We start from the raw sequence: 55,326 nt of genomic DNA, 5'->3' as shown, positions 1-55,326 counted from the left end.
CAAGCGCGTGGTTGATCCAGCCGCCGAGCCGTAGAGTCAAGGCGTGCGACCAGTTCGCCGGAGGGCAGACCCCATCGCTGCCTGGGAAACCGCGCGACCGTCGCGGGTAACCGCGCTGCCTGGTGTCGGCATGGCCGGATTCCGTATTCACGGCGTCGGCCCCAATTCCCGTCAGGCCGTGAAAGATGTCGTACCCGTGGAAGGCGGGTCGGCGGCCGTCGGCCATGCGGACTTGGCTGGCGTCGACGCGACGGTGGGCGAGCGCGGTGACGTGTTGGTCCACTGCGGCCAGGGCGTCGTGGTAGAGGGCCGAATCGGTGGTGACGGCGCAGTTGAGCATGAGGGCGACAGCGGGGGCGCCCAGGTAGAGGCCGGTGGTGTCGGCGGCACTGACGTCGGTAGCGATGGCGCTCTTGATCCAGGTGTGTGCCTGCTGCCAGGTGCCGTGTCCCGTGTGGGCGCGCTCGATGTGCAGGAGGGCCGTGCCTGCTGCACCGACGGCCAGGGACTGTGCCACTCACGGCTGGCCTTCGGGGAACGGGGCGGGAGCGACTAAGTGGGTGCTTCATTCTGATGTTTCATCCCGGTTTACGAGCTTTGTGATGCTCTAGGTGCCTCGCCAGGTAGGGGTGGACTCGCCGGTGAGGCGGCGGCCATCAAGTCGTTCATCCGGAGTTGAATGAGGGCGGTGGAGCGGGCGGGCAGGGTCTCGTAGTCGCGGGCGAGCCGGCGGAACATCATGAGCCAGCCGAAGGTGCGCTCGATGGTCCAGCGGCGGGGCAGCGGCGCGAAGCCCCGGCTGCCCGGAGTGCGTCGGACCACTTCCACGGCGATGCCGAGCCGGGCGGCGTGCTCGATGCAGGTGGCGCGAAAGGCGCTGTCGGCCCAGAGCGTGCGCAGCCGGGGAAAGCGGTCGTGGGCGGTGTCGAGCAGGCGCAGGCCGATTGCGCTGTCGGAGGCATCGGCGGCCAGCACGAGGAGGGCCAGCGGAAGGCCGGTCGTGTCGGTGATGGCGCCACGCTTGCGGCCGGCGATCCGCTTGCCGACGTCCGTGCCCTGGCCGCTCAGGGGCACGTTGGCGGAGGTCTTCACGCTCTGGGTGTCGATCGCGCCGGCGCTGGGCTGGCCGTCGCGGCCGTCGGCCTCGCGGGCCAGGCGGTGCAGCAGGCCGTGCAGGCGGTCGATGACACCGTCGGTCTGCCAGAGCGCGAAGTAGCCATAGACTGTCTGCCAGGGCGGGAAGTCGTGGGGCAGATAGCGCCGTTGAGCGCCGGTGCGGTCCAGGTAGAGCAGGGCGTTGAGGATTTCACGCAGGTCGTGCAGGGCGGCGGGGCGATGTGCAGCGCGCGGCGGTGGCGTGCGGCCCGCCAGTTCTCCAGCGTCGGGCCGATCAGCGCCCAGCGTTCGTCCGAGAGGTCGGTGGGATAAGGCGGTCGCGGTGTCATGGTGTAGGCGTACCGCGGCCGCCGGGCGGCGACCAGACCGTCCGGGTGGGTCGGCAGCCCCGGGGACATCGCAGGATGAGACAGGCTGAGATGCATGAGACCGGCATTTGGGGCGGCTCAGGGGTCTCTTCAGCCGAGCGGCGCACTACACGACTCGGCATTCACGGAAGTAGTGACGAACAGGCAGCCCATTCGCTCGCACTGTCAGACCAAACACCCTCTTAGTAGGACTCCGTTAGGTCTCGGGGGATCTTGCTGCTTGCCGCTGGTGGGGGAGGGGTAGCGGGCGCTGGCAGGTGGCGCAGATACCGGTCCAGCACCTCAGCGCGTCCTGGGGGAGGTCAAGGACGCGGTAGAGGGTGAGGCCGGTATGGGCACTTTTGGGGCGAGCTGCTGTTCGGTGAGGAAGGCGTGGGCGGCGGTGACGAGGGTGGCGTGGTGGTGCCAGCCCGGCCAGGAACGTCCCTCGAAGTGGTCGAGTCCCAGGCCGTGCTTGAGTTCGCGGTGGTCGTGCTCGATGCGCCAGCGCAGCTTCGCTCCGTGCACCAGGTCCTCCAGCCCGGTTTCGCCGGGAAGGTTCGAGAACCAGTATTCGGTGGGCGCCTCCGCTCGGGCCGGCCACTCGGCCAGTAACCACAGGTCGGGCAGGATGCCGTCCCATCAGCCTTGTTCGGCCGAGGCTCGGGTCCGGGGCGGCCGGATGATGGAGGTGCCGGCCGGGCGGACCCGCAAGGCCGCAAAGTGCGAGCGCATCGGGCCGCGGGAGCCCTGGCGCCAGGTGACCTCGCTGAAGCCGCGGCGCCCCGGGCCGGCGGCGTGCGCGGCCACGGTCGGCGGGGGCTGGCGGTAGCGGGGCTGGGGCCAGCAGCCGTTGGCACCCTTGCGGGCGGGTGCCTCGGGGACCGCTGCGAAGGTGCGGGCCGTGACCCCGGAGCCGATGGACAGCACATAGTCTAGGTCACGATCGGTGAGCGCGGTGCGGGAGGCGGCGTTGGTCCCGTACGCAGCATCGGCGAGCACGACCAGTGGCGGGATGCCCCAGGCGGCGAGTTCATCCAGGATGTCCAGTGCCAGCAGCCACTTCTCCCGGTGCTCGACATCGGTCGGCACCCGGCACACGGTGCGGCGTTCGCGATCGTCGGCCCACTCCGCGGGAAGGAACAGGCGCCACTGCAGCGGACAGGAGGCCGTCGCGGTCGTGGCGTGCACGCTCACCGCGACCTGGCAGTTGGCCCGCTTGCCCAGGGCGCCACAGTACTGGCGGATCACTCCGACCGACATCCCTCCGTCCTTGGGGAAGGACACCTCGTCGATCACCCACGCTTCGGGGCTGATCAGCGCCGTCATGCGTTCGGCGATCCGCCGCCTGACCGGCAGAGGGTCCCAGGTGGACTGGTTGACGAACTGCTGCAGGTGCTGCTCGTTGCCGTCCGCGGACCGGCCAGCCATCGCCTGAATCGACTTGCGCCGCCCCCCAGCATCAGGCCGCGCAGATAGCAGTCCCCCTTCGCACGCTGGTCCCGCCGCGGGACCGACGCGAACACATCGGCCGCGAACTCCGCCAACTCGGCACGCCTCTCATCGACATGCCGCCTGTCCACACACCCAACATGCTCCCGAACAGCGAGAAGGAGAAGACCTAACGGAGTCCTACTCAGAAGACCAGCCGGGAGGGTCAAGCGCCGGTCTTGGGCTCGGGCCGGCTGACGGGGTGGCGCAGTTGTTCGTTGATGCGCTGGGCTTCTTCGAGCTGGTCTTCGAGGATGATGATGCGGCAGGCGGCCTCTGTCGGGGTGCCCTGGTCGGCGAGTTCGCGGGCGCGGGTGGCGTGCGTAGTTGGTAGCGGGAGTAGCGGCGGTGGCCGCCTTCGGAGCGCAGCGGGGTGGTCAGGCGGTGTTCGCCGAGGGCGCGCAGGAAGGCGGGGGTGGTGTCGAGCATCGCTGCGGCACGGCCCATGGTGTACGCGGGGTAGTCGTCGTCTTCGAGAGGGCCGGCGGGGCTGCGGGGGTTTTCTTCTGTCACTTTCACCTCTTGTGTTTCACACGTCGAGGGGCCCTGGTGCCGTACGGCACCAGGGCCCCGAGGGGACTTCAACACCATCTACCGGCCGAGTGCTCGACCGGCTCCCTGTATCCGCAGGCCACTGCCCGTCAGGGGAGGTGAGGCGTGCGGGGGTCGTGGATGCGTGACCGGGGACCACCTGTCCGTTAGGTCATGAGGCGGTGGGCGAAGGCCAGGGAGTGGGTGAAGATCTCCTCGACCTGGGCGTCGGGCAGCCGGTGCCAGCCGTGGTCGGCGCCCGCGACCGTCCACAGTTCGACCGGCGCCCCGGCTTTTTCCAGTGCGGCGGCGAGGGACTGGCTGTGTGAGCAGCTCACCAGGGTGTCCTCGTTTCCGTGGACGAGGAGGAACGGCGGTGCGCCCGGGTGGGCTTGGGCGAGGGGGCTGGCTGCGCGGGCATGCTCGGGGACGGTGGCCGGGGCCGCGCCGAGCAGGAGTGCTTCTGGAGTGGTGGGGTCGTCGGGGGTGAAGCAGCCGCGTGCGGTGGTCAGGTCGCTGGGTGCGTACCAGATCACGGCGCCGGCCAGGGACGGGGTGGTGTGGGTCAGGGCGAGGAGCGCGGCGAGGTGTCCGCCGGCGGATTCTCCCCACGCCACCGTCCGCCGGGTGTCGATGCCGAGTTCCGCGGAGCGCAGGGTGAGCCAGCGCAGTGCGGCGTTCAGATCGTCGAGCGGGGCGGGGAAGGTGGCCTCGCCGCTGAGCCGGTAGTCGACGCTGGCGACGGCGCAGCCCGCAGCCGCGATGCGCGCAAACGGTCCTGGATCCCAGGTGCGGGTGCGCAGGCCCATGTCATCGCGCCGCCCCCGGCGCCAGGAGCCGCCGTGGACGAACAGCACCAGCGGAACGGGCTCTGCCGGGTCGTCTTTCGGCAACCACAGGTCCAGTTCCAGTGGGCGGCTGCCTTCCGCCACGTGGTAGGGCACGCCGCGCAGCTGACGGACGCCGGGCTCCCTTTCATCGGCCGGTGGCAGGGCAGCGCGGTCGGGGTGCGGCGCGGCGATCAGTTCCCGCACCAGGGGCCCGGCCGCCGTCACCGGGTCCGCCACTGGTGGTCGGGCAGGAAGCGCACGTCGTACTGCTCAGGAACGCCGGCGAACTTGTGAGGTTCCGGGATGACCGGCTTGGCGGGCAGGCCGAGCTGCTCGGCGGGCGCGCCGAAGTTCTCGAAGAACCGCTCGAAGGTGCCGCCGGGGCCGGCGGCGACGCCGACGACCTGGCTGTGGTGGCGCTCCATGCGGTAGGCGTGCCGGCAGTTCTTGGGCACGAAGCCGAAGTCGCCCGGGGTGAGCAGCTTCTCCTGCTGGTTGCCCTCGGTGTCCTCGACGAACAGCCGGACGGCGCCGGCGGTGATGTAGAAGACCTCGTGGGTGTCGGTGTGCAGGTGGGCCGGGATGATGTCGCCCTTGGGGCCTTCGACGGTGAAGAAGTTGAAGGTGTTCTCGGTCTGCTCGCCGCCGGCGTAGATGGTGATCAGGTCGCCGAACAGGTGGGCGCGGTCCCCCTCGCCCTTCTCGATGAAGTAGGGCTGGCCCGGTTCCGCGGGTATGCGGGAGGCGCGCCGGTAGCGGGTGGCGTACTCGATGGTCAAGGCTCTCTCCTTGCTGAAGCCACTGAAAGTCTTATGTCAGGCTACCTGACACAAGGGGGGGACTCGTCTCTGATGCCGTGAGATGGCTAACGCGCGTCGCGCAGCGGCGGTGCGGCGGGCACCTCCGGGGCATCGCGGATGTCCTCGGCGGTCAGCTTGAAATCGTCGGGGTAGGCGGCGCGGGACGTGCGGCGTGCCGGTTCGCTGGTGCGCCAGCAGTACAGGCACTGCTCGCACTGGAGGACGTCCCACACCCCGGGGACGGGGGAGGTGAACAGTCGCGTGATCGCGGGGTAGGCGCAGCGGGGGCAAACGGTCTTCCCGGGCGTCTTGTCGGACATGAGGCTCCTTGTGCGGTCGGGGCCGGGACGGCCGGAGCGGGCGGCGGTCCCGGGTCAGCGGTGGTCGGCGAGTCGCTGGAGGCGGTCCAGCCAGGCGGCGGCCTCGGGCAGGTCGCGGACCGGGTTGCCGTAGTTGCCGCGGTGGTCGGGGGCGACGGGGGTGGTGGCGTCGATGACGAGCTTGTCGGTGATGCCGGGGTGCTGTGCCTGCGGCGCGAGTTCGAGCACCGAGAGGTTGGGGATGCGGATCAGGTCCCCGGAGGGGTTCATCTTGGTCGACAGCGCCCACATGACCTGGGGCAGGTTGAAGGGGTCGACGTCCTCGTCGACGACGATGACGGTGGTGGCGTACCCGAGGCCGTGGGGCGTGGTCAGGACGCGCAGGCCGACGGCCTTGGCGAAGCCGCCGTAGCGTTTGGCGGTGGAGACGATGACGACGAGGCCGTGGGTGTACATGGCGTTGACCGCCCGCACCTCGGGGAACTCGTCCTTGAGCTGCTGGTACAGCGGTACGCAGGTGTTGGCGGCTATCAGGTAGTCGACCTCGGTCCAGGGCATGCCGAGGTAGAGGTGCTCGAAAACCGGCCGGGTGCGGTAGGAGATCTTGTCGACGCGGATGACGGGCATGCTGCGGCCGCCGGAGTAGTGGCCGGTGAACTCCCCGAAGGGTCCCTCGATCTCGCGCTTGCGGCCCTCGATGACGCCCTCGATCACCACTTCGGCGCCCCACGGGACGGGCAGCCCCGTCAGGGGGGCCGGTGCGACGGGGGCGGGGGCACCGCGCAGGGCGCCGGCGAGTTCGTACTCGTTCTCGTCGTACTTCATCGGGGTGGACGCCACGATGGAGATCACCGGGTCGTTGCCCAGGGTGATGGCGACGGGCAGGTCCTCCCCGGCCTGCTCCGCCTTGTGCAGGTGCTGGGCGATGTCGTGCATGGGCACCGGCTGGAGGGCCAGCTCGCGGCTGCCCTTGACCTCGATGCGGTAGATGCCGACGTTCTGCTTGCCGCTGTGCTCCGGGTCCTCGGGATCCTTGGAGACGACCGCGGCCTTGTCGATGTAGAAGCCGCCGTCACCGTCGTTGAGGCGGAACAGGGGCAGCACCCGGAAGATGTCGACTTCGTCGCCGTCCATGGTGTTCTCGGCCCACGGCGGGTCCTCGCGCCACTCGGGGGCGACAGGGAAGTCGTTCCAGCGGCGGATGAACTCCTCCACCTGCCGCTTGACGGGGGTGTCCTTGGGCAGGCCCAGGGCCAGGGCGTGGTTGGCCCAGGAGCCGTGGACGTTCAGGGCGATGCGGGCGTCGGTGAAGCCGGTGACGTTGTCGAAGTACAGCGCCGGGGCCGCGTCGCCCAGGCGGGGGGCGGCGTTGGCGGCCGCGGCCAGGTCGGGTTCGGGCATCACCTCGTCGGTGACGCGCAGCAACTGGCCTTCCCGCTCCAGGGCGTCGAGGAAACTGCGCAGGTCGTCATAGGCCATGAATAAGGCTCCTTCGGGTTGCTGTCGAACGCGCGGGGGTCCTATGCGGCGGGCCGTTCCCGGCGGGCCTCGCGCATGCCCTGCCAGCGCCGGGCGGCGGGCGCCGGGAGGCCGAACTGGTCCAGGACCCGGGCGGTGATGTGGTCGACGATGTCGTCGACGCTCTCGGGATGGTTGTAGAAGGCGGGCATGGGCGGGACGATCTGGACGCCCATCCGGGCCAGCGCCAGCATGTTCTCCAGGTGGATCTCGCTCAGCGGCGTCTCCCGCGGCACCAGCACCAGCCGGCGCCGTTCCTTGAGCACCACGTCGGCGGCCCGGGCCACCAGGCCGTCGGCGTAACCGGTACGGATCCCGGCCAGCGTCTTCATCGAGCACGGCACGATGACCATGCCGTCGACGCGGAACGACCCCGAGGCGATCGGCGCGCCCTGGTCCTCAGGCGCGTGGACGTGGTCGGCCAGGGCGGCGGCCTCCCGCGCCGAGCGTCCCGTCTCCAGCTCGATGGTCGACCGGGCCCAGCGTGAGCAGATCAGATGCGTCTCGACCTCCGGCAGCCGCTGGAGGTTCTCCAGCAGCCGGACGCCGAACACCGCGCCGGTCGCTCCCGTCATCCCGATGATCAGCCGCACGGCAGCCCTCCTTCACACGGACCGGACCACCGGCCCTCACTGATGCTTTTCGGTCGCCGAGCGGCAACGGATCCGGGAGCGCCGCTTCTCCGGCGGCTCGCTGTTCCGGCGCGTCATCGCCACCTGCTCGCACCCCAACGCTAAGGCGGCGACAGGAAGGCCATCCCCTACACTTAGGACACGCCATGAAGAGAAACGGACACACAGGGGACAGCGGAGCGGCCGACGGCATCACGGCCGTCCCCTACCGCCCCACTGCCGGCTCACCGCCCGGCGTGGAGGTGCTCGACTTCCCCCGCCTCGCCGCACGGGCGCGCGGCCACGGCTTCGACCCCTACCGGCCCCGGCGCCCGGCCTTCCACGAGCTGCTGACCGTCACCACCGGAGTCCTGCGCTGCTCCGTCGACTTCAGCACCGTCGACGTCACCCCCGGCAGCTGGCTGTGGGTACGGCCCGGACAGGTTCTGCAGTTCCTCACGCCCTTGTCCCAGGCCGAGGGCACCGCGATCCTCTTCCCGTCCGGCTTCCTCAGCCCCGCCACGGTCTCCGTCACCGGCGCGGACGACCACACCCGTCGCTGCCTGCTGCGGCCCTCCGCCCGTCGGGCACCCGCCCTCGGCCACGTCCGCAGGGCGCTCGAAGAGGGCTACGGCGATGTGGCCATGCTGCCGCTGGAGGCCCACATCGAAGCCATGCGCAGCCTCCTGTCCGCCCTGCTGCTCCACCTCGCCCACCCGGACGGCTCCCCACCGCCCGACGGTCGCGGCGACGAGCCATTCCGCCGCTTCCGGCAGGCCGTCGAGGAGAACTTCCCCCACACCCACCGCGCCGAGGACTACGCCGCCCGGCTCGGCTACAGCGTGCGCACCCTCACCCGCGCCACCCGGGCGGCCGTCGGCTGCGGAGCCAAGCGCTTCATCGACGACCGCGTCCTGCTGGAGGCCAAACGTCTCCTCGCCCACACCGCCCTGCCCCCCGCCGTCATCGGAGAACGCGTCGGCTTCCACCACGCCACCGCATTCAGCGCCTTCTTCCGCCGCCGTACCGGCACCACGCCCACCGCCTTCCGCGCCCGGGCCGCCGGCACCGTACCCGCCTCCCGCCACTGCGCCGGCGACCGGCCGACAGCCGACGACACCAGCGAGGACGTCTGATGACCCCCGACCGCAACCTTCCCCAGCTCCTCGCCGACGGCAAGCACTGGTTCGACACCGCGCTCGCCGCCGCCATGGCGGACGCCGGCGAACGGCCCATCACCCTGGGCCAGCAGAACGTCTTCGCCCACATGCCACCCGACGGCACCACCGTCTCGGACCTGGCCCGCCGGATGAACGTCGCCCGGCAAAGCGCCCACCAGGCCGTCCACGCCCTCATCGGCATGGGCCTGCTGGAACAGATCCCGGACCCCGCCTCCGCCCGCCGCCGCACCATCGTCATGACCGCCGAAGGCCGGCGCGTGCACCGCCTCGCCCGCACCCTCATCGCCCGCCTGGAGGACGAACTCGGCCGACGCCTGGGCCCGTCCTCCCTCACCACGCTCCGCCGGATCCTCGAACGCCCCTGGGGCCCCGCGGCTCCCGACACCGACGCGGCGACGCCGCTGCCGTGAGGGACGACATCCCGGCCTCGCACGCGGTGAGCCGGCCGCGTGTGCGCGTACGCGCGGGGCTCCGGCCCGCGTCGTCACGCGTACCGGAGCCCGTCGTCACCGAAGGCGCGATGACCAGATGCCGAGGCCGATCGTGCGTTCCGGCGGTGCGCCGACGATCATCAGGTCCAGCTCCTCCTGGATCTTGTGCACCATGGCCACCGGCGGCGGCCCCACCATGGCCGTCTGCGCGGCCTCGTCGTACACGTGGTTCTGCGTCGGGGTGCTGATGTGGGGGAGAACGGCTCGAAGACGTCCGGGGTGAGCACGCCGAGCAGTTCCGTGTGCTGCTCGTGGAAGTGGCGGGCGAAGTACTGGTGTCTGGTACAGGTTGACTTTGCAGATGTCAGCTCTAAGCTGCCTGCGGTCTTGGTTGGGTCAGCGAGACGTTGCATCGAGGGGCGGGGAGCCGCAGGTCGCTGTGGATGCCGACGTGGTGGATCACGTTCTGCCGCTGGACGCAATCGATACATTGCTGGATTGTGTAGGTCGTGCGTCCGTGCCAGTGCACGTGGACGGGGCCAGGTGAGGTGCGTACGCGGGCTTCTGCACGCTAGACGAGAGAGGCCGGTGATTGCAGCCGTCGCGGCGGCCGCCGGGCAGTGCAGCCCGCGACGGACCCGGCCTGCGTGCGCATCGCCGCCGAAAGCGGAGCCCAGAGGTTGGTGGCGGCCCGTGCCGGTGCCAGGCTGATGGTACGACCCCGTACCGGGCCGTCGCTGGACGGTGCCCCCGCCCGGCGCAATCGCCCCTCATCCCCGAATGAAGGGTCGGGAGGGAGTGTTATGCCCGCCAAGCGAGAGCAGGTCTCCCGTGAAGAGGAGATCACTTCCGTGTTCGTCGAACTGGCCGACACTCTGGTCGCCGAGTTCGACGTGATGGACTTCCTGCATACCCTGACCGAACGCACCACCAGTCTGCTGCCGGTGGACGCGGCCGGGGTCATCCTGCTGAACACCCAGGGCCGCATGGTCGACGCCACCGCCTCCGACGAACAAACCCGGCGTCTGGAGCTGGCGCAGATCGAATGGCAGGAGGGCCCCTGCCGCGACTGCATCCACACCGGTACCCCCATCCCTGACACTTCTCTCGACACCCACCAGGCCGAGGAGCACTGGCCCCGCTTCACCGAATGGGCCAGCGAACGCGGCTTCCGGGCGGCGGCCGCAGTGCCCCTGCGCCTGCGCGAGTCCACCATCGGCGCACTCAACCTCTTCCGCACCCGCCCCCAGGCCCTGGCCGGGCCGGACCTGCGCCTGGCTCAGGCTCTGGCCGACGCCGCGACCATCGGCATCCTGCAATACCGCGCCATCCGCGACCAGACCCTCATCAACGAACAGCTCGAAGGCGCCCTGGGCACCCGCGTGGTCATCGAACAGGCCAAAGGCATGCTCGCCGCACACCTCGGCCTGACCCCCGACGAAGCCTTCACCCGGCTGCGCTCCCGCGCCCGCCACCACCAGATCCTGCTGACCGACCTCTCCCACCAGGTCATCATCGGCGAGGCCGATCCCGAACAGTTCACCGCACCACCCGCGTAGGGGCCCGCCCGCTGCCCCGGGAACGGTCAGCACCAGCTCAAGCCCGCTTTCCCGCGATCACACCGGAAGGGCCAGGCAGATGCCCTCGCCCCGTGACCCCCCGACCAGCCCGCTGATGACCGCCCTCCTGGACACCCTGGGCAGCCCCCCGGGCCTGGGCCTGCTGCCCGCCGACCGCTGCGCCCAGGCACTCGGCCTGACCTGCGTCACCATCTCCGCCCAAGCCGGCGGCCACGCCCCCGAACTGCTCTGGCACGCAACCGGCGACCGCCTCGGCACGGTCCTGGAGGACCTGCAGTACACCCTCGGCGAAGGCCCCACCCTGGACTGCGTACGCCACGGCCGGGCCATCTGCGAATCCGACCTGGCCCGCCTGCCCGACACCCGCTGGCCCGCCTTCCTGCCCGAGGCCCTGCAGGCCGGGGCCCGCGCCCTCTTCGCCTTCCCGCTGGCCATCGGAGCCGTTCGGCTCGGCGCCTTCACCGGCTACCGCACCCGCCCCGGTCCCCTCACCCTTCAGCAGCAGCTCGACACCGGCTCCTTTACCGACACCGCCACCTTCCTGCTGCTGGCCATGCTGCCCGGCGCCGACGGCCGCCGCGATCCGGCCACCGACCTTGCCACCCTGCACCGCGCCGAAGTCCACCAAGCCTCCGGGATGCTCGCCGTCCGCCTCCATCTCCCCCTCGACCAGGCCCTGCTCCTGCTGCGCTCCCACGCCTACACCACCGGACGCCCCATCCTCGACCTCGCCCGCGACATCATCGACCACCGCAACCCACCCGGCCTGACGGCCCCCACATGACTCCCCAGATGGCAGGCCGGCGGCACCAGCAAGGGCGGGCCGGTCAGAGCTGGTCGGCGACGGTGATGCCGGTGAGGTGTTCGGCTTCGGTCCACAGGCGTGCCGTGACGGCCTTGTCCTGTGCGCGGCGCGGCGGGCGGATGGCTTTCGGGGGGCCGGTCATGACCCAGCGGGGGCCGAAGTAGCCACCGGGCGCGGCGTCGGGGCTGGTGGCCGCATACAGCAACGGTTCCGCACCTTGCTCCGGCCCCTGGGAGGGCACGATTTTGGCGGCCAGCGAGGTGAACCGGCCCGGTCGGCCGCCGCCCAGGGTCGGCCCCGAGGCCATCAGGTTGGTGCGGGTGGTGCCGGGGTGCGCACCGGCCGACAGCAGCGGCCACTGGTGCCGGGCTGCGAGGTCTGCCAGGTGCAGGGTCATCATCAGATCGGCCAGTTTGGACTGGGCGTATGCCTTCGTCGGGCTGTAGTTGCGGGTGGATTGGAGGTCGTCGAAGTCGATGTGGCCGGTGGCGGCGCCGAGGCTGCTCATCGTGGCCACGCGTGGCGCGGGGGCCGACAGCAGCAGCGGCAGCAGCTTGACCGTGAGCGCGACCGGGCCCAGGAAGTTGCTGCCCAGTTGCAGCTCGAATCCGTCCGCTGTCTCGTGCCGGGTGGGTACGTTCGCCACTCCGGCGTTGTTGAGCAGCAGGTCCAGCGGCCTGCCCTCGGCGATCAGATCGTTGGCGAACTCGCGGACCGAAGCCAGGTCGGCCAGGTCGAGCCGGCGGACCTTGACCCGGGCGGCGGGGTGTGCGGTGCGGATCTCCGCTTGCGCCTGCTCGCCCTTGGCCGGGGTTCGCACGGCGAGCACCACGTGGGCTCCGGCTGCGGCCAGGCGTTTGGCGGCCTCTTTGCCGGTGCCGCTGTTCGCGCCCGTCACGACGGCGAGCTTTCCCTGCTGATCGGGAACCCGGTACATCCCTGCCTCCTAAAAGACTACTGGTCTCTAACATCTTCCACCGTAACAGACCGGTGGTCTTTTATTAAGAGACCGGCGGTAGCTACGATGGACGGGTGGAGTTCCAGCGCGCACGCAGCGATGAGCAGCGACTCGAACGGCGCCGGCAGGTCCTGGCGGCCGCGGCCGCGATGCTGACCGAGATGCCGGTCGCCAAGCTCAGCCTCAACGAGCTGAGCCGCCGAATAGGGCTGGCCAAATCCAATGTGCTGCGCTATTTCGAGTCCCGCGAAGCAGTCCTGCTGGAGCTGCTACAGGCCGAGATGCACGACTGGGCCGCCGAACTGGGGCGCAGTGCCCCTCCGGGCGGCGGCACACCGCGCGAGCGCGGGGACAGGCTGGCACAGACTCTGGCAGTCTCCCTGGCCGGGCGGCCGGTGCTCTGTGATCTGCTCGCCGCGCAGGCCGCTGTGCTGGAACACAACATCTCCACCGAGGTCGCCGTCCGGCACAAGCACGCGGCCTGGCAGAACACGCTGGCCCTGATCGAAGTGGTCCGGCGGCACCTTCCTGAACTCGGCGCCGAGGGCGCGTCCAGGCTGGTGGAGACGACCGTGCTCGCGGCCATGGCAGCCTGGCCGTGCAGCCGCCCCTCGGAGGCGCTACAGGCCGCCTACGACTCCGACCCGGCGCTGGCCCCCCTGCGGATGGACTTCACCGGCCTGGTGCGCCGCACGGCAGAGGTGACCGCCAGCGGACTCCTCGCCCGCCAGGAGCCGACCTCCGCACGCCCAGCTTCCTGAGCGATCACCTGCGCCGTCGCAGGCATCCCCACGCGGACCGTACGCGGCTCAGCGCCCCCTGCGAACCGGGCAGCCCCGGCCCTCCGTAATGCCCGAACCACCGCCCCTACCCTGCGTCTCCTGCGCTGCAACGCGAGTCCGCCGGGAACAGCCTGCCGTTAGGGGGTGGGCTGCGTGGCGTGCTCCGGAGCCACACCGGGCACGAGGGCCTTGGGGCCCTTCGGGGGGCGAAGGAGGCGCGTGCGTATCGCGGCTATCGAGGGGCGTTGGGGTAGGTGAGGCGTTTGACTTCGCGCAGGATGGGCGCGGTCTCGATCGACTGCACGCCGGGGAGGGTGCCGATGCGGTGGTCGAGGTACTCGTAGAGCTCGTGGGTGTCGTGGAACATGCCGGTGGCGACCATGTTGGAGGCGCCGGTGGTGACGGCCACGAAGGGGATTTCCGGGTGGTCGGCGAGGGCGGAGCCGACGGTGCCGAGCTGCCCGGGGGCGACGCGGAGCCAGAAGCGCACCAGAACGTTGAAGCCGAGGTATTCGGGGGCGTAATCGACGGCGAGGTGCAGTGCCCCTGTGGTGAGGAGTCGGTCCAGGCGCCGGGTGATACCGGCCGGTGAACGACCTGTGGTGCGGGCGAGTTCGGTCAGCGGGGCGCGGCCGTCCTTGGCGAGGTGAGCCATGAGCTGTTCGTCCACTGCGTCCAGTTCGGCGGGCTCGGCTGCCGCCTTTGGGTGTGCTGCCTGCTGGTCGTCGGTCCGCGGCAGGGGGGCGTACCAGATGTCGGAGGTGCCGGCGAAGGTCTGCAAGATCATGTGGGCGCTGACCGAGGCGACGCGGGGGGTGTGGGGCAGTTTGTTCAGGAGCAGGGCGTCGCGTTCGCGGGTGCTGTGGGTGTCGACGGCGCAGTGCAGTTCGGTGCCGCCGGAGGCGATGACGACCCAGCTGGTGTTGTTTCTGCCGGCGAGCGCGTCGGCGATCTTGGTTGCGGCGTCGGGGGCGCAGTGCACGCGCAGCATCCACCTGGTCGGCCCGCCGTGCTGGGGTCCAGGGGTGCCGACGACACGCATGCCCATGGTGTGCAGGCGCCGGTAGCGGCGGGCGACGGTGTGCTCGGAGACACCGATGGCCTCGGCGATGCGGGAGAACGGTGCGCGTGCGTCCCGCAGCAGTTCCTGCACCAGGCGCTGATCGATCTCGTCGGGGATGCCGCCGGAAATCATCGCTTTGCCCTGTCTACGTGAGGGATCTTTTCGGATTCCAGCGTACGGCTTCGGAAACCGCACCTCCTGCTGTGACCGTGAAGCAAGCCGCCCACCCGCCGCGCCGAGTGCGCGGAGGTGAGTGCCCAGGGCGGGCGGCACCGGTCAGCGCACCCTTCTTGGAGGATCTTCCATGTCTTCTCTCCCCTTCCTCGCCCAGCACCGACCAGCCGCTGCGGGTGGCAGTGATCGTGGCGAGTACCCGCGAGGGCCGCTTCGCTTCCACGGTCGCTGCCTGGTTCGCCGACCAGGCCGGCGCGCATCAGCACCTCACGCTGGACGTCATCGATCTGGCCGAGGTCCGCCTGCCGATGGAACTGACCACCGAGCGCCCCGCCGAGGTCGCTGCGACGGCGGAGCGGATCGCGGCCGCGGACGCCTTAGTGGTGATCACGGCCGAGTACAACCGTTCTTTCCTTGCCCCGCTGAAGGCAGCCATCGACTGGTTCTACGCCGAGTGGCAGGCCAAGCCGGTCGGGTTCGTCTCCTACGGCGGCGCCTCCGGTGGCTTGCGGGCCGTCGAGCAGCTGCGGCTGGTCTTCGGCGAGCTACACACCGTGCCCCTCCGCGATGTCGTCACCTTCGCCAACTACTTCGACCGTTTCGACGCGGACGGCCGCCCCACCGACGAGGGCTGCAACACCGCCGCCAAGACGCTGCTGGACCAGCTGACCTGGTGGGCCCGTGCTCTGCGAACCGCCCGCGCCACTCACCCCTACGCCTGCCCCCCCGCGAAGCTGCGCTCCCCCTCTGCTCGACAAGGAAGGCCGTCATGTCCTCACCCACGCCCGCGCAGGCTGATCCCAGACGCTGGATCGCTCTGTTCTTCATCTGTCTGGCTCAGCTGATGGTCGTCCTCGACGTCACCGTCATGAACATCGCGCTGCCCTCGGTCCAGCACGACCTCGGTTTCTCCGACGGTTCCCGCCAGTGGGTGATCACCGCCTACTCCCTTACCTTCGGCGGTCTGCTGCTGCTCGGCGGGCGCCTCGCGGACCTGTGGGGGCACAAGCGGACCCTTTTGGCCGGCGTCGTCGGCTTCGCCGCCGCCTCCGCCCTCGGCGGCGCGGCCCTGAACACCGGAATGCTGATCGGGGCGCGTGCTCTGCAGGGCGCCTTCGGCGCCATGCTCGTGCCTGCCGTGCTCTCGCTGATGTCGGTGATGTTCACCGACACCAAGGAACGTGCCAAGGCGTTCGGTGTCTTCGGCGCGCTGTCCGGCGGAGGCGCGGCCATCGGCCTGATGCTGGGCGGGGTGCTCACCCAGGCGCTGAACTGGCGCTGGACCCTGCTGATCAACATCTTCTTCGGCGTCATCGCCGCCGCCGGGGCCCTGCGCACCCTGCCTGACCCGCCCGCGGGCCGGGCCCGGCCCCGCCTGGACGTTCCCGGAGTCCTGCTCGCCTCGGCCGGTGTGGTCGGCCTCGTCTACGGGCTCTCCCACGCCTCCGAGGGCGGCTGGACCTCCACCGCCACCCTGGGCCCCGTGGGCGCCGGGCTGGTCCTGCTGGCCGCGTTCGCGAAGTTGCAGAGCCGGGTCACGTCCCCGCTGCTGCCCCTGCGCGTCCTGGCGGACCGCAACCGCGGCGGCGCCTACCTCGCGGTGGGCCTGGCCGTGATCGGCAACTTCGGCATGTACCTGTTCCTGACGTACTACCTGCAGAGCGTCCTGGGACTCAGCCCGGTGCAGGCCGGCGCCGGGTTCCTGCCGATCGCGGCCGCCTCGGTGATCGCCTCCACCCAGATCGGCTCCCGCCTCGCCCCCCGCCTGCCCGCCCGGGTCCTGATGGGCCCCGGCTTCCTGGTGGCCGCCGCCGGGTTGGCCCTCCTTACCCGGATCACCCCCGACAGCTCCTACTGGACCGCCGTCCTGCCCGGCATGCTCGTCACCGGCCTGGGCTTGGGCACCGCCCTGATGCCCGCCTTCAGCCTGGGCACCCTGGGCGCCCGGCCGCAGGACGCCGGCATCGCCTCGGCCATGGTCAACACCTCCCAGCAGGTCGGCGGCGCGATCGGCACCGCCCTGCTCAACACCATCGCCGCCACCACGACCGCCGCCTACACCCGCCACCACCCCGGCCAGGCCACCGAAGCCCTCGTCCACGGCTACAGCACCGCCCTGTGGTGGGCGGCCGGCATCATCACCCTCGCCGCGATCACCGCCACCCTCCTCATCAGCCACGACCCCCGCCCCCGGCCGCATCCGCACACTCCACAGCCCAACGAGCCCGGCCACGTTCACGGTGTACGCGGCTGACCCGGCCCCTGACCGGCAAGACCAGCACCTCACCCAAGGAGTGACATGTCCGTCCTCAACACCGAGATCGACGCCCTCACCGGCGGCCCCGCCGACCTGGCCCAGTACCGCGGCAAGGCCGTACTGATCGTCAACGTCGCCTCCCAGTGCGGCCTGACCCCGCAGTACGCCGCCCTGGAAAAGCTCCAGCAGCACTACGCGCCGCGCGGCTTCACCGTCCTGGGCGTGCCCTGCAACCAGTTCGTGGGCCAGGAACCCGGCACCGCCGAGGAGATCGCCGCCTTCTGCTCGACCACTTACGGCACCACCTTCCCCCTGACGCAGAAGACCGACGTGTACGGTGCCACGCGCCACCCGCTCTACACCGAACTCATCGACACCGCCGACGCCGAGGGCTACACCGGCGAGGTCCGCTGGAACTTCGAGAAGTTCCTCGCCGCCCCCGACGGCACCGTCGCCGCGCGCTTCGCACCCCAGACCGATCCCGGTGCCGAGGAGGTCACGACCGCCATCGAAGCCGTCCTGCCCCGCTGACAGCCGCACACCCGCCGACGGCCCGTGCCCGCTCACCCCGGGCATGGGCCGGTTCGGCCTCCTCCGGTCTCCTGTCCTGCACGAACACGGTGATCACATACCGTCCGAAGAAACGGGCGAACTCCGGCTCGCCCTCCAAGAGCGGGTTGAAGTGCCGCCCCCTCCGCCCCGTACGCGGTACGGGTGCGCAAAAGACGGCAGACTCCGCGGGTCGCGGCGAGTCCAGGACATAGCGGTCGCACACCGCGCCTGCCTGGTAGCCGCCGTCCCGCCGCCCGCCGAGCACGAGGAACCGCAACGTGCCTCGGACGCCGGGGCGACGCTTGAGGCTACCCGGGCCGGGCGGCACGCGAAGCGCCTGTTCGAGGCCGTCCACGAGTACACCGGCACGGGCCTCAGCAGCAGCGCGATCGCCCGTGAGCTCGGCCTGAACCGGCGCACCGTCCACAAGTACGCCCGCGCCACCAGCCGGCAGGAAGTAGTGCGTCACCCCCGGCTCCGCCCGCCCACAGCTCACTCGCCCACCTCGACTACCTGCAGCAACGCTGGGACGAGGCTGAGCACAACGCCAGGGTCCTGCACCAGGAGTTGATCGCCAAGGGCTACCGCGGCCACTACCAACGCGTCAAAGTCGCCGTCGCACCCTGGCGCGAGACGAACGGGACGCAGACCCCGCCGACCCGTGCGTCTTCGCCCCTCCAGGTCGCCCGGTGGATCATCACTCCGCCCGAACGCCGGTCCGTGGAGGCCCAGGAACGGCTGGGTCTGCTGTTCGCGCACTGCCCGGAACTTGTGCACGTCCACGAGCTTGTCCGCGAGTTCGCCACCGTGGTCGACCAGCGCGACGCCACCGCGCTGCCCGGCTGGCTCACTCGGCTCGCCACCTGCGGACATGCGCCCCTGGCGGTGCTGGCGAAGGGCATCCGGGAGGACCAGGACGCGGTGGCTCGCGGCATCACCACTCCCTGCAGCTCCGGGATGAATGAAGGTCGTGTCACGGACGTGAAGCTCCAGAAGCGGATTGTGGCCGGTCGCGCCGGCGTCCCCCTGCTACGGCAACGCGTCGTCCTGATCGCGCACTTGAGGCGACGCTGCACCAGCAGGGCGGCGCCGCCGGGGTGATCTCTGCCTGCGAAAATCTTGCCGGAGCCACGTTCACGTGTACGCCGACATTGCTGCGCCTGGTGTATCGCTTGATCGCCTTCAGACGAGTCGTCTCATCGCTCCGAGGCGGAGGCCCGTCGTACTCAGGGCCCTCGGGGGGTGTCAGGTGTTGGTGGGGTCGGTGTCGGGTGGGTCGGGCAGGTGCAGGTTGTCGTGGACGATGGCGTGGGCGAGGGTGGTCAGGTCGGTGTCAGTGGTGTGGGCGTGGGCGCGCAGGAGCGCGAGGGACTGGCCGGTGGTGAGGGTGTGGCGGTAGCTGATGATGCCGGTGGCCTGGTGGACGACGGCGTCGGCGGGCAGGAGCCAGACGTCGGTGAGGTCGTCCTCGGCGGGCCGGGGGACGGCCAGGAGCAGCAGTTCCGCGGCGTCGGTGTGCAGCTGGGCGGTGTGCAGGTCGGCTGCGGAGAGCGGGCCGGGCTGGTCGCGGTAGAGGGTGAGGGCCAGTCCGGACTGCTGTGCGGGGTCGGGGCCGTTGAGGGCGGGCAGGGCGAAGGCGGCACGGATGTGGTGGGCCAGGGCCTGCTGGGCGTAGACGGGCCACTGGCGTGTGGTGTGGGAGTCGTCGAGGTCGTCAGCGTGGACCGGGGTGCCCTGGTTCAGGGCCTGGACGCAGGGGCCTTCGCCGAGGTTGATCTGAAGTCTCTCGCCGTGGGTGGCCAGGGGACCGGCGGCGCACAGGGACGTGCGTTGGGCCAGGGCGGCGTCGACCGCCAGCGTCAGGCCCACGGAATAGACGTCATCCAGGGCGGTGCGGCAGGCTTCGCCGAGGTGCCGGGCGGGGTGGGGCTGGCCCACGTGGCGGGAGGCCAGGGCGACGGCTTCCGCCCGGGGCCCGCTCACCGCGGGCTCGGCGCACAAGTGGGCGGGCGTGCAAGGGGGGCGGGCACTCATGAGGGTGTTCCGATCTCCGGCATTCACCGCCGATGCTGCCCTGACCGGAAGCCAATGTCAGAAGTGGTGGACGAGCACGTCACCTTCAGGCAGCTACGCCTCCACCCTACGCCCCGGGCAGGCGTCCCACGGTGTTTACGGGCGGCCGGTGGCCGCCATTCTCCGGTGGTTTCCGGTCTCTGACCTGTTCGCGGCATCGGGCACGTCCTTTCGGGTATGCGCAGCCCCGGACAGCAGGGTGGGGGTGCCCCTAGGCTGATGGCCGGCGGAGTGCGTTCCTGCGCCGCAGAGGCCGTTTCCGGCTGTGGCTTGCTGGAGGTGGGACGGGTGGATGCCGACCGTGACCTGGCTGCCGTGCTGGAACATCTGGCCCCCACCGGAGCCGATACGGGTCTGATCGGCGTTGATCCGCACGTGTGCGCCCGGGCGCTGGATGTGGACGGCGTCGCCGTCTCCGTGCTGGCGGACAGCGGCCTGAGCGAGGTGCTGTGGTGCTCCGACGGTGCCAGTGCGCAGTTGGAGGAGCTGCAGTTCACGCTGGGGCAGGGGCCGGGCCCGGAGGTGGGGGTGTGCTGTGCGCCGGTGCTGGTGCCGGACCTGGCGCGGGTTCCGTCCGGGCGGTGGCCCGCGCTGCTGCCCGAGGCCGCGGCGCTGGGCATCGGCGCGCTCTTCTGCTTCCCGCTGCACGTCGGTGCCGCGTGCCTGGGCACCCTGACGCTGCAGCGCGCGGCGCCGAGCCCGCTGGCGGACGCCACGATGACCGACACGTGGCTGGTGGCCAACGCCCTGACCGCCGTTCTGGTGGAAGGCGGTCCGCAGCTGGCTGCTTTCGCGGACGGGGGCGGGGACTTCTACCGGGCCGCTGTCCACCAGGCCAGCGGCATGGTCAGCGTGCAGGCCGGCGTGCCCGTGGCGCAGGCGTTGCTGCGGCTGCGCGCCCATGCCTTCCGTCACGGGCGCCCGGTGACAGAGGTCGCCGGGGACGTGGTGGCCCGCCGGCTGAGCTTTCGAGATGATGAAAACGGGCCGGCCACTGCCGCCGGCGGAGGGACTGAAGGGCCATGACACGTGAGGAACAACTACTGGCGGCCATGGTCGAGGCCGTCGACACCCTGGTGGACGACTTCGACCTGATCGACTTCCTGCACCAGCTGTGCGACCGCTGCAACCAGCTGCTGGACGTGACGGCCGTGGGCGTCATGCTCGCCGACCCCGACGGCAACCTCCAGGTGATCGCTGCCTCCGACGAGCACACCCGGCTGCTGGAACTGTTCGTCCTGCAGACCCACCAGGGCCCCTGCGTGGAATGCCACCGCAGCGGCACCGCCCGCCTGAACGTCGACCTCGCCTCTGACGTGCAGACCGCCGCCTTCCCGCGCTTCGCCGCCCGCGCCCGCCAGGCCGGCTACGCCACCACCCACGCCCTGCCCATGCGCCTGCGCCAGCAGACCGTGGGCGCCATGAACCTCTTCGACACCCGCGAACAGGACCTCAGCGCAGCCGACGCCCGGGTGGCCCAGGCCCTGGCGGACGTGGCGACCATCGCCATCCTCCAGCAGCGCAGCATCATGTACGGCAACGTCGAGCGGGCCCAGCTCCGCGCCGCTCTGTCCAGCCGCATCGTCATCGAACAGGCCAAGGGCATCCTCGCCGAACGCTGGAACACCGACTTCGACACCGCCTTCGACGCCCTGCGCCGCCACGCCCGCGCCCACCAACTGCGCCTGACCCAGCTGTGCCAGCAGGTCACCGACGGCACCCTCGACACCACCACCGTCCAGCGCCCCTAACCCGCCACCCGGCCCGGTAACCGCCCCAGACCCCGGCGGGAAGGACGTGCCCCTCCCGCTCTGCCGGCGCATACCCCGCAGCAGGGACACACCCATGGACCACGACCATCACACCGCGGCGTGGCAGCGCGTGAGCGCCGCCGTCCTCACCGACGGCCTCACCCTCACCACCGCCTGCCGGGCCTGCGCCGACGACCTGGACGCCGACTTCGCCGGCACCACCCTGATCACCGCCGGAGAACTGCGTCTGCTGGCCGGCGCCACCGACGAGCGCGCCCGCCTGGTCGAGGACGCCCAACTGGTCACCGGCGAAGGCCCGTGCATCGACGCCTACAGCCACCGTGAACCGGTCGACGTCACGGACCTGCAGCACGCCCACGGCCGCTGGCCCGCCTACGCCCCCACCGCCTGTGAACAAGGAGCCCGTAGCGTCCTGGCCCTGCCCCTGACCTTCGGCAGCCGCACCATCGGCGCCCTGGACCTCTGCCGCTGCACCCCTACCCCCTTCACCCCCGAACAACAAGCGCGGGCCGGCGCCTACGCCCGCATCATCACCCTCCTCGCCCTGGACGAGCACCCGGACCTGCTCACCACCCGAAACCGCCCGGCCCAGCCCGGCCCCCAGGGTTACCCGCCCAGCGTCCACATCGCCGCCGGAATCCTCGCCGCCCGATACGGCCTCACCCCCAACGACGCCCTCGCCCGCCTCCGCGCCCACTCCTTCCGCCACAGCCAGCCCCTCCTCCACACGGCCCAACACGTCCTCACCCACCAAAGCCTCGACTAGGGCCTGAGTGATGTTGTGATCAGTCGGCGGTCTCCGGTGCGCCGGTAGACACGCTTGCCGCGGCAGGAGCAGGTCTTGTCCGCGGCAACCGCGCCGGGTGGTCGGGCTGCCGCCCGGCCGGCCTTCCACCCCGCCCAATGACGCACTCGTGCCGCTGGCCGGGCCGGTCCTGCCTGGAACCAGGCTGGCCGCCACTGCCACTGGTTCTACGGTCCGTACAGGCCCTCACACCGGGCCGCTGGAGGTAGCGCCTGTGGCGGGTGGGAGCCGGGCAGCGGCCGGAGGAGGACCCGCTGCCGTCCGCGACGACCGTCGGCTTTTCGTTCGCATGGCTGGCGGCGGCCGTCCGCAGCCGCGGCTCCGGTGGCCGGTCGGCGCCTTGGCTGGGGTGTTGTGCGGTGCGGCCTCATGTATCTGCCGGATCCGGTGCGCAAACGCGGGGATCGTCGGCTGTGGATTCCTCGGTGGTGCCCGGCGTGTAGAACAACTCGATGACGTCGTGCACCTCGATGTGCCGGTGCCAGTGGCCCTTAGCTTCGCTCTTATCACCAGCGATCCTTTACCGCCGGTGATAAAAGCGAAGCTAAGGCACGATCGTGAACTGGCCGGCCGTCAGTGGCACGCGACAGTGGTCGGTACCGGTGAGGATTTCGAGGGTGACACTGCCCTCCAAGACCATTAGCAACTCGTCGGTGTCGGGGTGCAGTTCCCAGTCGGACTGGTCGAGCCGGTCGCCGTAATACACGCAGAACGGGGCGCCGTTGAACGGTGCGAGTTCCCGGAAGTCGAACGGTGCGAGTTTCCTGGCGACAGCGAGGGGATCGTGTTTGTTCATGTCCCCACCCTCACAGCCTTAAGAGGGTGTCCTACGTGGTGAGGTGGGCAGGTCTCTCGTATGGTGAGCAACCGTTGGGGGTGGATCGTCCCGGGCGGGTTATGGGAGATCACCCGGCCTCTGCTGCCGCCGCCGCGTCTGCGCCCCCAGGGCGGCGGAACTGCGAACGTCGACGATGAGGCGGTGTTCGCCGCGATCGTGTACGTGCTGGTGTCCGGGCGCGCCTGGAGGGCCCTGCCACCGTGTTTCGGCGTCTCGAAGTCCACCGCTCACCGCCGCTTTTTGATCTGGTCCAGGGCCGGGGTGTGGGCCGTCTGCATCAGCGGGTTCTCGACCGGCTCGCCGGCCGCGGTCTTCTCGACCTGACCCGCCTGGTGCTCGACACTGCCCACGTGCGGGCGAAAAGGGGGGGCGAACTTACAGGTCCGAGCCCCGTGGACCGGGGCCGGCCCGGTTCCAAGTTGCACGTCTTGTCCGATGCGGCCGGGCTGCCCCTCGTGGTCGGCCTCTCCGGCGGCAACACCGCCGACAGCGACGGTTTCAAGCCGATGATCGGCGGATATCAATCGAAACACGACCCCGCACGTGGGCGGAACTACCCGGTGGGCAAGGTGCATGCCGACCAGGCATACGACCGCCCGCACCTGCGGCGATGGCTACGGGGACGGCGCATCGCGGTCTGCATCGCCCGTATCGGTAGGGAGCCCAGCGACCGGCTGGGCCGTCACCGGTGGGTGATCGAACGGACGCTGGCCTGGCTGTCCGGCTACCGCAGACTCAGCCCCCGCTACGAGCGCGACCACCGCAACTACCTGGCCTTCCTCGGCCTCGCCGCCACCTTGGTCTGCCACAAGCGCCTTGCCCACCTCACCACGTAGGACACCCTCTTAAGGGGGCCGGTCTTGTGCGAATGGTCCCTGATCCGCCCACGCGATGCCGTCCACCGCCAGCCCTGGGTCACCGGCCAGGACCGCCGGAGTCACTCCGGTGAACGTCCTCACCTCCCGATGGAGATGGGACTGGTCGGCGTAACCCCGCGACCCGGGCCGCGCTCGTGCCCGCGGCCAGGTGGTGGGCGGCATGGTCGAAGCGGACCAGCTTCGCAGCGCGCTTGGGAGAGCAGCCGATCTGCGACCGGAACCGGGACCACAGGCGCTTTCGGCTCCATCCGACCTGGAGGGCCAGATCATCGATGCGCACCCGGCCGCGGCTGACGACGATCCGGTCCCAGGCCCGGGCCACCTCCGGTGCCACGCACGGCCCCGTCTCGCATCGCCGGGCGAGCAGGGCGTCGGTCAACACGAAACGACTCTCCCACGACGGGGCATCCCTCAGTCGCTCCCGGAGCAGTGACGCGCCCCGGCCCCACAGATCATCGAGGGCTGTCACGGCGTGGTCCAGGTCCGCCGGGCCGGCGCCCAGCACGGCACGCGCGACCACCGGGGACAGGTGCACCTCCACGCACTCGATGTTCTCGCCGCGCGTACGAAGCTCGCCGAGCGCGAGCCCGGCGACGAGGCTTCCCCGCTGCTGCCGACCCATGACGTCGACGAGCCAGCCCTCACCGAACTCCACAACCAGCGTGACGGCCGGGTGCGGGAGCGCCCGCAGATCGGCCGGGCCCGTGCCCCGGTCGCGGAAGCCGGCCATGCTGACACCCGCCACCCGGCTGGGCCGCGACGGCCGCGCGACATCCCACCCAGCCACAGCATCCTGCTCGTGCGCGGTGGATCGCGTCTGCCCATACTACGTGCCGAAGACCGCCGGAACATTTGTCCAAGAACCAGCGTGCGGGGACGGTGACAGTGGAGTCATGCGTGCTGCCACAAGGCTTGAGAAACGAATCCGGGCGGCGGAAGAGCGCGTCGCCGCCACCTACGGACTGACGATGACCGAACACCCCATCATGCTCGAAGATCCGCCGGTCCGACTACGCGCCCTGACCACCGGCTCGGGTACACCCGTGCTCCACGTCAACGGTCTCTCGGTCCCGGCCATGGGCTTCGCCCCCCTCTCATCGCCCAACTGCCCGGCTACCGCCACGTCCTGCTCGACCTGCCCGGGCACAGTCCCGCACCGCCCTACCGCTGGCAGGGCCGACCCGTTCGCGACCTGGCGGCCCGTGAACTGACAGGAGCGCTGGACGAGCTCGGACTCCAGCAGGCGCCCTTCATCGGCAGCTCCCTGGGCGGCTTGTTCACTCTGTGGACGGCGATCGACGCACCGGCTCGCATATCCCGGGCAGCGATCACCGGCACGCCCGCGACAGCACTGCCCACGCTCCGCGGAACCGCTGCGATGGCGGCACGGGCCTCCCCGGTACGCGGCCCACGGTATGACCAACGACCTGCTCGACCTGCACCGCCTCCCACTCCGCCTGCCAGGGCAGGCAGCCTCCTACCGTGCGCTGCTACGCCGCCTGATGCACGGACGCGCCGCACGTCGGGAGAACGTCCTCACCGACACCGAACTGGCCGGTATCACAGCGCCGCTGCACTTCATCTGGGGCGAACAGGACGTGTTCTGCTCCCCCCAGCGGGGGCGGCCAAGCGTGGCGAAAATCCCCCAAGCACAGTTGGCGGTCGTGCCCGGCGGCCACAACCCCTGGCTCGAAGACGCCGCCGGTTGCGCGACGCCGGTCCGCTTCCTCCTCACCGGCGCGCCGAAAACATGACACACAGATGCTGGGCGGCACCCGAGTGCCGTACGAGGCGTACCGCAACGCAGGTGACCTCTACACCGGGGTTCTGGCACGTGAAGCGTGAAGCGGTGTCTGACCGTGGCCCTTGTAGGGCCCCGCAGCGCTTTGCCGGCCGTCCGCTGAGGCCGATCGGAAGGATCAGCTCGTAGTTGTGGCGGAACCACTCCGCGTTCAAGTCCACGGCGGTGGTCTTGTCCACGGCCTTGTAGGCCAGGTCGGCGGCGGACTGCTGCTCGGCTTCGCACTGGGCTTCGCGGTCCTCGCCGTACCGCTGCTGCACCTGGTGACCGACGCGTTCTGGTCCCTGCCGCTCGTCCAGTGCGCCGGCATGGTGCTGCTGACCGGCTACACCGCGGTGGCAGCCGCCGTGAACGCCGAAATCTTCCCGGCCCGCGTACGAGCCGCGGGCATCGGCTTCCCGTACTCCCTGACGGTGGCCCTCTTCGGCGGCACCGCCCCCTACGTGGGCACCTGGTTCAAACAGGCCGGCCACGCGAACCTGTTCCCCTGGTACGTCTCCGCGCTCTGCCTCATCTCCTTCCTCGTCTACCTGACCCTGCCGGAAACGGCGAAGCAGAGGCTGGATACCTGAATCGGTGGTGCGCACGGGCCGTCCGTCGCCCGTGCGCGCCGCGGACGGCCGGCGCGCCGTCATCGTCACGGGCGTGCTCTCTACGGGCGTCCGGGGCTGCGCGTCATGCGCGGAGTCCGGTGAAGACGAGCCCGGCAACCAGGGCGCCGGCGACCGTTCCGGCGATGGTCTGGGCACGGGTGTGATCACGCAGTTCGACGCGGGACCAGGCGATGACGGCGACGACCGGCACAGCGAGCCATACCAGCGGCCCGCACGCGGTCGCGAGGAAGGCGAGTGCTCCGGCGGCGACTGCGGTGTGCACGCTGATCTTCCCGGCCACAGCACCAGCGGGGGCCTCAGCCGCCAGGAGCGACCCGCTCGGGACCGGCGGCGTCGAGTGCATCGAGTACTGCGCCGCCGTTCGCCCTCGCCCACTCGGTCAGCACGTGGATCGGATCGATCAGCGTCGCCCCGAGCGGGGTGAGCTCGTACTCGACGCGCGGCGGCACCTCGGCATAGGCGTGGCGGCGGATGAGTCCGTGCGCCTCCAGCCGTCGCAGCGTCTGGGTGAGCATCTTGCGGGAGATGCCGCCGATCAGCTCGATCAGCTCGCCATGGCGCACCGGGCCCTTGCTGAGGCCGTAGAGCACGACCACCGTCCACTTGTCGGCGATCAGCTCGACCGCCAGCCGCGCCGGGCAGTCGGCGAGAAAGGGATCACCGGGACCGAAACCGCTCATGGCGCCAAAGGTACCTGCTGGTTCCTATCGGATACCTAGTCTGAGTTCTCTCCCCCTTTTCACAGGTTTTCCAGGCCAGGAGAGTCATGCGAGTCATCACCCAGCAGACATTCGGCGGTCCCGAGGTGCTCACCGTCGTGGACGCACCCGAGCCCCGGCCCCTCCCGACCGAGGTTCTCGTCCGCGTCAAGGCGATCGGGCTGAACCCGCTGGAGGCGCTGCTGCGCGCCGGCGAATTCCCGCTGATCGGCCGGCCGCCGTTCGTCCTCGGCTGGGACATCAGCGGCGTGGTCGAAGAGGCGCCGCAGACATGGCGGTTCAGGCCCGGCGACGAGGTGTTCGGGATGCCGCTGTTCCCGCGGGCGGCGAGCGCGTACGCCGAGGTCGTCTCGGCGCCGGCGTTGCACCTGGCGCGAAAACCGGCGTCGCTCTCGCACGTCGAGGCGGCGGCGCTGCCGGTCGTGGGGCTGACGGCGTGGCAGGGCCTCGTCGACCTCGGCGGCGTGACCGAGGGAGACCGTGTTCTGGTCCACGGTGGTGGTGGCGGGATCGGCCATGTCGCGGTCCAGATCGCGAAGGCGCTCGGCGCGCACGTGATCGCGACCGCCGGCGGGGGCAAGCGCACCTTCGTCGAGGAGCTCGGCGCCGATGAGGTGATCGACTACACGGCGGCCGACTTCACCGGGGCGGTCCGCGACATCGACGTCGTGCTCGACACGATCGGCGGCGACACCGTCGAGCGGTCGCTCGAAGTGCTCCGCCCAGGCGGTCACCTGGTGACGGCGGTCGCCATGGGGGACGCGGCGCTCGCCGCCAAGTACGAGGCGGCCGGCATGCGCTTCAGCGGCATAGCGGTCGACCCCGATCCGGTCGCCCTGCGAGGTCTCGTCGAACTCGCCGAGCAGGGCAGGCTCCGGGTCCACGTGCAGGAGACGTTCCCGTTCGAGCGCGTCGCCGACGCGCATCGGCTGCTCGACGGCGGCCACCTTCAGGGCAAGCTCGTCCTCACCGTTACCTGACCCTGCCGGGAACCGCGAAGCAGCAGCCGGCCACCTGAGCCGCCGGTGCGCACGGGCCGTCCGTCGCCCGTGCGCACGTCGCGAACGGCCCGCACGCCGCGTCACGCTGTCGGGCGCTACTTGCGGGCGACGATGGCCGCGTTGGCGCCGGGGGCCTCGAACGGGACCTTGCGGACTTCGGAGAAGCCGGCGTCGACCAGCCAGGAGCCGTACTCCGCGGCCGTGTAATTGCGGCCGCCTTCGGTCTCGACCAGCATGTTCAGGCTCATCAGGGCGGCCGGGGCGGGGCCGGTCAGATCGTCGTCGACCATCAGTTCGCTGATCACCAGCGTGCCGCCGGGCGGCAGCGCCGCGCAGCACTTGTCCAGCAGCATCCGGTTGGTGTCCTCGTCCCAGTCGTGCAGGATCATCGACAGCACGATGATGTCGTGCCCGCCGGGCAGATCGGGCTCGGCGAGGAAGTCGCCGGGGTGGGTGCCGATCCGGTCGTCGAGCCCGGCTTCGGCGATGTTGTGTTCCGCGACCGGGCACACCTTCGGCAAGTCGTACACCGTCGCCTTCAGTCCCGGATGCCGTCGGCACAGCTCGATGGCGTACGCGCCGGAGCCGCCGCCCACGTCCAGCAGCCGGGCCCCGGCGGTGAGGTCCACGACCTCGCCGAGCCGTTGCGCGGTCCATGACGACAGGGCGTGCATCGCCTCCCAGAAGACGGACAGCAGCCCCGGGTCCTCGGTGTCGAACAGGTGTGGCTGCTTGCCGGGGTCCCAGGTGGTGGGCCGGTTGTTGCGGACGGCCTCGCCGAGCCGGCCCCAGCCGGGATACAGCCGCTGGTCCAGCATCCGCAGCCAGCCGCTGAAGTGGTACGGGCGGCCCGGCACCAGATAGGCGTCGGTCAGCGCCGAGTTGACGAACCGGCCGTCCCCGCGGCGTTCCAGCAGGTCCAGCGCCGCGCAGCCGGTCAGCAGCATCCCCGCGGGCCGTATGCCGATCTCCAGCTCCTCGGCGCACTCCTCGACCGTGCCGCCACCCAGCCGGTCGAGCAGGCCGAACAGGCCCAGTTCGTCGGCGGTGGCCAGCGTCTTGAACGCCCAGAACCCGGTGGCTAACTGCATCAGCGGCAGCGGGGACGCGGTCGGCGCGACGGGGTGCGGGGATGCCATGGGATTGCCTCCAGGATCGTTGCGGGGGGTGATACGGGGATCGCACGGAGTTTACGGACGCGAACATACGTCCGCGCCCGTGATCACTACCACCGGCGGGAGGCTGTCACACACGGAAAACGGGCACCGAAGACGGTGCCCGGGAGTGGGGGGAAGGGGCACCGTCCCGCCCTGGCGCGGGCGGGACGGCGCGATCGGGGGGCGGGGCGTCAGGGGGAGTGGCCGTGTCCGGCGCCCGACTCGATGGTGCCGCCCAGGCTGTTCCGTAGCGGCAGCAGTGCGTTCCGGGACGGGCCGGTCACCGACCAGCGGGTGCCCACGAGGTAGGTGCCCCCGTATGCCTGGGCCTCGGTGAGCCATGCGCGTTTCTTGTCGTCGCCGCTGAAGGTCAGGATGCGGAAGACACCAGCGCCGGTGGTGCAGCCGCCTTCGCGCAGTTCCCGGGCGTCGATGATGAGGTCGGCGCGGCAGCCGAGGGCGGCGGCGATCTGTGTCATGGACGCGGGTGGGCCGGTGGGGGCGGGGATGGTGTGGTTGGTGGGGCGGGGGAGTGGGGTGGGGGCGTTGTTTGCGTAGGCGGTTATGACGATCGCGCAGGACAGGCCGCCCGCCGCGAGGAGGGGGAGTGCGGGGCCGGAGGGGAATTTCACGGGAAAGTCCCTTTCTTTCAGCGGCAGTCGCGGCCGGAATTGATGCAGTCCACGGCCGTACGCATCAGACGCTGCGGCATCAGGTTGATGAAGTCACCGTGATCCGTCACCGGGTTGTGCAGCTGGTCGGGGAAGCTGTCCACCGCGTACAGGGTGTTCGGCGGAATGGTGTAGGTCAGCCGCTGCACCAGCCGGGGAATCGCCCGGAATCCGTTGCGGCACCGCCCGTTCCCGTCCGGGAAGACGACGTGCGTGCGGTGATTGGCGCTGTCGGTGTTGCGCCCGTCCCAGCAGCTGGGAAACGCCAGCGACCGTACGACGTTGCTGCCCTGCGGACAGATCGGGTACTTGTTCTCCAGCTGCCGGTCCTCGAAGCCGGTGCAGCTCCACGAGGCTCTGGCGTTTGCCGGGCCGTTCGTGAGCGCTTTCGCGTCACCGGTGAGGTTGCGCAGGAATGGCGGCATGGCGGTCACCTTTTCCGTCCCGTTCCCGTCGAATGTCAGTGACACCTCGGCGGGCCGTACGATCGTGCCCACATTGCCGTCCTGCCCGCCGCCGGGCGCGTTGGCGTCCTTTTCCCGCCCGTTGTCCCGCAGCCGTAGCACCGGCCAGTAATAGGTGGATCTGTCCCCGTTGCCACACGTCGTGCCCGCCCCGGCCAGTTCCTTGTCCGAGGAGAACGCGGTGGTGGCCAGGTTTCCGACGTAGTCGTGCATGTGGTGGGCGCCGTTGCTCACGCCCGGCGCCACGATCAGATTGTCCGGGTTGTTGTGACCGTTCTCGTTGCGCCCGCATTCCGAACGGAAGGAACCGCCCTGCCCGCCCTGGTTTCCGCCGCCCCTGGTGTTCGGCCGTACGGTCGTGATGTCGACGAAGTCGTTGCGGAAAGGGCCGTTGTCCGCACTGTTTCCGTCCCGCGCGCCCCGGGGAGCGCTCTGTGCGGCGGTGGTCTTCGGTGTCGTCCGGCACGCGCTCAGCCGGTCGAGCGCGCCGGGCCGGCCGCCGGCCTGCCGCAGGGCGTCCGTGATGCGCCCGATGGTGGCGCCGCGGTCCCGCTTCAGCTCGTTCAGTACGCGATCCTGCGCGCCGGGGTCGGCCGACCAGCGCTGGAACGCCTGGGCGACCTGGGCCTCCAGCTGCCCCAGGTTCCGGTTCACCTCGGGTGCCGCTTGTGCCGGAAGACTGCGCAGTTGCCGGCCCACGTCCGGACAGCTGATCGTCCGGCCGGCCGCCGCCACGGCTCCGGCCGCCGGGGAGTCCTCGTCCCCGGCCCCGGGCCCTCCGGTGCCCGCCAGTGCCTGGGCGGCGATCAACGCCGTACCGCCGCACGCGGCCAGCGCCGTGCCGATCAGCGCTCCGCTCCGCTTCGACAGACGCGTCCTCTTGTGCGGACGTGCCGTCCGCGCCGGTATCTGTTGCTGCCGTTTCATGTCATCACTTCGCTTCACTTCGCGGGTGGCGGCGCCACCGTAGCTGTGCCGGACCCGCCGGACGGCTGTCCGTCGGCGAGTGCGTCGAAGTCGACCAGTCCGGTCTCTTCCAGGGCCGTGATGTGATCGAGGACGACGTTGTTGGCACGGGTGGCCAGGTCCCGGATCACGGAATTACGGGTGTTCGCCCGCACTTGGGCGACAAGGGAGAAAACCTTGCCGTGTGCGCGGCGTGCCAGGTTCGCGAACAGCCGCTCATAGGTGTCGCCTTCGGCCGCGTCGAGCTGGGTGAGCCAGCCCTGCTGCTCGGGAGTCGGCTGACCGGGGAGCGTGATGGCCAGGGTGCGGCCCACGTCGGCGGCGCGCTGATTGAGATCGGTGTGCCCCTCCGTCAAATGCCGGCCCGCATGCTGGACGGCCTGTCGCTTACCGCGTTGCAGGGCCTGCCGGCCCGCGGGCAGTTCCCACAGTCCGGCCTGCCGTACTTTCCTGACGAATTCCCGGTCGAGCGGCGTCAGCGGACCCGACGGCGTGTTCCACACCCCGAGCCCGTCGTCCTGCGCGGCGGGAGCGGAACTGTTCGCGGCGCTGCCACTGCTCGCGAACAACTGCACCGGCAGCAGAATGGCCACGGCCGTGAGGGAAAGTCCGGCGATGACCAGCCCGGTCCCCACCGAGAACCGCGACCGGACATCGCCGATCACCGAACGCCGTCGTCCGACGCTTCGCAAAGTGCCCTCCTTCTCCGGGTGACGGGAAAGAGGACGCTAATGCGGCGCCGGGACGCCGCCGCTCTGTTGGCGCCAACCCGACAAAGAACCGCCACGGTGGTTCCCGCTTGCTAGGGTGCCGGGCCGCGCCCGCGGTGCCTCCTGGCGCCGCCCCGCACCCCTTTACGCCCTTGCGGTCCGCGAACCCAGGGGCGACACGCTGGTGGATGTCGGGCAAACGGGTGATTTCACGTCATGAGCGTCACCATCGGTCGCAGCGCGTCAATACCTTCAGCAAACACAGCAACGCTGCCGGTCAGCCGCGGCCGACCGCAGCCGTACATGAAGGAGACGTCCCCATGTCCGCACCGCGCCGCCTGCTGACCACGGCCTGTGTGACCGCGCTCGCCCTCACCGCGCCACTGGGCGGCAGCATCTCCCTGGCCGCCGCCCCGGACAGTCCGCGCCCGGTGCCCGCGCCCCAGGGGGAGCTGACCCGGGTGGGCAAGGGCAGTGGCGACTTCTGCCTGGCGCCGGAAGCCACCCGGGCCCTCGCCAAGGCGCACGTACGGCTCAACGCCGTCCGCCCGGCCCGGGTGTCCGGCACCCGCGAGCGGCGCTGCGTCACCACGCCGATCACCGGCGGCGCGTTCAACCGCAGTCTGACCAAGGGCGAGCTGCATTTCGACGGCGGCTTCGAGTTCACCCGCGGCGGCCGCTACCTGCGGGTCAACCATCTGAGGGCGGACCTCGCCACCGGCCGGATCCTGGGGGACGTCCGGGGAACCCGGCCCGCCAGGGCGGCGTTCCTGGCGTTCACCCTGGACCGGAAGAACGTCCGGGTCTCCTCCGGCAAGGTCACCGCGCGCATGTCCTTCACGCTGACCAGCCAGGGCGCGGCGTCCTTCAAGAGCGCTTTCGGTACCGCGCCGGTCAAGGCGGGCGAGCGGCTCTTCGACGGCACCGGCTCGGCGGACCTCCGCCAGCCGCACCCGTCCCACACCCTGCGCCCGGCCCGGGCGACGCTCGACGTCCAGCAGTGACCGGCCGCGGCCGGGCCACCGGCCGCTGAGCAGTCGGCCGGGACGGGTCTGCGCCCTCGTGTGCTGCGCGGCTCGTCCCGGCGTCTACTTTGTGGAGAACCCCCGCTGACTCGCTTGCCGGAGTCAGTGGATGACGGACACGATCCGGCAGACCGCCTCGGCCAGTCGGCGGTCGCCGTCGACGCGGGCGCGAGCCAGTGCGGTCTCCGGCTGGATGCCGCGGGTGCAGAGGCGCCAGGCGGTCTCCGCGTCCAGACGTACGAGCGCGGCGACGTGCCGGGGGCCGGGCTCGGTATCGGGTGCAGTATCAAGCTCGGAACCGGGCGCGGCGTCGGCTTCGGCCAGGGACCAGCGAGCCCCCGTGGCGGTGGCGGTCCAGGTGCCGCCGGCCGGGCCGTCGATCCGTACCCGGACCTGCGTGCCGACCGGCGCTTCGACCGTGCGCAGCGTGTGCGGCAGGGCCCGCAGAAAGGTGTCCAGGACCACGGACAGCGACCGCGGTTCGGGGTCGGTTCCCTGGCCGACGGCGTGCCGGATCTGCTGGCGGTGGGTCCAGAACTCGGTGAAGTCACGGGCGCTGTCCAGCCACATCGGCGCCGGGTCGGCACCGGCCCAGGACACCCCCAGCGACGGCGAGCCGGGGTCGGCCGCCTCGAAGAACCGGACGACCTGTCCGCCGATCAGATCCAGGGTGTCGGTGAGTGCGGCCGGGCTGATCCGGCGGGAGGCGTCGACCCACTCCTGGTTGATGCGGTGGATGAACGGCTCCAGACGCTCGCCCGGCGCGGACTGCGGGCCTTCCCTGTGATCGTCGCGGTCGCGGGCGAGGCGTCCGTAGAAGTCGCCCAGGAGGTGGGCGGCGAGGTCGCGTACGGTCCAGCCCGGTACCGCCTGCCGGTGCCAGTCGGCGGGTGCGAGGCCGCGCAAAGTGGTGATCAGCGCGGTCTGTTCGGGGGCGAAGAGCGGACGGGCGTCGATCGGCGTGCCGAGCCACGCGTGATCTGACGGGTCACCGAGCCGGTCATGGCCCGACAGGTCACCGTCACCGAGTCGGGAGTTCATGGCCGAAGCCTGCCAACCCGAAGCCCGGGCGGCCACCGGATATCCGGTCCCGGCCGATCAAGGCCCTGGAACGCCGGCGACCGGCGGCGGGTGGGCAAGTGAGCGCGGCGACGGTCGCACCCGTATCACTTCTCGCGCCCCTGGCGGGTCTGCCGGCCGTCCTGGTCGGGCTGCCTCGCCCTCGCCGAACTCCCGTAACCGCACCGGCACTTCTCCTGTGTGTTCAGCTGGGCCATCTCATCCCATGATCCGACATCAACCGAAGAGATCCTTAAACCTATGACAATGGCATTTGTCGGGGTAGTGTGGCCGCGCGTCACACATTTTGCCCCCCGGTTGAACGCTTCGCGGCCAGTGTCCGTACGCCTTGATGCGTAGGTGACATGGTCACCCCCACCCCTCCAGAAGGACAGGCATGACTGCTGATCCCGGCTTACCTGCCCGGTCTCCGATATCGGCGGACAGCGCCCGCTCCCGGCGCTCCGTCGTCCAGCCGCTCGGACCGGAGGCGGTCGCCTGGCGGATCGGCGGTGACCGCCGACTGCTGCTGCTCTCCGGTTTCCTGCTCCTCCTCCAGGGAGCGCACCCCGGCATCGGAGCCGCGACCCAGGAGCATCCCAACCCCGTGGGCGCCGGGCCGTGGCAGCGGCTCGACCAGCGGATGACCTCCGTGTTCACCCTGATCTTCGGTGGCTCCGCGGCCTTCGCCGAGTCCGGCCGGCTGCGTGAGAGCCACAAGGGCATCAAGGGCGTCGACGATCACGGCAAGCGCTACCACGCTCTCAACCCCGAGGCTTACTGGTGGGTGCACGCCACCCTCTACCGGGCCCTCGTCCTGGAACAGCAGTGGTTCGGGCGCCCGCTGAGCCCCGCCGACCAGCGGCGTCTGTACGAGGAATGGCGCCGCCTCGGGCTGATCCTGGGCCTGCGCGAGCACCATATGCCGCCGACGCTGGACGGCTTCGGCGCATACTTCGCCACCATGGTCGACGAGCGGCTCGGCGACAACCGCACCATGCGCGACCTGCTGAGCATCCTGAACGTCTCCGCCCTGCCGCCGCCGCGCTGGTGGCGCCTGCCCCGGCGCGACTGGCAGCGCTTCTGCCGCACGGCCGTCGAACCGCTGGTGTACGCGCTGGTCGTCGGTTTCCTGCCCGAGCCGCTGCGCGACCGCCTCGGCCTGCGGTGGACGCGGGACGACGAACGTCGGCTGCGCCGGGTCGCGGCCGTCGTCCGTACGACGGCACCGCTGGTACCGGAGCGCTGGCGGCTCCACCCGGTCGCGTACCGCTTCAAGCGCTCGATGCGTCCGTAACGCACCGAGCGGCACCCGGAGAACTTCCGAACAGCCCCAGGGGGTTGTCCGACGGCCCCTGCCCGATCGGACACCACCCCAGCGCTGTCGTGCCTTCGGCGGGTTCGGCCGTGCGCCGGAGTCCCCTCGACCGCCGAAAACCCAGCAAGTAGTCGGAAAGGACCACAGTCATGCGCGAATTACTGCCTCACACCGCGGACCAGAACCCGTCGACGCCCGATGTGCCCGGCGCCGGCCCCGGCGGCTGCCTGGTGGATCTGCTGCTGGACGCCGCCGGGAACCGCCCCGAATCCGGTGTGCTCTGCCTCTCCGGCGACGGGGCGGATACGTCACCCCTGCTGACGTATCCCGAACTGCTCCAGGCGGCAGCCCGCATGACGGGCGGGCTGCGAGCAGCGGGGCTGCGGCCCGGAGACCGGGTCGCGCTCCTCCTGGAACAGGCCGAGGACTTCATACCCGCGTTCTGGGGGTGTGTGCTGGGCGGCTACGTACCCTGTCCGCTGGTGCCGTTGAGAACGGACGCCGAACGGTGGGCCGCGCAGCTGGCGCACGTGAACACCCTGCTCGACGGGCCCCTGCTGGTCACGACCGGCAGCCTGAAGGGTGAACTGCCCGACGTTCCGGGGCTGGCCGTCGCCGTCGCGGAGGACCTGGCGTCGGCCGAGCCCGCGACGGACTTCCACCGCGCCGTCGCGGAGGATCTGGCGCTGCTGGTGCTCACCTCGGGTTCCACGGGCGCCGCCAAGGCCGTCATGCTGACGCACGGCAACCTGCTCGCGTCCATGCGGGGCAAGAACGGGCACCACCGGCTGCACTCCGGTGACACCACGCTGAACTGGATCTCCTTCGACCACGTGGCGGCACTGCTGGAGTGCCACCTGCTGCCGCTGTCGGTGGGCGCCACCCAGATCCACATCGGCCCCGACGCGATCCTGGAGGACCCGCTGCGGTTCATCCGGCTGATCGACGCGCACCGCGTCACCGTCACCTTCACCCCCAACTTCCTCCTCGGATACATCAACAGCGCGCTGGAACGGCCACCGGCAGACTTCGCTCCCGATCTCGGCTGCCTGCGCCACATCGTGAGCGGCGGCGAGGCCGTCGTGTGCGCGACGGGACTCACCTTCCTCGACCGGCTCGCGCCGTACGGACTGCACCGCGGCGCGGTGTGGCCCGCCTTCGGCATGACGGAGACCTGCGCCGGCAGCATCTACTCCCGGGAGTTCCCCGCCGCGGACGCCGGGCAGGAATTCGCCTCCCTGGGCACCGCGGTCACCGAACTGCAGATGAGGGCGGTCGACGACGATGACGTACCGCTGCCCGACGGCATGGCCGGGGAACTGCAACTGCGCGGCCCGATGGTGTGCACCGGCTACTACAACAACAAGGAGGCGACCCGGCAGGCATTCACCGCGGACGGCTGGTTTCGGACCGGTGACCTGGGCACGGTGACCGACGGCCGGCTCACCCTGGTGGGGCGCAGCAAGGACAGCATCATCGTCAACGGCGTCAACTACTTCAGTCACGACCTTGAGACGGTGCTGGAGCAGCTCGACGGTGTGCAGCCGTCGTACGTCGCCGCCTTCCCCATCCGCCGGCCCGGCAGCGACACCGAACAGCTCGTCGTCGCCTTCGCGCCGTCGGAACCGCTCGACGCCGCCCTCCCGGCCGCCGAGGACGCCGACGGCCGTACCGAGGGCACCGACGGCCGCGTCGAAGCCGCCGACGACCGTAGCGAGGCCGAACTGCACCGCCTGCTCGTCGCGATCCGCGGCAGCATCGTCCTGCACTGGGGTTTCCGGCCGACGCTGGTGCTGCCGCTGCCCGCCGAGGCGTTCCCCAAGACCAGCCTCGGCAAGATCCAGCGCGCGCTGCTGCGCAAGCGCCTGGAATCCGGCGGCCTGGCCCCGTACGAGCAGCACGTCACCGCCCTGACGGAGCGGCAGCTGGGCGGCCATACGGCACCGGAAGGCGCCACCGAGACCACGCTGGCCACCATCTACGCCGAGCTGTTCGACGCCGACCCCGAAACCCTCAGCGCCACCGCGAGCTTCTTCGAACTCGGCGGTACCTCCCTGGACATCCTGCGCCTGAAGAGCCAGGTCGAGCGCACCTTCGGCATCCCGAACCTGCCGGTCCTGGACCTCCTGCGCGCCCCGTCCGTACGTGAACTGGCCCAGCGGATCGACGCGGGCCAGACGGCCGGCCCCGTCGCGTACGACCCGCTCGTACCGCTGCAGACCACCGGCAGCAAGACACCGCTGTTCTGTGTGCACCCGGGCGTCGGCGAGGTGCTCGTCTTCGTCAACCTCGCCGCGTACTTCACGCAGGAGCGGCCGTTCTACGCGCTGCGGGCCCGCGGATTCAATGCCGGGGAGAGCTACTTCACCGAGTTCGACGAGATGGTCCAGTGCTACGTGCGGGCCATCCGCGAGCGGCAGCCGCACGGCCCGTACGCCGTCGCCGGGTACTCCTACGGCGGAGCGGTGGCCTTCGAGATCGCGAAGGTACTGGAGGCGCAGGGGGAGCGGGTCGACTTCGTCGGAATCTTCAACCTGCCGCCGCACATCAAGCCGCGCATGGAAGAACTCGACTTCATCGAGGGTGCGGTCAACCTGGCGTTCTTCCTCGACCTGATCGACAAGGAGCAGTCCGAGCGGCTCCCCGCGGAGCTGCGAGCCCTCCCCGCCGGCCGCGACCCCCTCACAGAGCTGCTTTCCTACGCGCCGCCCGGTCGGCTGGCCGAACTTGACCTGGACCAGGCCGCGTTCACCGAGTGGGCGGAACTGGCGCAGTCGCTGCTGACCATGGGCCGTACCTACGAGCCGGGCGGCAGCGTGGAGCGGCTCACCGTCTTCTACGCCATCCCCATCCGCGGCACCAAGGAGGAGTGGCTGAACCTCCAGCTCAAGAAGTGGGACGGCTTCAGCCGCAGCCCGGTGACGTACATCGACGTACCGGGTGAGCACTACACATTGATGGGTCACCAGCACGTCGCCGCCTTCCAGGACATCCTGCGCCGGGAGCTGGACCAGGCGCTCGACGGCAACTGACCCCCGGCCCACGGGGCCCGCCGGTCCCGGTCCCGGCCCCACGAGGTGCCGCTCCGGCCCGCCTGCGCGGCGGGAGGCGGGCGGCCCGTACGCGAACGTGACAACAGCGAAGGAGAACCCGTGCTGGCGGGAAAGAAGATCCTGATCACCGGGGCGACCGGCCAAGTGGCCCGGCCGGTGGCCGAGTCACTGGCCCGGGACAACGATGTCTGGTGCCTGGGCCGCTTCGGCGACACCGAGGCCGAACGCGCACTGACCGCCCAGGGCATGCGCACCAGGCGGTGGGACATGGCCACGGACGGCCTCGACGGCCTGCCGGACGACTTCACCCATGTGCTGCACTCGGCCGTGCACCGCGGCGACGGCAGCGACTTCGAGGACGCGGTGGCGATCAACTCGGTGGCCACCGGGCGCCTGATGACCCACTGCCGCCGCGCGGAATCCTTTCTCTTCGTCTCCACCGGCGCGATCTACGCCTCCCAGGGGCTCGACCACCACTACGCCGAGACCGACCCGCTGGGCGGCCGGGCACCCTGGCTGCCCACCTACCCCGTGGGCAAGCTCGCCACCGAGGGCACCGTACGGGCCTTCGCCGCGACCCTCGGCCTGCCCACCACCATCGCCCGCCTCAACGTGGCCTACGGGCCGTACGGCCACGGCGGCGTACCGGTACTGCTGCACCGGCAGACGCTGGCCGGCCGGCCCATCGAGATGCCGCCCGGCGGCCAGCACCTGTGCAGCCCGATCCACACCGACGACATAGCCCGCCAGGTGCCGCTGCTGTGGGACGCCGCCGGTGTGCCGGCCCAGGTCGTGAACTGGGGCGGCGACGACACCGTGGGCATCCGGGACCTGATGGCGTACGTCGCGGAGGTGACCGGGGTACCGGCCCGGTTCGCCGAGTCCGGGGTCTCCCGCGAGACCTACGCCTTCGACAACACCCGGCGCCGGGCCCTGATCGGCGACTGCCGGGTCGACTGGCGCACCGGCATCCGCCGCACCCTCGCGGCGCACTTCCCGGACGCCGAACCCGCCACCCCGCAGCCGTGACCACAGCCCCTGGAGGAAGCGCAGCCATGCCCACGCACACCGAGACCATCCGCTCCGCCTACGCCGCGTTCCACCGCCGCGACCTCGACGGCGTCCTCGCGTTCTTCGCCCCCGACATCCTGTGGACCCACCCCGACGGCATGGACGCCTACGGGCTCGGCGGCACCAAGAAGGGCCACCGCGAGGTCCGGGAGTTCATGTCCCGCGTACCGGGCGTCTTCAGCGAGATGCGCCCGGAACCGGAGGAGTTCTTCGCATCCGGGGACCGGGTCGCGGTCTTCGGCAGGCACCACATGCGGGGTGCGCGCAGCGGGGTGAGCGGCACGGTCAAGTTCGTGCACTCCTGGCGCATCGTCGACGGCCGGGCGACACACTTCGAGGACTTCTTCGACTCGGCGCAGGTGGTCCGGCTGCTGGAACCGCCGACGGCGGCGGGCGAAGAGCAGCCCGCGACCGTCGCCGACCCGGCCGGCTCCGGTGGCGACCCGGCCGGCGACATCCTCCGGACCGGCCTGGGCTTCTGGAACTCCAAGGTGCTGATGTCGGCCTGCGAACTGGGCGTCTTCACCGAACTCGCCCGCGCCGGGCAGCCCCTGGACGCCGAGGAACTCCGTACCCGCATCGGCATCCACCCACGAGGCGCCCTCGACTTCTTCGACGCGCTGGTCTCGATGAACCTGCTCGACCGCGAAGCGGGCCGCTACCGCAACACCCCGGCCGCCGACGCCGTCCTGGACAACGGAAAGCCCGAGCACTACCTCGGCGCCATCCTGGAGTTCATCAGCGAACACGACTACGCCCCCTGGGGGCAGCTGACCGAGGCACTGCGCACCGGCCTGCCGCAGACCAACGTGCCCGAGGACGGCAGCGACCCGTTCGAGGAGCTGTACGCCGACCCGGAACGGCTGCGCCGGTTCCAGCGGGCGATGACCAGCGGCTCACTGCCCACCATCACCGCCCTGGCCGAGACCTTCGACTGGTCGCGGTACCGCACCGTCGCCGACATCGGCTGCTCGGAGGGCGCCCTGCTCTCCCACGTCCTGCGCGCCCACCCCCACCTCACCGGCACCGGCTTCGATCTGCCGCCGGTCGGCCCCACCGTCGACGAGACGGTGGCCGCCGCCGGGCTCGGCGACCGGATGTCCTTCCGGCCCGGCAGCTTCCTCACCGACGAACTGCCCCGCGCCGACGTGCTCGTCCTCAGCCAGATCCTGCACGACTGGGACCTGGAGACCAAGCGGATGCTGCTGCGCAAGGCGTACGACGCGCTGCCCGACGGCGGCGCCGTGGTGATCGCCGACGCGCTGATAGACGACGAACGCCGGCACAACACCTTCGGCCTGCTGATGAGCCTGCACATGCTCGTCCAGAGCCCGGGCGGCTTCGACTACACCGGCGCGGACGGCATCGGCTGGCTGCAGGAAGCCGGCTTCCGCGACTGCCGGGTCCAGCCGCTGCCGGGGCCCCGCTCGCTGGTCGTGGGCGTCAAGTGACCGGCGACCCGACCCGCGCCCCCGGGCGGCACGAAGGAGCGAGACCATGACCACAGCCCTGATCATCGGCGGCGGCATCGCCGGTCCGGCCACCGCGATGGCCCTGCACAAGGCGGGCATCCGGTCCGTCGTCCACGAGGCGTACGACACCGCGGCGGACGAGGCCGGCGCCTTCGTCACCCTCATGGAGAACGGCCTGGACGCACTGCGGGCCATCGACGCCCTGGAACTCGTACGGGAACGTTCCTTCCCGGCGGCCGGCGTGCACTTCATGAGCAGTACGGGCCGCGAGCTCGGCCACGTCACCCTGGGGGACGGGCGACCCGGCGGAACGACCCCGCGCACGCTGCGCCGGGCGGCGCTGTACCAGGTACTGTACGAGGAAGCGGCCCGGCGCGGCATCCGCGTCGAACACGGCAAGCGGTTCACGGGAGCCACGACCACCCCCGACGGCCGGGTGGCGGCCTCCTTCGCGGACGGCAGCACCGCCGAGGGCGACCTGCTCATCGGGGCCGACGGACTGCGTTCCACCACCCGCCAGGTGATCGACCCCAATGCGCCGGGGCCCCGCTACACGGGTCTGAACACCGTCTTCGGATACACCCGGGACAGCACCGCCCCGGCCTCGCCCGACGGCTACCGCATGATCTACGGCAAGCGGTCCTTCGTCGGCTACACCACCGCCCCGGACGGCGAGACCTGGTGGTTCGTCAACATGCCGGGCGCCGAACTGACCCGCGCCGACATCACCGGCACCACGAGCGGCCAGTGGCGCGAACGCCTGCTGGCCCTCCTCGCCCAGGACGACACCCCCGCCGCCGACCTCGTCACCGCCACCGGCGAGACGATGATCAGCAGCAACACCTACGATCTGCCGAAACTCCCCGTGTGGCAGAACGGCTCGATGGTGGTCATCGGCGATGCCGCCCACGCGGCAGCGCATGCCGGGCAGGGCGGCTCCATGGCGCTGGAGGACAGCGTGATCCTCGCCAAGTGCCTGCGCGATGTTCCCGGGGTCCCGCAGGCGCTGCGGACGTACGAAGATCTGCGCCGGGGCCGTGTCGAGCGGGTGGTGGCGATGAGCGCCCGCATGGGCGACGACAAGATGCCCTCCTCCCGCCTCAAGCGGGCGCTGCGCGACGCCATGATGCCCCGGCTGCTGGAGCGCGGCCGCCCGGGGACCCCGGGCTGGCTGGCCGGGCACCGCATCGACTGGCAGGCGCCGGTGGGAGCGGCGTAGCGGGGCCGGGGCGGCGGCAGGCCGTACCGGACATCGGCTCGGCCGGCGCTGCCGCCGCCGAGCCGGTGCCGCGGCCGGGTCAGGCGGCTGCGCGCCGGAGGTGCAGATGGCCGTCGAGCGGGTACGTCGGCGGTGAGGCGGGCAGAATCCTGTCGAATTCGTAGCCGCACTTCTGCGCGACCCGGCAGGACGCCAGGTTGTCCGCCTGATGCAGAAGTTCGAGGCCCTCCAAACCACCTGCCCGGAACGTGTCGAAGGACCAGGCGGTGAGCGCCTGCAGGGCTCGGGGAGCCACACCGCGCCCCCGGGCCCAAGCGGCGGTCCAGTAGCCGACCTCGGCGACGGGCTTGCCGGGTACGGCGTCCTTGAGCATCACATTGCCCACCACTCGTGGCGGCGCGTCGGGGGCCGCTTCGAGTACGGCGAAAGAGAGCCGGTCGCCCGCGGCCCAGCTCTCTTCCGCGGCCCGGATCCAGCGCAGACCGTCGGCCTCGCTCTCCAGCGGGGACGGCGCCCAACGGCGCACCTGCGGATCCCGATACGCCTCGACCAGCGCGGCCACATCGTTCTCAGCCCAGGGCCGGAGCGTGAGAGCGGGGGCGGTCGGCGTCGCGGCGGCCGTGAGTAAGACAGAGGTGGTGTTCACCGGCCGATCATAGGCGGTCAGCGTGTGCCCGTACGTACCGCTCCGGCACTCGCCATGACCACCATCGCGATCGCCACGCACTGCGGCAGCGACAACCCTTGTCCCAGTACCAGGTACCCCGCCCCCGCGGCCACGGCCGGCGCCAGCGCCGCCAGCACCGCGAACGTCGCCGCGGGCAGCCGCCGCAGGGCGAGCAGTTCCAGGGTGTACGGCATGCTGGAGCTGAGTACCGCGATGACCAGGCCCAGGCCGAGTACGCCCGGTTCCAGCAGCGCCCCGCCCGAAGCGCCGACACCCAGCGGCAGACTGACCAGCGCCGCGACGCTCATCGCGATCGTCAGGCCGTCCAGCCGCGGGAAACGGGCGCCCGCACGGGCGTTGAACACGATGTACGCGGCCCACATCGCCCCGGCACCGAGCGCGAACCCCGCGCCCACGGCGTTCAGTTCACCGAAACCGCCGCGGCCCAGCAGGCAGACACCGGCCAGCGCGAGCACGGCCCACAGCACACTGGCGGCGCGACGGGAGGCGACGACCGACAGCAGCAGGGGACCGACCACCTCCAAGGTGACCGCCGGCCCCAGCGGAATACGGTCGATCGCCTGGTAGAAGAGGATGTTCATGCCGCCGAGCGCCAGGCCGTACCCGACGGCCACCGCCCAGTCGGCGCGCGCGTACCCGCGCAGCCGCGGCCGGGTGATGACCACCAGCAGCAGAGCGGCGAAGACCACCCGCAGCGCGACCGTGCCGAGCGCTCCGGCCCGGGGGAACAACAGCGCGGCGAAGGCCGAACCGAACTGGACGGACAGCGTCCCGCCCAGCACCAGGCCGACACCGCCGAGGGAACCGCGCCCAGGGGCATGCCGGACGATAACGGGCGCTGCCGTCCGCGCGGACGCATTGTGCATCGTAGAAGCCATGACCAGCACGCTAGGAACCCGCCGGCGTCCCGTGAAATGCCAAGTTCGAACCGGTTATGCTTCCGAAGCATGACCATGGAGCTGCGGCATCTGCGTGCCTTCCTCGCCATCGCCGACGAAGGCAACGTCACCCGCGCCGCGGCCCGCCTCCACCTGGGCCAGCCCGCGCTCTCCCGCACCCTGCGCCAACTGGAGAACCACCTGGGCGCCCGGCTCGTGGACCGTTCCACACATCACCTGGAACTGACCCCAGAGGGCCATACGTTCCGCGACAAAGCCCGCGCCGCCCTCGCCGCCGTCGAGACCGCCCTGGACCCCGCAGGGCTGCGCCGCTGGCCGCTGCGCCTCGGCCACACCTGGGCGGCGCTCGGCGACCACACCGTCCCGCTGCTGCGCCGCTGGGACGAGACGCGCCCGGACACGCCGCTGGAACTGCTCCGTATCGACGACCGTACGGCGGGCCTCACCCACGGCAAGACCGACGCGGCCCTGCTGCGCGGCGCCGTCACGACGCCGGGACTCCGTACGGAACCACTGGCCTCGGAGCACCGGGTGGCGGTCATGCCGGTGGACAGCCCGCTGGCGGCACTGCCCCGGATCACCCTGGCGGACCTCGCCGCGCACACGATCGCCCTCAACACCGTCTCCGGCACCACGACGATCGACCTCTGGCCGCCGACGGCCCGGCCGGCCGCGACCATCGAGGTGACCAACACCGACGAATGGCTCATCGCCATCGCCGCGGGCCGCGCCGTGGGCATCTCCACCTCGGCCACCCCGAGCAACCACATGCACCCCTCACTGATCTACCGCCCGCTCGCGGACGCGCCCCCCGTACCCGTCGTCCTCGCCTGGCGCCCTGGCCAGGGACACCCGGCCGTCCCGGACCTGCTGGTACTCGCCCACCAGGTCCTCGCCACCGCTCCGGCCGACGCCGACGGTTCACGGCAAACACGGTGAAGCCCGGGGAGCCCGCCACCGCCCCATGGCAGGCTGGCGGGCATGCCCGAACCGTTCGACGCACCGGCCCTCCAGGCGTTCCTGGAGTCCTTGCGCCCAGGTGAACTGCTCGCCGGCACCGTCGCGGCGATCGAGCCGTACGGCGTGTTCGTGGCACTGGACGACGGCCCCGCCCACCCGGCGTTCCCCGGCGTCGGGTTCATCACGCTCCCCGACCTCTCCTGGCACCGCTTCGAAACCGCCTCGGACATCGTCCGGACCGGGCAGCGCGTCACCTGCGAATTCCTCTGCCACGACACGTGGAACGCAGAGGCCAGACTGTCCCTACGGGCGACCCGGCCCGACCCCTTCCAGGCGTTCGCCGACCACACCACGGTGGGCCGGGAACTACGCGGACGGGTCACCCTGCTCGTCCCGTTCGGCGCATTCGTCCAGGTCGCCGATGGCATCGAAGGGTTCGTGCACCTACGGGACTCACCTGCACACCCGCACCGGCGGCAGCTCCGGAGAACGTCGTCCAGGCCGGTGACGAGATCACGGTCGTCGTCATGGGCATCGACCGGAGAGGCCGAAGACTGTCCCTCGTCCGAGGATGCCGACAATGATGAGGACTGCCGGAGCTGTCAGAACTGTCAGAACCACCTGGGCTGGCAGCGCTATCAGGTCCCTGAGGGCGATGCCGATGCCGATGCCGATGGAGTCATGGCACGTGAGACGGTCGCAGTGACCGATGCGCTCCTGACCGGCCTGCTCGCCGGCTACGGCATAGCCATGCCGGTCGGTGCCATGTCGGTTCTCATCGTCACGCTTTCCGCGCAGGTCTCGTTACGGCACGGTATGGCTGCCGCGCTCGGGGTCGCCACTGCCGACGGGCTGTACGCGCTCGTCGCCGTCGTCGGTGGGGCGGCATTCGCGGAGGCGATCGGTTCTGTCGCCCGTCCACTGCGACTCGCCAGCGCGGCCGTCCTCGCACTCATCGCCCTGCGCGGCCTGGTGATCGCTGTACGTACCCACCGGACCCGGGCGAACAGGCCGCCGGACGTCGGCGCGTCGGCGTTGCGTACGTATACCGGCCTGGTCGGGCTGACGCTTCTCAACCCGGTCACGATCGTCTACTTCGGCGCCCTGGTCGTCGGCCGCCAGGCATCCTCGCCCTCGCCCGCCGCCAGAACGGTCTTCGTGGCCGCCGCCTTGGCCGCCTCGGCGAGCTGGCAGGTGCTGCTCGCCTCGGGCGGTGCCCTGCTCGGCGGCTTGCTCACCGGCGAGCGCGGCCGCCTGGCCATGGCCGTCCTCGGCAACAGCGTGACTCTGTTGCTCGCCGCTCGTCTCTTCTGGACGGCCATGGCCTGAAGGCGCTTCCCCCGGCGGCCGACTTGTTGCAGGCCTCGTCGGTCGCCGGCAGTCTGCCGGTGGCCAGGTGCCGGTCGATCTTGGCGCCTACGCAGTTGGCGCCGCCTGACGAGCCCGGCTACAACGGCGTGGCGCTGACCGGGGAAAGCCTGGGGACGAGCTCCCGCCGGTCCGCTAACAAGACGGAGGACACCGTGGCCGCCGATACCGGCCCGACGGCCGTCAACGGAACGGGTGATATCAGCGCGGCGGCAGCATGCACAGTCACGGCAACAACGCCTTCGCGCCGACGTGAGCTTCAACAACGTCGAGTACTTCCTCGACTGAACCTGCTCTAGCCGCCCTGCTTCGCTCCGGCAAGGCAGGGCGGCTCGGAGGGCCGCGGCCCGTTGCCGTTTTGCTCGGCTCAGATCCAGGGATTGCGTTCGTAGCCGGGCTCTTCGTCAGGGAAGTCTTCTGGGAAGACCTCACTCACGATGTCACCTCGGAGGATCCGCAGCAGATAGCTCTCCACCGGACCCTCGTAGAGGTCGTACTCCCTGCCGCGGCCGATGACCGTCAGGACGGCCCAGCGGTCCGGGTCGGCGTGAGGTACCAGGAAGCACATGTCCGCGTTGTCCGTGCCCCCCCAGCAGATCAGCTGCGACGGTTTCACGCCGCGCTCTGCCAGCAGTTCCCGGATCGCGTCCCGCGTCACCTCCAATGTCTTCCTTGCCGCAAGCGTCCTGGCCACCAGATCCACGAGTTCGTTCTCGGCGCCCGCCCGGTAGACACGCAGGAAGTCATCGAACTTAGCGCCGCCGAAAGCCGTGAGAAACGTCTTGAAGGCAGGCGGGAAACTCGTGCCCAGGGTCGCCTCGGCTTCTTCCCAATCGTTCATAACCGGGCCGGGTTCACCTGTCGCCGGGAACGATGCCAAGGTGTCGAGATCAGCCATGTCCTACCTACTTGTTGATAATGGTCTGGTCGATGTGCAAACCGGGGCCCACGGCTCTCACATGCACTCCCGTAGGAATGATGTCATCGGGGCGGGCATAGACGGGAGACGCCGAGTACTCGACATCACCACGTTTGCTGACGGTCTCGTAGATCCGCTCCTCCAGCTTTTCCATCACTTCGTTATTGGCCTTGTCGTACATGATGACGATGTTGGCCTCCGCGCGGCCGTCGCCTCCCAGCGACCGCGCCAGCAGATGCCCGCGCGTGTGCCCGGCAGTGTCGCCGATCCAGCCCGGCGGCTTCACCCGCCTGGAGGCCTTGGTTCCGCCATCCAGCATGTCCGGGGTGATGCGCGTTTCCACGCCCGTGGCCCGTCCCAGGCTGTCAGGCGGCTTGCAGTATGAGGGAATCGGCTTCTGGGGCGTCCTTGCGCCTCCGCCTCCACCCTGCTGAGCGCTTCGCATCAACAGGCGCCCGGTAGGACCACCGACAGGCTCCATGCCGGCCATCGCCAGACGCGGGCCGCCCAGGTTGGGCAGCATCAATTCGAAGTTGCGCAGGTTGTCGAGCTTCATCTTGCCGAAAACGTTCTTGAAGCCACCGGCGTCGCGCACCGCCTTGACCCCGCGTGCGGCACCGCCGAAGGCGCCGCCCATCAGGAGGCCGGAGGCGCCGGCATCCTTGATCTCGGCGACGTTGATGCCCTTCTGGTCGCCGAGCAGGTTGCGCCCGCCCTGGGCCACCACGATGTCCACCGTGATCGCTTCGACGCTGCCGATGGCGGCCGTGGCCAGCACGGTTCCGGCGATCTCCGCAACCGTGGCAGACACGGCCATCCCCGCGGTACTTGCCGCGGCAACGATCGCTTCCGTCGCGCCGACTGCCGCCACCTCGCTGATGCCGCCGGTGAACAGCGCCAGCGCCGTCCCGGCGACCAGCACCGCACCCGCGATTTCCAGGGCATGCTCAATCTGCTTTTTGGCTGTGGCGATCTCGTCGGCGAACTTGTCCAGCGCCTTGGCCATGTCCCGTGCGGCACTGGCGACGTCGTCCAGGTAGCCCTTGCCGCCGCCGTGGTACTTGCGCCAGAACGCGCTGAACGCCTCAATACCCGGGCCCTTGTTGTTGTCGATGACGTCCTGGGCAGGCTTGTGCGCGGCTGCGGTGACGTCCTCCACGTCATCGGCGAACGTCCGCCAGGCGCGCGCAGCTTCCCGCAGCTCGTCCTCGTCGCCCTCCGGCCACCACATGCCGGTCAGATCCTGAACGATTTCCTTGGCCTTGTCGGCGGCCCCCATCACGCACCGCCCTGGTCGAAGCCGGAGGCTGAAGAGCGGTCGGCTTCCTGATGGTTGTCCGCCATGTCCTTCATGGTCTTGGAGATACTTTTCAAACCCTTGACCAAGGCTTGGGTCGCCTTTTCTATTTGCTCGCGATGCGGGGCGTACACGTGCTGGAACTTCTGGCCCTGTTCGTCGTTCCCCCACGGCGAACCGAGCCCGTCCAGTGAACCCTTGAGTTTGCTCGTCGCCCTCGCCAGGGCATCCGCTTCCCGGTGGAAACGCGGCGCCGCGGACTTGAGCTGGTCCGTGTCTACGTCGAAGCCGTCACCGGCCATAGGTCCCCCCAGGAACTGGGCTTTCGCGTTCTCTCACCACCTATCGCGAGACACTGACAACGCTCCTGGCACTTTCCGCAGGGAGTGGTTCATTGCTCAATTAGCCTCTCGTGTTCATATCCCGCGGAGTGGCTGGCTACATGACGTTCCCCATGACAGTGGAGCAGTTCATCGCGGTATTGCGCACCGAGGGCTGCCGGGGCCATCACCGCAACCGCCAGGTCGGCCAAGCTCTTCTGGAGGGCGACCTGGTGCTCGAAGCCGATGATGTCGTAGCGCGGTCCGAGATTTTTCGTCGCCTTGCGGATATGCGGTGGTGACGCGACGGCGGGGTTGCCGGGGCTACCGTTGTTGAGCAGCCCGGTCCAGGTCGCGGCCCGTCGCGTCGTCCGGGCCCTTGACGCCGCTGCTCCAGCCGAGGTGCTGCTGGTGGTAGCGGTTGAGTCCGGCCCCGCCGCCGCGGCGTACGGCCGGACCGGGGTGGTCATGCAGCCTGTCCGGCCTGGTGCCCGCGGGCGGGGGTGCAGAAGGCGGTCTCGGCGGTGGCGCGGTAGTCGGCCTCGGCCTGTGCGGTGCCGGGTACGGCTGTCAAGGCTAGGGCTATGCCGCGGCCGTCGGGGCCGACAGCGCCCATCGCGCGGTGCCCGCCGGGCACCGTCCCGCTGTGTCCCCACCACCAGCCGCCGCATTCCAGCGGGGAGGCGATCAGGCCGAGGCCGTACCGGGCGTCCGGCCACAGCCGCTCCGGGTCGGCGGGGACGGTGCGCTTCATCTCGGCGAGCCAGCGCGCGGGCAGCAGCCTTCCGCTGAACAGGGCGTGGAAGAAGCGGTTCACATCGGTGGGTGTGGAGATCAGGGCGCCACCCGCGCCGCCGAACGTCATGTTCCATGCGGTGCCGTCGACGAGGGGTGCGTCCTGCTCGTCGGTGGCGGGGAAGTAGCTGTGCGAGTGCGATCCCCGTATGGACGTACTGTCACCGGGCCAGTAGGTGTCGCGCAGGCCGAGGGGCTTGAGGATCCGGCGGGTCACTTCCGCTTCGATGCCGCGCCCGGTGGCCTTCTCGACGATGAGGCCCGCGAGGAGGTAGTTGGTGGTCGCGTAGTGCCACTTCTTCTCGGGAGGTGGCATCTTCAGCGCGGTGGCGATCAGTTCGCGGGGTTCGGCGTGGCGGTACCGCCACTGCTCCGGGGGCAGCTGGACGAGGGATGCGGTGTAGTCGGGAAGGCCGCTGGTGTGCTGGAGCAGCTGCCGTACGGTGATCTTGCGGCCGTCGTAGCCATGGCCCCGGATCAGCCCCGGCAGGTAACGCTCGACCGGCGTGTCTAGCGCTATCCGGCCCTCCGCGGCTAGCTGTACGACGACCGTCGCGGTGAACGTCTTGGTCACGCTGCCGATCCTGTACCGGTCGGCGGCCTGCATCGGACGCCCGGTCTGCCGGTCGGCGACACCGCGGGCGGCGTCCCACCGGCCGCAGTGCGCGTCGCTCATCTCGGCGGCCACGCCCGGTATTCCGTGCTGGGCGACGAGCTTGTCCAAGGAGGCGCCGAGCGTGTCGCGTGCTGCCTCACATCCGGCGGTTCGGGCAGGCCGCTTCGTGATGTCCGCGGCGCCCGCGGCTGCGGGGACCGCGAAGGCCAGTACGGCCGAGGCCATCGCCAATGCCGTCGCCAACGCCGCCGCGCACTGGCCCAGTCGGCGCACTTCGGCGGATGATCTCTTCGTAAGGTTCCGTGTGTGTCTCACATCATCAGACGCTAGAGGCGCGGCCGTCCATTGGCACTGCGGTTTTCCCCACAACACCGGTGGGCTCAACCACCTGCGTTCGCGCTCGGGTTGCGCTGCTCGGAACGGTGCGGCAGCGCCCCGGCATGTGCGTGGATGCCCGGCTCCGCTCTTGCGCCGTACGTGCCCCGTGTAGTCCGCTGTCCCTCATGGTGAAGCGGAGAATTGCCACACTGGTCGCTGTCCTGGTCACAGGTTCCCTGGCTACGGGCGTACCGCAGCCACGCGCGGAAGCCGCCGGCCCCGGAGCGGGCGCTGCGTCACCGTCCGCCGGGTCGTCCGCGGTGCCGGGCATCGACCTCGACACCGTGACGATCCCGGAGCTGCAGACGCGGATGGCGGACGGCTCGCTGACGTCCTCGGCACTGACCCGGGCCTATCTGCGGCGGATCAAAACCGTGGACCCCAAGATCAACTCGGTGTTGCGTACCGACCCCACGGCGCTGCGCCAGGCCGCCGCGAGCGACGCCAGGCACCGGCGCGGCGACACCCTGGGTCCGCTGGACGGCATCCCCGTCCTGCTCAAGGACAACGTGGACACCCGCGACCTGCCCACCACCGCCGGGTCGCTGGCGCTGGCCGGCAGCCCGCCGGACACCGACGCCGCCCTGGTGACCCGGCTGCGGGACGCGGGCGCGGTGATCCTCGGCAAGACCAACCTGTCGGAATGGGCGAACTTCCGCTCGACGAAGCCGACATCCGGCTGGTCAGCGGTCGGCGGGCAGACCCACAACCCGTACGTGCTGGACCGCAACCCGTGCGGCTCATCGGCCGGTTCGGCCGCCGCGCTCGCCGCGTCGCTGGCGCAGGTGGCGATCGGAACGGAGACGGACGGCTCCATCGTCTGCCCGGCCGGGATGAACGGCGTGGTCGGCCACAAGCCCAGCCTGGGCCTGGTCAGCGGGGCGGGCGTCGTGCCGATCTCCGCCGAGCAGGACACCGCCGGGCCCATGGCGCGCAACGTCACCGACGTCGCGCTCACCCTCGCGGTGCTCAGCGGCGGCAAGAGCAAAGGGCACGAGATCGCCTCGCGCGAACTCGCCGACGTGGCACAGCAGCACCCCGGCGCCCTGCGCGGCAAGCGCATCGGCCTGTGGCGGCTGCCCTCGCTCGGTGCCGAGGTGGACGCCGTGCTGACCCGTGCGGCGGCGAAGCTGCGCAAGGCGGGCGCCGAGGTCGTCGAGGTGACGCCCCCGTACCAGAAGCGGCTGGCCGAACTGGAGTTCCCGGCCCTGCTCAGCGAGTTCCACCGGGACATCGACGCCTACCTCGCCACCCGCAAGGGACCGCGGAACCTCGCCGAACTGATCGAGTTCAACCGTACCCATCCGGCCGAGCACACCTGCTTCGCAGGTCAGGAGCTGTTCGAGCAGGCCCTCGCCGCGCCTGCCACCACCGACCCGAAGTACCGCGCCATGCGCGCCGAGCTGAAGGACCTCTCGCGGCGCTCCATCGACGAGACCCTGGCAGCCCATCACCTGGATGCCATTGCCGCGCCGACGAATCCGCCCGCGTGGACGACCGACTGCGCGCGAGGTGACAACGATGTGATCCCGTCGTCCACTCCTGCGGCCGTGGCCGGTTACCCGTCGCTGTCGGTTCCGGCCGGGTCCGTGGGCGAACTGCCCGTCGGCGTGCTCCTGACGGCCGGGAATCACCAGGATGCGAAGCTGCTGGCGCTCGGGGCCGCGGTGGAACGCCGACTGGACGCCTGGCGGGCGCCGCGCTATCTGCCGTCGGTGGGCGGCGGCTCCCGGTGAGCGCCTGCCTTCCGTCCGGAAAACGCGGATGCGCGTACTGACCTGGAACCTCTGGTGGCGGTTCGGACCGTGGCAGGAGCGGGGTAAGGCCATCCTCGCCGTGCTGCGCGACCTTCGGCCCGATGTCGTCGGGCTCCAGGAGGCCTGGGCCGACGACGGGAGAACGTCGCGCAATGGCTGGCGGACGACCTCGGCATGACCTGCGCATGGGCATCGTCGAGGGCGCCGCAACGCTGGCAGCGCAGGATCGGCGGCCCGACGATCGGCGTTGGCAACGCGGTCCTCAGCCGGTGGCCCGTCCTGGACCAGGACGTCGCGCAACTGCCCGCCGGGCCGGGCAACGACGACGGCCGTCTCGTCCTGTACACCCGACTGGACAGCCCCGGCGCATCGGCGACCGCGCGGTGGACGGCGTCTGGCCGTCCGACCACGCGGCCGTCCTCGCCGAACTGAGCGACGCGGCTGATTCGCAGCCGGGCTGAGATGTCCGGCATCCGACAAGTGCTGCTCTCAGGCCTCTGGGGCAGGCCCCTGGGTTAAGACCTCTAGGTCAGGCCTCTGGGGCAGACTTTGGGAACGGGGGCTCGTCCATCGCCCGCAGCAGTTTCCGTGCCGGTACGGCCTCCTCCGGCCGTACGGACGACGCGAGGGCTTCGACGACGGGGCGGCCCGGCAGATGCTCTCCAGCAGTGGCAGTAACTCGGCCTTGCACGGTACGTGCGGCGCCCCGGCGAGTTCCAGGAGGAACGGGACCGGCGGCGGCACCGCTGCCGCCGCCGTGCCATGGCGACCGTTGAGGTCGAGGCGACATGCGCCGTACCACCACGTCGGGAGATGTCATGGGTGCCGTCACACACAGGTCCGTGCACGCCGCTGACGGTGAACAGCTCAGCCTCTGCACCGTGACCCCGGAGCGGGAGAGCGCCGGGGCCGCCGGTGTCGTCATCATGCACGGCGCCGGCAACGGTGACAAAGAGCGCCACCTGCCGTTCGCCGGGGACTTCGCCACGTGTGGGCACCCTGCCGTCGTGCTGGACTTCTCGGGGCACGGGGAGAGCAGCGGAAGACTGCTCGACCTCAGTCTCAGGCGACGCCGTGATCAGGCCGCGGCCGTCATCGACACGGTCTTCGGCGCCGGCCGGCCGTTGCTGCTGGTCGGGTTCAGTATGAGCGGACAGACCGTCGCCGACCTGGTGGATCTGTACGGGGAGCGGGTGACGGCCCTCGTCCTCTGTGCGCCGGGGATCTACGGGAAGGACGCCTGGGATGTGCCCTTCGGTGCCGGGTTCACCGAGTTGATCCGCCGCCCGGAGAGTTGGCGTGACAGCCAGGCCCTGGACGTCTACGCACGGTTCGGCGGCCGCGCCCTCCTCGTCGTACCGGAGCGGGACACGGTCATTCCCGACGGTGTGACCGAACTGATCCGTACCGCGCTGGCCACCCGCGCGGACTTCTCCGAGCTCCGGCTCGCGGGGGCCGACCACCAGCTCGGACGCCGGCTGGCCGAACATCCGCAGGCGCGCGGGGAGATCATCGACGCGCTGTTGCGGCCGTGTCCCGGCGGGGAGTGACGTGGTGGAGTGTGGCCGGCCTTGATCGTCAGGGGGCTGTGGGGTGATCGGGTGACGATACGGTTGGGGTATGGCGCTTACTGACAGCAGTGCAGCGGGGCGTGGTATGGCCGCGGGCATCACCTACCGTGTGGCGGAGAGCGCGAGCGACCGGTCCGCCGTCATCAAGGGCGAGTTCACCTCGGACACCGTGTACGAAGTGGTCGCCTCCGAGGACGGGTTCACTTTTCGGCCCACGCGGCTGGACCCGCCGGTGCACAAGGTCTTCCCCGACGACGAGCCCGAGAGCGACGGAACGGCGGACGGCGAGCGCCGGTTCGTCGCGCTGGACGGCGAGCGGGTCTGCGGCTACGTGGACACGGAGTACGAGCCCTGGAACCGGCGGCTGACCATTGCCGACATCGAGGTGGCCGGGCCGTACCAGGGCCGGGGCATCGGGCGCACGCTGATGAATCACGCCATCGAGCGGGCCCGGGAGTGCGGTGCCGGGCACGTGTGGCTGGAGGTCACCAACATCAACGGTCCGGCCATCCGGGCCTACCGGCGTATGGGGTTCGGCTTCTGCGGCCTGGACATCTCCCTCTACAACGGCACCGAATCCGAGGGGGAGACGGCGCTGTACATGAGTCTCTTCCTGGACTGACGCGGTCGGCTCGGTCGGCTCGGTCGGCTTGTTCAGCTTGGTCGGCTCGGTCGACTTGGCCGGCTCAGCGCGCTTCGTCCCCCGGTGCCGCGAGAGCGCGCCAGAGGAGCCCCAGCGTGGCCCAGTCCGAGGCTCCGAACAGCGCGTCGGTCGGCCGTACCGTCAGCGGTGCCGTCTCGCCGCCGCACGCATTCCGCAGGCGTGTCATCTCGTCGGCTGTCAGGCGTACGGTGACGAGTCCGGTCCTGTACAGCGAGGAGCCGCGGTCCGGCTGGGCCGCGTGGTGGCTCATCAGCCGTTCCGGCGTCACGGTGAGCGTCGTCCACTGCGAGACCAGCGCCGCGAGGCGTTCGTCGCTGGTGTCCGCCGGCAGGGTGGGCAAGCGCAGTTCGCCGACGCCGTCCAGGTCCGAGCAGCCCACCGGACCCGGCTGCCGCGTCAGCGCGATGTCCACGGCCGATGCGGTGGCTCCGGTTGCCCCGGCTGCCGCGGCGGCGGGCCGCTCGGCCGGTCCGTGGAGCACCACGGTCCGCGTGTCGGGGAGAGCAGACACCAGGCGGTTGGTGACGGGAACCGCCGACCGGGCAGGGCGGACGGTGACGGTCATCGACCAGTCTGCCGACCCCTGCCCGGCCTGCGCGTCGCACCACGTGACCTGCGCGTCGAGCAGCTGGTCCCCGGCGGCGGTCCGTGCCGCGTACCACTCCTGGAAGCGCGGGGTCCGCCACAGCAGCAGCGGGACCGCCCGCTCGCCCCCGCGCCGCCGTACACCGTCCCCGATGGTCCGCAGTGCCGCCTCAGCCGTGTCCTCGACCGTACGGGCCACCGGGACGCCGAGCTTCTCGGCGAAGTGCAGCAGGTATTCCATCCGGTCGGCGTCGGCGGGCGCGCCGAGCACCACGCGTCCGGAGTCGTGCCAGGCGCCTTACTTGATGTTCGAGACCAGTCCGGGGAGACGGGGCAGGTCGCGCGGAATGTAGAAGGCGACGGTGTCGGAGAGCCGCATCGCCTCCTCCTCGCAGGCGATCTGGTCCTCGTAGGAGGGGTAGGTGCCGCCGGGCGACGGCTCGGGGACGAAGACGGCGAGCCGGCCGTCACCCTCC

53 protein-coding genes and 7 pseudogenes (1 of these 60 running past the window's edge) are annotated in these 55,326 nt (G+C 70.6%); 30 read left to right on the top strand and 30 right to left on the bottom strand.

Features of this window, described 5'->3' with window-relative positions:
- Window positions 1-130 precede the first annotated feature (130 nt).
- Window positions 131-556: a hypothetical protein gene (locus ACZ53K_RS29750; RefSeq protein ID WP_468842413.1), complete on the top strand. Its 426-nt coding sequence runs from the start codon at window positions 131-133 to the stop codon at window positions 554-556.
- Window positions 557-607: 51 nt separating this feature from the next.
- On the opposite strand, the pseudogene ACZ53K_RS29745 reads toward ACZ53K_RS29750, so the two are convergent.
- The 8 genes and pseudogenes from ACZ53K_RS29745 to ACZ53K_RS29710 all read right to left on the bottom strand — a co-directional run bounded on the left by ACZ53K_RS29745 (window position 608) and on the right by ACZ53K_RS29710 (window position 7,546).
- Window positions 608-1,445 (bottom strand): annotated as a pseudogene (locus tag ACZ53K_RS29745) (IS5 family transposase).
- 321 nt (window positions 1,446-1,766) lie between these two features.
- Window positions 1,767-3,046: pseudogene (locus tag ACZ53K_RS29740) on the bottom strand (IS701 family transposase).
- A 74-nt stretch (window positions 3,047-3,120) separates the two neighbouring features.
- A pseudogene (locus ACZ53K_RS29735) lies at window positions 3,121-3,401 on the bottom strand (MerR family transcriptional regulator).
- A gap of 251 nt (window positions 3,402-3,652) precedes the next feature.
- A complete protein-coding gene (locus ACZ53K_RS29730) occupies window positions 3,653-4,552 on the bottom strand; it encodes an alpha/beta hydrolase fold domain-containing protein (protein WP_468842410.1) in 900 nt (299 codons plus the stop codon).
- Window positions 4,537-5,094 (bottom strand): quercetin 2,3-dioxygenase, encoded by a 558-nt coding sequence (locus ACZ53K_RS29725; RefSeq protein ID WP_468842407.1) that lies wholly within the window; start codon window positions 5,092-5,094, stop codon window positions 4,537-4,539. Before ACZ53K_RS29725 ends, ACZ53K_RS29730 begins: the two co-directional genes overlap by 16 nt.
- Window positions 5,095-5,180: 86 nt before the next feature.
- Window positions 5,181-5,435, bottom strand: a complete 255-nt coding sequence (locus ACZ53K_RS29720) for a non-oxidative hydroxyarylic acid decarboxylases subunit D (protein ID WP_468842404.1) — start codon at window positions 5,433-5,435, stop codon at window positions 5,181-5,183.
- 54 nt (window positions 5,436-5,489) lie between these two features.
- A complete protein-coding gene (locus ACZ53K_RS29715) occupies window positions 5,490-6,914 on the bottom strand; it encodes a non-oxidative hydroxyarylic acid decarboxylases subunit C (RefSeq protein WP_468842401.1) in 1,425 nt (474 codons plus the stop codon).
- Window positions 6,915-6,955: 41 nt separating this feature from the next.
- Window positions 6,956-7,546 (bottom strand): non-oxidative hydroxyarylic acid decarboxylases subunit B, encoded by a 591-nt coding sequence (locus tag ACZ53K_RS29710; RefSeq protein WP_468842398.1) that lies wholly within the window; start codon window positions 7,544-7,546, stop codon window positions 6,956-6,958.
- Between the two features lie 185 nt (window positions 7,547-7,731).
- On the opposite strand from ACZ53K_RS29710, the gene ACZ53K_RS29705 reads away from it, so the two are divergent.
- Window positions 7,732-8,700, top strand: coding sequence for an AraC family transcriptional regulator (locus tag ACZ53K_RS29705; protein ID WP_468842395.1), 969 nt, complete (start codon window positions 7,732-7,734; stop codon window positions 8,698-8,700).
- Window positions 8,700-9,155: a MarR family winged helix-turn-helix transcriptional regulator gene (locus ACZ53K_RS29700; RefSeq protein ID WP_468842392.1), complete on the top strand. Its 456-nt coding sequence runs from the start codon at window positions 8,700-8,702 to the stop codon at window positions 9,153-9,155. Before ACZ53K_RS29705 ends, ACZ53K_RS29700 begins: the two co-directional genes overlap by 1 nt.
- A 96-nt stretch (window positions 9,156-9,251) precedes the next feature.
- On the opposite strand, the gene ACZ53K_RS29695 is transcribed toward ACZ53K_RS29700, so the two are convergent.
- Window positions 9,252-9,401, bottom strand: a complete 150-nt coding sequence (locus ACZ53K_RS29695; RefSeq protein ID WP_468842389.1) for a hypothetical protein — start codon at window positions 9,399-9,401, stop codon at window positions 9,252-9,254.
- 578 nt (window positions 9,402-9,979) lie between these two features.
- Between ACZ53K_RS29695 and ACZ53K_RS29690 the strand changes: the two genes are divergently transcribed.
- Window positions 9,980-10,735 (top strand): GAF and ANTAR domain-containing protein, encoded by a 756-nt coding sequence (locus tag ACZ53K_RS29690; protein ID WP_468842386.1) that lies wholly within the window; start codon window positions 9,980-9,982, stop codon window positions 10,733-10,735.
- A 79-nt stretch (window positions 10,736-10,814) separates the two neighbouring features.
- Window positions 10,815-11,540, top strand: a complete 726-nt coding sequence (locus ACZ53K_RS29685) for a GAF domain-containing protein (protein ID WP_468842383.1) — start codon at window positions 10,815-10,817, stop codon at window positions 11,538-11,540.
- A 43-nt stretch (window positions 11,541-11,583) separates the two neighbouring features.
- Here the strand turns inward: ACZ53K_RS29685 and ACZ53K_RS29680 are convergent, their stop codons facing one another.
- Complete coding sequence (locus ACZ53K_RS29680) at window positions 11,584-12,498, bottom strand: SDR family oxidoreductase (protein ID WP_468842380.1); 915 nt, start codon at window positions 12,496-12,498, stop codon at window positions 11,584-11,586.
- A 95-nt stretch (window positions 12,499-12,593) separates the two neighbouring features.
- Between ACZ53K_RS29680 and ACZ53K_RS29675 the strand changes: the two genes are divergently transcribed.
- On the top strand, window positions 12,594-13,280 hold the full coding sequence (locus ACZ53K_RS29675) for a TetR/AcrR family transcriptional regulator (protein ID WP_468842378.1): 687 nt from the start codon (window positions 12,594-12,596) through the stop codon (window positions 13,278-13,280).
- A gap of 253 nt (window positions 13,281-13,533) precedes the next feature.
- Here the strand turns inward: ACZ53K_RS29675 and ACZ53K_RS29670 are convergent, their stop codons facing one another.
- Window positions 13,534-14,496, bottom strand: coding sequence for an Lrp/AsnC family transcriptional regulator (locus tag ACZ53K_RS29670; protein WP_468842376.1), 963 nt, complete (start codon window positions 14,494-14,496; stop codon window positions 13,534-13,536).
- Here ACZ53K_RS29670 and ACZ53K_RS29665 point away from each other — a divergent pair.
- From ACZ53K_RS29665 to ACZ53K_RS29650, 4 genes are all read left to right on the top strand, one after another.
- Window positions 14,424-15,383, top strand: coding sequence for an NADPH-dependent FMN reductase (locus ACZ53K_RS29665; protein WP_468842374.1), 960 nt, complete (start codon window positions 14,424-14,426; stop codon window positions 15,381-15,383). The two genes, ACZ53K_RS29670 and ACZ53K_RS29665, sit on opposite strands and share 73 nt — an antisense overlap.
- Entirely contained in the window at window positions 15,308-16,792 is a 1,485-nt protein-coding gene (locus tag ACZ53K_RS29660) for an MFS transporter (RefSeq protein ID WP_468842372.1), read from the top strand. Before ACZ53K_RS29665 ends, ACZ53K_RS29660 begins: the two co-directional genes overlap by 76 nt.
- Window positions 16,793-16,837: 45 nt before the next feature.
- Window positions 16,838-17,326, top strand: a complete 489-nt coding sequence (locus ACZ53K_RS29655) for a glutathione peroxidase (RefSeq protein ID WP_468842370.1) — start codon at window positions 16,838-16,840, stop codon at window positions 17,324-17,326.
- 588 nt (window positions 17,327-17,914) lie between these two features.
- Complete coding sequence (locus ACZ53K_RS29650) at window positions 17,915-18,448, top strand: transposase (protein ID WP_468842368.1); 534 nt, start codon at window positions 17,915-17,917, stop codon at window positions 18,446-18,448.
- A gap of 144 nt (window positions 18,449-18,592) precedes the next feature.
- On the opposite strand, the gene ACZ53K_RS29645 is transcribed toward ACZ53K_RS29650, so the two are convergent.
- On the bottom strand, window positions 18,593-19,381 hold the full coding sequence (locus ACZ53K_RS29645; RefSeq protein WP_468842366.1) for a GAF domain-containing protein: 789 nt from the start codon (window positions 19,379-19,381) through the stop codon (window positions 18,593-18,595).
- A 327-nt stretch (window positions 19,382-19,708) separates the two neighbouring features.
- On the opposite strand from ACZ53K_RS29645, the gene ACZ53K_RS29640 reads away from it, so the two are divergent.
- The 3 genes from ACZ53K_RS29640 (at window position 19,709) to ACZ53K_RS29630 (ending at window position 21,958) form a co-directional block, all read left to right on the top strand.
- Window positions 19,709-20,446 (top strand): GAF and ANTAR domain-containing protein, encoded by a 738-nt coding sequence (locus ACZ53K_RS29640; protein ID WP_468842364.1) that lies wholly within the window; start codon window positions 19,709-19,711, stop codon window positions 20,444-20,446.
- Window positions 20,443-21,171, top strand: coding sequence for a GAF and ANTAR domain-containing protein (locus ACZ53K_RS29635; protein ID WP_468842362.1), 729 nt, complete (start codon window positions 20,443-20,445; stop codon window positions 21,169-21,171). Before ACZ53K_RS29640 ends, ACZ53K_RS29635 begins: the two co-directional genes overlap by 4 nt.
- A 94-nt stretch (window positions 21,172-21,265) precedes the next feature.
- Window positions 21,266-21,958, top strand: a complete 693-nt coding sequence (locus ACZ53K_RS29630) for a GAF and ANTAR domain-containing protein (RefSeq protein WP_468842359.1) — start codon at window positions 21,266-21,268, stop codon at window positions 21,956-21,958.
- Between the two features lie 583 nt (window positions 21,959-22,541).
- Here the strand turns inward: ACZ53K_RS29630 and ACZ53K_RS29625 are convergent.
- On the bottom strand, window positions 22,542-22,793 hold the full coding sequence (locus ACZ53K_RS29625) for a cupin domain-containing protein (RefSeq protein ID WP_468842357.1): 252 nt from the start codon (window positions 22,791-22,793) through the stop codon (window positions 22,542-22,544).
- A 60-nt stretch (window positions 22,794-22,853) separates the two neighbouring features.
- Here ACZ53K_RS29625 and ACZ53K_RS29620 point away from each other — a divergent pair.
- Window positions 22,854-23,671, top strand: a protein-coding gene (locus ACZ53K_RS29620) for an IS5 family transposase (protein WP_468842354.1) whose coding sequence is annotated in 2 segments (ribosomal slippage) — window positions 22,854-23,103 and window positions 23,103-23,671 — 819 coding nt in all. Because the reading frame shifts where the segments join, the coding sequence is not laid out codon by codon here.
- Window positions 23,672-23,680: 9 nt separating this feature from the next.
- Here ACZ53K_RS29620 and ACZ53K_RS29615 read toward each other — a convergent pair.
- A pseudogene (locus ACZ53K_RS29615) lies at window positions 23,681-24,443 on the bottom strand (helix-turn-helix domain-containing protein).
- A 366-nt stretch (window positions 24,444-24,809) separates the two neighbouring features.
- On the opposite strand from ACZ53K_RS29615, the pseudogene ACZ53K_RS29610 reads away from it, so the two are divergent.
- From ACZ53K_RS29610 to ACZ53K_RS29600, 3 genes and pseudogenes are all read left to right on the top strand, one after another.
- Window positions 24,810-25,079 (top strand): annotated as a pseudogene (locus ACZ53K_RS29610) (alpha/beta fold hydrolase); the annotation flags it as partial.
- A gap of 49 nt (window positions 25,080-25,128) precedes the next feature.
- A complete protein-coding gene (locus ACZ53K_RS29605; protein ID WP_468842351.1) occupies window positions 25,129-25,467 on the top strand; it encodes an alpha/beta fold hydrolase in 339 nt (112 codons plus the stop codon).
- A 250-nt stretch (window positions 25,468-25,717) separates the two neighbouring features.
- Window positions 25,718-26,086: pseudogene (locus ACZ53K_RS29600) on the top strand (MFS transporter); the annotation flags it as partial.
- A gap of 103 nt (window positions 26,087-26,189) precedes the next feature.
- On the opposite strand, the gene ACZ53K_RS29595 reads toward ACZ53K_RS29600, so the two are convergent.
- Window positions 26,190-26,390: a phosphatase PAP2 family protein gene (locus ACZ53K_RS29595; RefSeq protein ID WP_468842349.1), complete on the bottom strand. Its 201-nt coding sequence runs from the start codon at window positions 26,388-26,390 to the stop codon at window positions 26,190-26,192.
- 34 nt (window positions 26,391-26,424) lie between these two features.
- On the bottom strand, window positions 26,425-26,808 hold the full coding sequence (locus tag ACZ53K_RS29590; protein ID WP_468842346.1) for a winged helix-turn-helix transcriptional regulator: 384 nt from the start codon (window positions 26,806-26,808) through the stop codon (window positions 26,425-26,427).
- Between the two features lie 86 nt (window positions 26,809-26,894).
- On the opposite strand from ACZ53K_RS29590, the gene ACZ53K_RS29585 reads away from it, so the two are divergent.
- Complete coding sequence (locus tag ACZ53K_RS29585) at window positions 26,895-27,827, top strand: NADP-dependent oxidoreductase (protein WP_468842343.1); 933 nt, start codon at window positions 26,895-26,897, stop codon at window positions 27,825-27,827.
- 116 nt (window positions 27,828-27,943) lie between these two features.
- On the opposite strand, the gene ACZ53K_RS29580 is transcribed toward ACZ53K_RS29585, so the two are convergent.
- The 4 genes from ACZ53K_RS29580 to ACZ53K_RS29565 all read right to left on the bottom strand — a co-directional run bounded on the left by ACZ53K_RS29580 (window position 27,944) and on the right by ACZ53K_RS29565 (window position 31,798).
- Window positions 27,944-28,987, bottom strand: coding sequence for a methyltransferase (locus tag ACZ53K_RS29580; RefSeq protein WP_468842340.1), 1,044 nt, complete (start codon window positions 28,985-28,987; stop codon window positions 27,944-27,946).
- Window positions 28,988-29,196: 209 nt separating this feature from the next.
- Entirely contained in the window at window positions 29,197-29,637 is a 441-nt protein-coding gene (locus ACZ53K_RS29575; protein WP_468842337.1) for a hypothetical protein, read from the bottom strand.
- 17 nt (window positions 29,638-29,654) lie between these two features.
- Window positions 29,655-31,067, bottom strand: a complete 1,413-nt coding sequence (locus tag ACZ53K_RS29570; RefSeq protein ID WP_468842335.1) for a DUF1996 domain-containing protein — start codon at window positions 31,065-31,067, stop codon at window positions 29,655-29,657.
- Window positions 31,068-31,081: 14 nt separating this feature from the next.
- Complete coding sequence (locus ACZ53K_RS29565; protein ID WP_468842333.1) at window positions 31,082-31,798, bottom strand: DUF4142 domain-containing protein; 717 nt, start codon at window positions 31,796-31,798, stop codon at window positions 31,082-31,084.
- Window positions 31,799-32,136: 338 nt separating this feature from the next.
- Here ACZ53K_RS29565 and ACZ53K_RS29560 point away from each other — a divergent pair, with 338 nt between their 5' ends.
- Entirely contained in the window at window positions 32,137-32,820 is a 684-nt protein-coding gene (locus tag ACZ53K_RS29560) for a hypothetical protein (protein WP_468842330.1), read from the top strand.
- A 123-nt stretch (window positions 32,821-32,943) separates the two neighbouring features.
- Here ACZ53K_RS29560 and ACZ53K_RS29555 read toward each other — a convergent pair whose 3' ends face one another.
- On the bottom strand, window positions 32,944-33,882 hold the full coding sequence (locus ACZ53K_RS29555; RefSeq protein ID WP_468842328.1) for a maleylpyruvate isomerase family mycothiol-dependent enzyme: 939 nt from the start codon (window positions 33,880-33,882) through the stop codon (window positions 32,944-32,946).
- A 415-nt stretch (window positions 33,883-34,297) separates the two neighbouring features.
- On the opposite strand from ACZ53K_RS29555, the gene ACZ53K_RS29550 reads away from it, so the two are divergent.
- From ACZ53K_RS29550 to ACZ53K_RS29530, 5 genes are all read left to right on the top strand, one after another.
- Window positions 34,298-35,197, top strand: coding sequence for an oxygenase MpaB family protein (locus ACZ53K_RS29550; RefSeq protein WP_468842325.1), 900 nt, complete (start codon window positions 34,298-34,300; stop codon window positions 35,195-35,197).
- A 170-nt stretch (window positions 35,198-35,367) separates the two neighbouring features.
- Window positions 35,368-38,250 carry an alpha/beta fold hydrolase gene (locus ACZ53K_RS29545; protein ID WP_468842322.1) on the top strand — a complete coding sequence of 961 codons (2,883 nt, stop codon included), beginning with the start codon at window positions 35,368-35,370 and terminating at the stop codon, window positions 38,248-38,250.
- A gap of 123 nt (window positions 38,251-38,373) precedes the next feature.
- Window positions 38,374-39,300: an NAD-dependent epimerase/dehydratase family protein gene (locus ACZ53K_RS29540; RefSeq protein ID WP_468842467.1), complete on the top strand. Its 927-nt coding sequence runs from the start codon at window positions 38,374-38,376 to the stop codon at window positions 39,298-39,300.
- A gap of 26 nt (window positions 39,301-39,326) precedes the next feature.
- Window positions 39,327-40,793 (top strand): methyltransferase, encoded by a 1,467-nt coding sequence (locus tag ACZ53K_RS29535; RefSeq protein WP_468842319.1) that lies wholly within the window; start codon window positions 39,327-39,329, stop codon window positions 40,791-40,793.
- 46 nt (window positions 40,794-40,839) lie between these two features.
- Window positions 40,840-42,033 carry an FAD-dependent oxidoreductase gene (locus tag ACZ53K_RS29530; RefSeq protein WP_468842316.1) on the top strand — a complete coding sequence of 398 codons (1,194 nt, stop codon included), beginning with the start codon at window positions 40,840-40,842 and terminating at the stop codon, window positions 42,031-42,033.
- Between the two features lie 79 nt (window positions 42,034-42,112).
- On the opposite strand, the gene ACZ53K_RS29525 is transcribed toward ACZ53K_RS29530, so the two are convergent.
- Together ACZ53K_RS29525 and ACZ53K_RS29520 are read right to left on the bottom strand one after the other, a co-directional pair.
- Window positions 42,113-42,679, bottom strand: a complete 567-nt coding sequence (locus tag ACZ53K_RS29525; protein WP_468842313.1) for a GNAT family N-acetyltransferase — start codon at window positions 42,677-42,679, stop codon at window positions 42,113-42,115.
- Between the two features lie 17 nt (window positions 42,680-42,696).
- Window positions 42,697-43,599 (bottom strand): EamA family transporter, encoded by a 903-nt coding sequence (locus tag ACZ53K_RS29520; RefSeq protein ID WP_468842308.1) that lies wholly within the window; start codon window positions 43,597-43,599, stop codon window positions 42,697-42,699.
- Window positions 43,600-43,668: 69 nt separating this feature from the next.
- Here ACZ53K_RS29520 and ACZ53K_RS29515 point away from each other — a divergent pair, with 69 nt between their 5' ends.
- Together ACZ53K_RS29515 and ACZ53K_RS29510 are read left to right on the top strand one after the other, a co-directional pair.
- A complete protein-coding gene (locus tag ACZ53K_RS29515; protein WP_468842305.1) occupies window positions 43,669-44,559 on the top strand; it encodes a LysR family transcriptional regulator in 891 nt (296 codons plus the stop codon).
- A 42-nt stretch (window positions 44,560-44,601) separates the two neighbouring features.
- On the top strand, window positions 44,602-45,909 hold the full coding sequence (locus ACZ53K_RS29510) for a LysE family translocator (protein WP_468842302.1): 1,308 nt from the start codon (window positions 44,602-44,604) through the stop codon (window positions 45,907-45,909).
- 406 nt (window positions 45,910-46,315) lie between these two features.
- On the opposite strand, the gene ACZ53K_RS29505 is transcribed toward ACZ53K_RS29510, so the two are convergent.
- The 5 genes from ACZ53K_RS29505 to ACZ53K_RS29485 all read right to left on the bottom strand — a co-directional run bounded on the left by ACZ53K_RS29505 (window position 46,316) and on the right by ACZ53K_RS29485 (window position 50,168).
- Complete coding sequence (locus tag ACZ53K_RS29505) at window positions 46,316-46,846, bottom strand: SMI1/KNR4 family protein (protein ID WP_468842299.1); 531 nt, start codon at window positions 46,844-46,846, stop codon at window positions 46,316-46,318.
- A 7-nt stretch (window positions 46,847-46,853) separates the two neighbouring features.
- Entirely contained in the window at window positions 46,854-48,146 is a 1,293-nt protein-coding gene (locus ACZ53K_RS29500) for a WXG100-like domain-containing protein (RefSeq protein ID WP_468842296.1), read from the bottom strand.
- A complete protein-coding gene (locus ACZ53K_RS29495) occupies window positions 48,146-48,466 on the bottom strand; it encodes a WXG100 family type VII secretion target (protein ID WP_468842294.1) in 321 nt (106 codons plus the stop codon). Before ACZ53K_RS29495 ends, ACZ53K_RS29500 begins: the two co-directional genes overlap by 1 nt.
- An 89-nt stretch (window positions 48,467-48,555) precedes the next feature.
- Entirely contained in the window at window positions 48,556-48,954 is a 399-nt protein-coding gene (locus ACZ53K_RS29490; protein ID WP_468842292.1) for a hypothetical protein, read from the bottom strand.
- Window positions 48,951-50,168, bottom strand: coding sequence for a serine hydrolase domain-containing protein (locus ACZ53K_RS29485; protein ID WP_468842290.1), 1,218 nt, complete (start codon window positions 50,166-50,168; stop codon window positions 48,951-48,953). Before ACZ53K_RS29485 ends, ACZ53K_RS29490 begins: the two co-directional genes overlap by 4 nt.
- Before the next feature lie 230 nt (window positions 50,169-50,398).
- On the opposite strand from ACZ53K_RS29485, the gene ACZ53K_RS29480 reads away from it, so the two are divergent.
- The 4 genes and pseudogenes from ACZ53K_RS29480 to ACZ53K_RS29465 all read left to right on the top strand — a co-directional run bounded on the left by ACZ53K_RS29480 (window position 50,399) and on the right by ACZ53K_RS29465 (window position 54,223).
- Window positions 50,399-52,009 carry an amidase gene (locus ACZ53K_RS29480; protein WP_468842287.1) on the top strand — a complete coding sequence of 537 codons (1,611 nt, stop codon included), beginning with the start codon at window positions 50,399-50,401 and terminating at the stop codon, window positions 52,007-52,009.
- A gap of 28 nt (window positions 52,010-52,037) precedes the next feature.
- Window positions 52,038-52,396, top strand: a pseudogene (locus tag ACZ53K_RS29475) (endonuclease/exonuclease/phosphatase family protein); the annotation flags it as partial.
- Between the two features lie 476 nt (window positions 52,397-52,872).
- Complete coding sequence (locus ACZ53K_RS29470) at window positions 52,873-53,580, top strand: alpha/beta hydrolase (RefSeq protein WP_468842285.1); 708 nt, start codon at window positions 52,873-52,875, stop codon at window positions 53,578-53,580.
- A 70-nt stretch (window positions 53,581-53,650) separates the two neighbouring features.
- Window positions 53,651-54,223, top strand: coding sequence for a GNAT family N-acetyltransferase (locus ACZ53K_RS29465; RefSeq protein ID WP_468842282.1), 573 nt, complete (start codon window positions 53,651-53,653; stop codon window positions 54,221-54,223).
- 64 nt (window positions 54,224-54,287) lie between these two features.
- On the opposite strand, the gene ACZ53K_RS29460 is transcribed toward ACZ53K_RS29465, so the two are convergent.
- Entirely contained in the window at window positions 54,288-55,124 is an 837-nt protein-coding gene (locus ACZ53K_RS29460) for a hypothetical protein (RefSeq protein WP_468842279.1), read from the bottom strand.
- Between the two features lie 24 nt (window positions 55,125-55,148).
- On the bottom strand, window positions 55,149-55,326 hold the 3' portion of the coding sequence (locus ACZ53K_RS29455; protein WP_468842277.1) for a hypothetical protein. 146 nt of this gene lie beyond the right edge of the window; 178 of the gene's 324 nt are visible here — the last part of the coding sequence; its start codon lies off the right edge, out of view; it ends in the stop codon at window positions 55,149-55,151.

The sequence above is a fragment of the Streptomyces sp. NPDC033221 genome (genome assembly GCF_055577005.1).
Note: the sequence above shows the minus strand (reverse complement) of the source record. Positions and strands in the feature narration are given on the sequence as shown.

Excerpts from the sequence above, each read along its gene's own strand:
- ACZ53K_RS29750 (WP_468842413.1), top strand. The coding sequence starts at position 131 with ATGGCCGGATTCCGTATTCACGGCGTCGGCCCCAATTCCCGTCAGGCC.
- ACZ53K_RS29720 (WP_468842404.1), bottom strand. The coding sequence starts at position 5,435 with ATGTCCGACAAGACGCCCGGGAAGACCGTTTGCCCCCGCTGCGCCTAC.
- ACZ53K_RS29715 (WP_468842401.1), bottom strand. The coding sequence starts at position 6,914 with ATGGCCTATGACGACCTGCGCAGTTTCCTCGACGCCCTGGAGCGGGAA.
- ACZ53K_RS29705 (WP_468842395.1), top strand. The coding sequence starts at position 7,732 with ATGAAGAGAAACGGACACACAGGGGACAGCGGAGCGGCCGACGGCATC.
- ACZ53K_RS29700 (WP_468842392.1), top strand. The coding sequence starts at position 8,700 with ATGACCCCCGACCGCAACCTTCCCCAGCTCCTCGCCGACGGCAAGCAC.
- ACZ53K_RS29690 (WP_468842386.1), top strand. The coding sequence starts at position 9,980 with ATGCCCGCCAAGCGAGAGCAGGTCTCCCGTGAAGAGGAGATCACTTCC.
- ACZ53K_RS29685 (WP_468842383.1), top strand. The coding sequence starts at position 10,815 with ATGCCCTCGCCCCGTGACCCCCCGACCAGCCCGCTGATGACCGCCCTC.
- ACZ53K_RS29680 (WP_468842380.1), bottom strand. The coding sequence starts at position 12,498 with ATGTACCGGGTTCCCGATCAGCAGGGAAAGCTCGCCGTCGTGACGGGC.
- ACZ53K_RS29670 (WP_468842376.1), bottom strand. The coding sequence starts at position 14,496 with ATGATTTCCGGCGGCATCCCCGACGAGATCGATCAGCGCCTGGTGCAG.
- ACZ53K_RS29660 (WP_468842372.1), top strand. The coding sequence starts at position 15,308 with ATGTCCTCACCCACGCCCGCGCAGGCTGATCCCAGACGCTGGATCGCT.
- ACZ53K_RS29655 (WP_468842370.1), top strand. The coding sequence starts at position 16,838 with ATGTCCGTCCTCAACACCGAGATCGACGCCCTCACCGGCGGCCCCGCC.
- ACZ53K_RS29645 (WP_468842366.1), bottom strand. The coding sequence starts at position 19,381 with ATGAGTGCCCGCCCCCCTTGCACGCCCGCCCACTTGTGCGCCGAGCCC.
- ACZ53K_RS29635 (WP_468842362.1), top strand. The coding sequence starts at position 20,443 with ATGACACGTGAGGAACAACTACTGGCGGCCATGGTCGAGGCCGTCGAC.
- ACZ53K_RS29630 (WP_468842359.1), top strand. The coding sequence starts at position 21,266 with ATGGACCACGACCATCACACCGCGGCGTGGCAGCGCGTGAGCGCCGCC.
- ACZ53K_RS29625 (WP_468842357.1), bottom strand. The coding sequence starts at position 22,793 with ATGAACAAACACGATCCCCTCGCTGTCGCCAGGAAACTCGCACCGTTC.
- ACZ53K_RS29605 (WP_468842351.1), top strand. The coding sequence starts at position 25,129 with ATGACCAACGACCTGCTCGACCTGCACCGCCTCCCACTCCGCCTGCCA.
- ACZ53K_RS29590 (WP_468842346.1), bottom strand. The coding sequence starts at position 26,808 with ATGAGCGGTTTCGGTCCCGGTGATCCCTTTCTCGCCGACTGCCCGGCG.
- ACZ53K_RS29585 (WP_468842343.1), top strand. The coding sequence starts at position 26,895 with ATGCGAGTCATCACCCAGCAGACATTCGGCGGTCCCGAGGTGCTCACC.
- ACZ53K_RS29580 (WP_468842340.1), bottom strand. The coding sequence starts at position 28,987 with ATGGCATCCCCGCACCCCGTCGCGCCGACCGCGTCCCCGCTGCCGCTG.
- ACZ53K_RS29570 (WP_468842335.1), bottom strand. The coding sequence starts at position 31,067 with ATGAAACGGCAGCAACAGATACCGGCGCGGACGGCACGTCCGCACAAG.
- ACZ53K_RS29560 (WP_468842330.1), top strand. The coding sequence starts at position 32,137 with ATGTCCGCACCGCGCCGCCTGCTGACCACGGCCTGTGTGACCGCGCTC.
- ACZ53K_RS29555 (WP_468842328.1), bottom strand. The coding sequence starts at position 33,882 with ATGAACTCCCGACTCGGTGACGGTGACCTGTCGGGCCATGACCGGCTC.
- ACZ53K_RS29550 (WP_468842325.1), top strand. The coding sequence starts at position 34,298 with ATGACTGCTGATCCCGGCTTACCTGCCCGGTCTCCGATATCGGCGGAC.
- ACZ53K_RS29545 (WP_468842322.1), top strand. The coding sequence starts at position 35,368 with ATGCGCGAATTACTGCCTCACACCGCGGACCAGAACCCGTCGACGCCC.
- ACZ53K_RS29535 (WP_468842319.1), top strand. The coding sequence starts at position 39,327 with ATGCCCACGCACACCGAGACCATCCGCTCCGCCTACGCCGCGTTCCAC.
- ACZ53K_RS29530 (WP_468842316.1), top strand. The coding sequence starts at position 40,840 with ATGACCACAGCCCTGATCATCGGCGGCGGCATCGCCGGTCCGGCCACC.
- ACZ53K_RS29520 (WP_468842308.1), bottom strand. The coding sequence starts at position 43,599 with ATGGCTTCTACGATGCACAATGCGTCCGCGCGGACGGCAGCGCCCGTT.
- ACZ53K_RS29515 (WP_468842305.1), top strand. The coding sequence starts at position 43,669 with ATGACCATGGAGCTGCGGCATCTGCGTGCCTTCCTCGCCATCGCCGAC.
- ACZ53K_RS29510 (WP_468842302.1), top strand. The coding sequence starts at position 44,602 with ATGCCCGAACCGTTCGACGCACCGGCCCTCCAGGCGTTCCTGGAGTCC.
- ACZ53K_RS29505 (WP_468842299.1), bottom strand. The coding sequence starts at position 46,846 with ATGGCTGATCTCGACACCTTGGCATCGTTCCCGGCGACAGGTGAACCC.
- ACZ53K_RS29500 (WP_468842296.1), bottom strand. The coding sequence starts at position 48,146 with ATGGGGGCCGCCGACAAGGCCAAGGAAATCGTTCAGGATCTGACCGGC.
- ACZ53K_RS29495 (WP_468842294.1), bottom strand. The coding sequence starts at position 48,466 with ATGGCCGGTGACGGCTTCGACGTAGACACGGACCAGCTCAAGTCCGCG.
- ACZ53K_RS29490 (WP_468842292.1), bottom strand. The coding sequence starts at position 48,954 with ATGACCACCCCGGTCCGGCCGTACGCCGCGGCGGCGGGGCCGGACTCA.
- ACZ53K_RS29480 (WP_468842287.1), top strand. The coding sequence starts at position 50,399 with ATGGTGAAGCGGAGAATTGCCACACTGGTCGCTGTCCTGGTCACAGGT.
- ACZ53K_RS29465 (WP_468842282.1), top strand. The coding sequence starts at position 53,651 with ATGGCGCTTACTGACAGCAGTGCAGCGGGGCGTGGTATGGCCGCGGGC.